The organism is Priestia sp. BR_2 (genome assembly GCF_041954005.1).
Lineage (GTDB): Bacteria > Bacillota > Bacilli > Paenibacillales > Paenibacillaceae > Paenibacillus_AQ > Paenibacillus_AQ lautus_A.
Genome location: NZ_JAVFHM010000229.1, coordinates 172,195 through 229,192, shown reverse-complemented (window position 1 = coordinate 229,192; position 56,998 = coordinate 172,195). Strand labels below are relative to the sequence as shown.

Genomic DNA, 56,998 nt, shown 5'->3' with positions numbered 1-56,998 from the left:
TTTATTAACTTGGGCTGGCGCGGGTGGGAAGGTGCTTTTCCGACCTCGATCATCACCGCCTGCTCTGCAAGTCCGGCTTTGAACGAGAAAACCATTGCTTATTACGAGGAAGCCGTAAGAACTTCCGTACGGCGTCTTCAGCCTTTGACAAGTTATTTTCATGAAGATTCCCGAACCGATAAGTTTGGAGCAACCGCACTTACAGGAGTACAGCCCTATATGGGATGTGAAATCCCCTCTCTATCAGGAAACGTTGTGTTTACCGATCTGGCTCGAGGGCCTGAATCTCAACTTCCCGTTAGAGGGGTCTTAGCTTACACCAAGGTAAGAACGGATGGTAAGCTAAATGATTTTCATGTTATTGAAACCGATGATCCGTTTGGGTCTCAATCCGCGTATTATGTTAGTCTGGGTACGAATCTGAATCAAACCAGACTCTATTTAGGGGTTTATGGCTCGGTGAAAGTGGCTGATGCTAACCAAGGTACCGTTTTTGAAATTATTCCATGATTCATAACGAACCAAATCCGGCCAGAATGATGGAAAACGTTATTTCGTTCAATAACGTATGGTTCCGGTACGATTCGCACCAGGATTGGACACTTCGGGAAATCAATCTAACCCTTGATGAAGGGGAATGGCTAACGATCGTGGGTGGTAACGGTTCCGGAAAATCAACGTTAGTAAGGGATTACTTGAATAAGACGGGGCAATCTGCCAATTCATAGCCCAACACATTGCAATGACGCCCCACTCGTTAGGATCGGTACGCTTGCGCAGCTTTGTATGGCCATTCCTCCTCGAAAACCCTCTGCCGGACCGAGGGCCGGATGGCCCCCAGCGTGAAAGAATTGCCTACACTCGATTTTTCTGTTTCCCAAAGTCTCTTCTTATCTCTGCAACCAGCTTCTTCTTCTCAACATCAGATATGGCATCAGCAGACAATTTCCGTGCTAAAATCGGTATTATCCAAGGCTCTACATCATAAGAAATCCCAGAGAGTCTATAGTATTCGTCCATAAATATGTCAATTAGATTCTCACGAATCGAATCAAACATATCTCTAGTTTCCTCGGGAAAGGAGGACGGCAATACGGCATATCGAATCATTACAATATACTCAGCAATATCTGCTTCAGGATTTCCTATGGTTGCATTCATCCAGTCCAACAAGATTGCTTCTCCGTCATCCTTGACGATTACGTTGCGTGGATTTGGATCACCATGACACAGGCATTGTTTCGTTTCTAGCGATTCTAATAAGGAAATTGCGCTCTCTTTTTCACTGGCACTCAGGTAATTAACACTCAAAATGTTTGATTTTATTATGCTTTTCTGGCAAGGCAATTCCTTACCTTCAGCTAATGCTTGGTGAACGCGAAATAGTAGTTGAGCTGTAAGCTGGACGTCCGCTTGTTTAACTTCGTTGTTATGGCTAACGATAACCTGATTAAAAAAACGCTCCATCATAGTTTTACCTGCAATATGTTCGAATACAATCCCCGGTCTTCCACTCATTTTCGTTAACTCAAAAGGCTGAGGAATAGGGAGTCCACATTCCCAAGCGATGCAATTATTCAAATACTCTCTTCTTAAAGCTTCGAAACTTGTATTCTCTTTGGCTAGTTTTATGATTCTATTATTCCCTACTTCGAAAACCTCAGAGCATCCACCTTCTCCGATTTTTTGTCCTAATGTATATAACATTAAAGGTAACTCCTGTCTTTTAGGTTTTTGTTATTTCGGCTAACGTTAATGTATTCACGACGTCCAACTATAGGTTGTATCCACCTTTTTTTCGAATATGCAGCTTATTTACTTAAGTCTATCTATAATTTCATTTATTTGATTAATATGCCTTTGTTCATGTAAGTACAGTGATTTAACCCATTCAATTAATAACATCTCATTAAAGACTGGGTGTATAAAATGTCTTCTACTCAGCACTGACTCGTCTTCTACTGTATTTAATAGCTCAAGTAACTTCTGTCTTGAATTGTTTAGTTTCTCAATGATCTCTTCATATTCTAAAAATTCATCCGTTGGTTTGGCAATGTCAGGAGCTTCTAGCTTTTGACTTCTATCAAGCAGAAATTCGACTGATTTATTTTCTATAAACGAATCTTCTTTGCTCTTTAACCCTTTCTTTATAGCTACGACATATAATTCCTCTGTTTTAAAAAGGTGTTGACAGACCTGACTAATACTCCAACTGTTTAAGTCTTTCTGTTGGTTTAATTGATCTCCGCTCAACCCAGTAAGAATTCCAAATAATTCGTCTCTGGTCTCTTTTAATTTTTGTTTGATTTCTTGAAGCTCCATAAAAAACTCCCTTTCTTTAATATTTTGCGGATATTTCCTATAACGTTCTTGTATTCACGAATCCTAACCCCTTAAAGGAGCAGAGCGACAGGTGGTGCAGGGTTGTCTGCCTGAAATGACTTCTTCCATGTCTCTGGCAGACCAAGGGGTGTAAGCCGCGTTTCGTGAATATGTTGTTATCAGATGTCAATATCTTCTTCGAGTAATTCTACAACGCACTTCATTAGTTCCTTCATTTCACTTCGCTCTTTACATTTCTTATGTATTAAATTTAAATAATATCCCCTTTTTCTTAGCTACGAAGTGCTTAGAAAAAGGGAATGTATTCTGCTTAAAAATGCTTATTATATACATTGATAAGTCGAATATATGTTATCGCTTATAGTCAGGCTGCTCCAGAGTAATAGGATTCGGATTGCTGAGAACCCAATGCACTGCCAGCTCGCACAGTCTCGCAGGTTCATCGCTGCCATTTCCGTTGTGCAGTTCATTCGCTAATATTCCTGCCTCCTGAAGTGAAGCGGGATTTAATGGTGTACCCAAGCTAAAGTAATGTATCAAACGATTGAGCATTTTACGATATTGATGATCCCAATTCATCCCGCCATTATCTATAATTTCGTATGACACTTTACCAGTAATCCGGATAACCTCACCCTGTACGGTTTTCGCATGTCCTTTTGAAGGAATGAGTAAATTCCAGAGTTCATGATGCTGTGCCTGCCATCCCTTTGTTGATACTGTAATCGAAGAGTCGCCGTCGTGCGTCTTTCGCTTTTCTACTGGAGGAACATCAAATAGCTCATATAGACGTAAAAGTGCCTCATCGGTTTGATTCAAATATTCTTTATTAAAACCTTCTCTGTGAAATTCAAAGTCGTTTCCGATTCGCTTAATAGAGTCTTGCATCTCCGGCGTTACAGTTGTTCCAGCGTTTAACAAAATATCGGCAACTTCCGCCATATTGACAATGTCCGCGTTCCTGCACATGGCCAAAGCTTTTTCTAATGGAGTCTGTCTAATTTTATTTATTGCGCTGATATTAGCGCCTTTAGCAACCAACGTGTGAACCGCTTTTGGTTTAAATGAACCTGCGGCGGCAAATAACGGTGTCTCGTTCTGATCATCAACGGCTTCCAGATCTGCACCCAAATCAAGCAGCAGCTCCGTATGACCACACCAACTCATGGCATGTTTGTGCAGAGGCGTTGCTCCGTAATTGTCTCTAGCATTGATATCAGCACCCTGTTCCACGAGCCAGCGAACCAATTCATTCGGTACTTGGTAAAAGCTCAAGGCTGTTGATTTACTGTAACCGCCACGGGCATCCAATTCGCATCGGGTAAATACCTCTTGTAATGCGGATAAATCGCCTGCTTCAATGAGTTCATCAAAATTTTTCGGTAAGGTTTTTTTCTTCTTGCCCATATGTGCTTTCTCTCCTGACGTCAGAATTTATATATCTTCTTCTTTTCCCATTTTTCACTCGGACCGAGAGGCGAATAGCCCAATGCGTCAATAATAAAGATTGTATCTACCCTGCTTGCAATTGGACTTTGCAATATTAATAACTTCCCATGAAAAACATAAATGATTTGTTGGTTTAATAAGTTGCACTAATTTCTGATAACGTTCCTTTATTTACGACGAGAGCCGGCCTTAGATAGCTCCTATCTTAGGTCGGCTCGATGTCATCCGAGTTATCTTCCATGATTATACATCGGACGATCGAGGGGTGTAAGCCCCCGCAACGCGAATATTATGTTATAGATGTATCTCCTGCCTTCTTGAACTGCTAACATGATGTTTATAAAGCGTCATAATAAATGTTTTTTATGTATTTTCGATCCCCATAACGGATTTCTTTTGGATAATCTTCGCTGCTGATCTCCAACTTCAGTAAATCATCATGACTCTCTTTTGTTTTACTTTTAATCTCTGCCCCAGAATGAATATTATATAGTATATTCCTTATCTGTTTATCATATTTAATTTCACAACGCACTCCTAATTTCACCATGTTATGCTGATCGGTAAAATCGTTAAACAAATCTATTAATATAAAACTATCCTTATCATCTTTCTTAAAAAAGACAAACATGTCTCCCTTTCCTGCCCTAAATGGTCCTTCACCATAAGATAAATACTGGTTATACAATTCCATCTTATTAAAACCAATATCTAGTTGTCTCATTATTTCTTCTAAATTGAATACCTCGTCCGTATCATCTATCAAATCAAAAAACGGTAGATAAAAAGAAAACTCAATATATCTCTTCATACTTAATTCCTTTCATTTCCCTCGGCGCTTTTTAAATAAATATAGAGAAGTATGCTTCCAAAGAATGATATTTCAACTGCCCCGGTAAGAATCCTCATCCATCGCGTTTCTTTAAAATCAAATAAGATATGTCCTATACAGTATACTGCCGATAGCATGATAACCCATTGAAGTAGTGACTTTTTCATTCGCCAGTCTCCCCCTCTTAGTGACTAAATAGTCTAATAACCCTTAATACTTGATTAAGGTAGCCTACACTGCAAAGTATGATTGTGGAATTTTGGAGTTTAAAATGAAACGGACTAGCGTGACTAGTCCGTTTCTGTTGTTCTCATATTAGGTCTATTGAACTTCTAGTGCTTTTTTAATTTTATCATTCAAATCTTTATCTCTCGATATAGTAATGTATTCGTCCGATTTATTAAAATAATTCTCTGAGCCTAGGATTAATAGTTGTTCTACACCATTCTCTGAAACGACATATTTATATTCCCCACTATCAGTTGCTTCCTCTACTACAATATCTATTTCCTTGCCGTTCTTATGTTCAAGATGTACAAGTTCGAATACTCCCATATCAGATTTAATGTACATCGAGTAATTAGGATTTGTATTGAAGAATGCAGTGTACTTAGAATTATGAATTTCTTGAATTTTGAGCCCCTCATTGTTTAAAAGATCAAGTATATCCTTAGCATGTTGATATTCGTTTGGTACAACTAATGGTTTTGATTCCTGTTGCGAACACCCGAGAGTCAGGGTGCTTAAAATGAACACGAAAATGATACAGATTTTTCTCAACAAAAAATCACCTCTTGATCATATACTATTAGTAATGTTAAACATTTACAAGTTCATAAGTTCACTAACGACCGGTTTTTTCCTGTTTCGATATCCAGCACTACGCTACAATACCCATCAGAGCGTTGGAATTGCCTCTCGTTTCATTGGAATGGTATCCGTTACAAATAAGGTTTTACACGAGTCTTTGCGGCTGTCTAAATACTGTTTCAACCATACTTAACACTACCAAGTAAATACAGCTGCCACTTGAAGCATGCCGGCTCCACGCAATTCGGCCGTATTAAACCAAAGACCACAAGATTCCTGATTAGGGAATCTTGTGGTCTTTTCGCTCTGCTTTTTTAGTTTCGGCGGTAACCTGAGAGCAAATGCTTCACTTAGAACGAATGGCTCCCTTTAACCGGGGCTAAATGTACTCCGCATTAACTTTTAAGTTCAGGTCAATCTTCGTACCAAGCGTCCGGGATCATCTCACGCTCCAGTACCAGCAGTTCTTTGATGATCTGGTCCGCGTCGCTGATGGAATTCACGAGCGGATCCGTCAGCATCGCTCTCCTCAGCTTCTCGTAGCTCTGTTCCACGACGGCCTCAGCCGTAAGCTCATGCGTATCCAGCACAAGCTCCTGCATGCCTCGGATTCCCCGCGGCATCTCGCCTACGTGGACCGGCTTCGCCCCATCCATGCTTACGTCGCACAGCAGCTCCAGGAACGAGTCGTCGCTCATGTTCGTTACCGCCCCGCGGTTGAGTGTATTGATGAAGAACCGCTTCCCCAGATTTCCCACCATATTCTCGATAATGTCCGTCGCATGATCCGGGCCGAAGGTGCTCATGTAATCGGCAATCGGAATGTTCCCCGAGAGGAAGTCGTCCACCTGGCGCCACATCTCGTCGTGTCGCTGATATCGGTCCTCCGTCTCCCAAATCGATAACGGCGGAATGGAATCCTGCGTCTTGCCGAGAGCTTGCCAGTACCGGACATACTCCTTTGTATGGGCCGTGCAGGTAGGAATGTACCCGAAAATATCGTACAGTTCATATGTGATGGCGTCGTTATGAAGCGCTTTTGCGCCCTGGTCTCCGCCGTTGTTCTCTTCGCCAGCCGCCTTGCGCATGGCCTCCGCAATCGCAGGCATGACATTCTTTCCTTCGAACTCCGCTTTCAGCAGCCAAGTGAAATGATTGACGCCGGCGACGCGGAAGTCGAACTTCCGGTCAATCTCCGCGGTGAACTCGCTTTGGTCCCCGATAATGCCGGCCCGCACGGCATAATGGGCCTTCTTATGCGGCATATGATGGCTGTCGCACAGCGCGAACGATTTTAGCTTCGGCGCATATCGGTGCAATGCGATACCATGGACGGTAGATGGGTTAATATAGTTGATCACCCAGGCGTCGGGGCACAACTCCTCGATGTCTTTGGCGCATTCCATGATGACCGGAAGCTCCCGCATCGCTCGGAATATGCCGCCCGGTCCGATCGTATCTCCGGAGCACATGCGGATGCCGTACTTCAAAGATACTTGGCAATCGATCCCCCGATATTTCACCGACTGTTCGGCAAAGCTGAGTACAACGAAGTCGGCCCCGGGAAGCACCTGTCTTCGGTCCGTCGAGCCCTCCACCTTCAAGGAGACGTTGTTCTCCCGGGCCACCATCTGGGCAAGTCGCACCATTTTCGACAGCCTCTCCTCATCCGTATCGACCAAAGCAAGCGTTCCCCGATTCAGGTAGGGGGAGTGGACCATCTGCCATATGGACTGACGACCGAAAAACAGGCTGCCTGCCCCGATGACGACCACCTTCGGCTGCTGCATGTTGGAACCATTCATGATTAACCCTCCTCATAGGATATAAGTCCATTATAGGAGAGTGGCCAAAAAGCGGAATGTACGATAGTTATCAAAACATGTCATATAGTATGATAATTCACACCTCATAAATTCTTTAGTATACTTGTTTAAAACCAATAATGTCATACGGTAGAGGAGACAGTGGAAATCCGATGTGCGCCAAGAAAATGAACATGAGTATAATCAACGAACTCTCGGAGTATATTAGCCTTCGGATGAGCTCTTATTCGGAACAAGCTCATGATCCGGGCTGGATCGAACACAAGTCGCATCCCGATTACGATCTCTGGTTCATTCAATCGGGCTCGGTGAAGATCACCATCGACGGGGTCGAACATACGGCTGTCCCGGGGGACGTGGTGTTTTTTTACCCCGATATGCCCTATATCGCCTCGACGACCGAGGATGTTTGCCGGTTCTTATACATACATTTCGATTTCGGCATCGGAGAACAACAGCGAATTTTGGGCGAGTTTCAACTCCCGGGTATTGTGGCAGGCGACCTGATCCGGGAAGAAGCAACGCTGTTCACCAAAGCCTATCATCGATTGAAGCAAAGCAGCGGGACGTCGGGAAACCAGCTCTACTTAAAGGCTTCTCTTCTCGTCGTAATGGCTAAAATTCTCGAGCTTCACGGGCATGGGGCCTACGCCGGCAAATTTCTGAATGGCAGGAAGCCGAGAAAAACAGAAGGAAGCCTGGATGTCCTGCAGGACGTATTCCAATACGTGGATGCGAACTTGCAGCGTTCCATTCGGATGAACGAGCTCGCGGCGATTGCCGGCGTCTCCGAGAAGTATTTTATCTCCTATTTCAAGAAAAGCGTGGGCATCACGCCGGGGCAATACATTTCCCAAATCAAAATGAACCGAGCAAGGGATTATCTCTATGAAAAAAAATATACGATCCAGCAGATCGCCGGCTTCCTCGGCTATCCGGATCCGTTCACATTTTCGAAAGCGTTCAAGAAATATTACAACGTGCCTCCTTCGAAATTCGAGTAGCCAGCACCCCCAGATTGTCATCGGATAAACCAAGATTTATTCCAATGCATTCTAAGAGGTGCACCTCAGCTACAACTAGCTCTGAAAAGAAGCCAAGGTAGCCGTGTTCGCAACTCCAATCATCGTGATGATCAAGGTATTCACCATTGCACCGAGCCAAATGTTTCCTGTCAATTTGTATAAGCTCCGACTAATCATGGCCGCTGCAAATAATAAGAAAATAAAGGGAAGCAAAACCATCGGATAAAGTCTCGTCTCCTGCCAGAATGAATTGCCCGTCGTAAATAAAACAGCATACTGGATTCCATTGATCAACAGTTCATCTAGGGGTTCAGACCGATGACGCAAATAAAAAAGGAGATCCCCGCCTTCGCGGAAATCTCCTGGTCCTTATTCTTTATCAAAATAAACGGTTGTTCCTGTTTCTGCGGATATATACACGGCCTCTAATATTTGTGAAACAATCATCGCTTCCCTCGGTTTAACCAAGGGTTCGGTATCGTTCACGATACTGTGAATCCATTGTTTGGCTTCATACTCGAAATCGGTCAACTCTTCTCCCCTGAATTGTTCTCGCGCATTCGGATTCACCTCGATTTTATTCAGGAACAAGCTTCCGTCCCGCTCGCCATTGATCCGCAGTTCATTTTTAGCAAAATCCGCTCCTCCCTTCGTTCCGCACAGCAGGTTGCCGCCACCTTCCGCAATGTTAAGGGCCCAGCTGGTTTCAATGATGACCGTCGCTCCGTTTTTAAATTTCACATACCCGAAGGCCGAATCCTCTACCTCGAATTCGTTTGGATCCCAGGCCCCCCATTCGTTCGCGGCATTTTCGGTATACTTCAGTTTATGGAAGACACTGCCGACGACGCTCTCCGGTTCATAGTTATCCATCAACCATAGGATCAGATCCAGGGAGTGGGTTCCAATATCGATCATGGGACCGCCACCCTGCTTCTCTTTATCCAGAAACACGCCCCATGTCGGAACGCCTCTTCTTCGGGTAGCGACCGCTTTTGCCAAATAGATATCTCCAAGTTCCCCATCGGCAATCATCTTTTTTAACAGCTGGCTTTTGGCGTTGGAACGATTCTGGTACCCGACGGTGAGCTTCTTGCCTGTTCGCAAGTGGGCTTCGTACATCGCCTTGGCCTCCGCACCTGTGACGGCCATTGGTTTTTCGCACATGACATGTTTGCCGCTTTCGAGCGCATCAATGGAAATCGTCGCGTGCGAGCTGTTCGGTGTTAGCACATGCACGACCTCAATCTCTTCAATGGCAAGCAGATCGTTGTAATTCGTAAACACCTTAGCGCCTTGCGTGCCGTATTTTTTCGCGGCTTCCTCGGCTCTTTCCGGCTTCAAGTCGCAAAAGGCCACCATCTGCACGTTGTCTAACTTGGATAAACACGGCATATGTTTCCCGTTCGCAATCATTCCGCAACCGATGATCCCTACTTTTACGGTTCTCATGGAATTCCCTCCCTCGCGTTATTTGAACTCTACCGTTCGGTTTTCCTTATGAGCGATGTATGCCGCTTCCAATAGCTCCGTCAATTTCGTTCCCTCTTCCAAACCGAAGGGCATCGGCTTGTCATGAATCAATGCATCCGCCCATTGGATGATCGGAAGCGGCTGCTCTTTAGGGAGTTGAGTGGGTGAGATCCATCCGGAAAAGGGGGAATCGAGCTTCTTCGAGATGACTCTAACGGTATCATCCGAGATCATCAAGGTGCCCTCCGTACCGTAAATCTCAAGTGCAGAAGGGGTTCTGTACGTCACAAGGCTTGTTTCGACCAGTGCGACCGCATTGTTGACGAACTCAATGGAGCACTGCGCATTATCTTCCACTGCACGATGGGTGAAATAATGAAACATGGAGGTGATTCGTTTGGGCTGACCCAACATCCAGCTGGCTAAGTACATCGGATGACATCCCAAATCCATCATCGCTCCGCCGCCGGTTTGCTTCTCGTCGTACCAGTATTCCGGGAGCCAATTGTTCAATGCGCCGTCGTGGCCGTTCCGAATGCGCAAAAGCGTCACGTCCCCCAATACATGGTCATCGATCAGCTGCTTCGCGAACAATTGGTGAGGCCTTGTGCGAGCCGGAAATGAAATGCAGAACTTGACGCCTGCTTTGCGTACCGCTGCAGAAATCCGATTACATTCTTCTACGGTAAGAGCCATGGCTTTCTCGGTAAAGATGTGTTTGCCGGCCTCAGCGGCAGCTACCATGACGTCAGCGTGCATGCTTGTAGGAGCATCCACCACGACCCCATCGATGTCTTCCCGCTCTAGCAGCGTATCCAAATCCGCTTCAAAATCCGTTCCCATTTGGGCAGCCCATTCGCTTCCCCGTTCAGGCTGTTCGTCCCAGACTGCCGTGAGCTTGACGTTACCGTGAGATAGCAACCTTCTTGCATAATCATCTGCATGCACATGCCACTTACTTAACATCGCAACGTTCAACATGCGTTTCCCCTCCGTCATCGTTTATATTTTTTACAAGATTTTAGTTTTCTTCAAAGGGAGGTGGCGTATAACTTGCTCCAAATGGCGCATCAGGCCTTGAAAAATCCCCCATTAAAGCTCTTCGCACAGGCGTAGTTCTTTGCATAAAGTTGACATCGTTATGAAAACGGTCCGAGGGCTTTACCCACGGAGGGCTATAGATGTAATGCATGGTATAGCGGTCGTAATCCCAATTATGTTCGTGCGCCCGATGCCATACGGCGTTGTGAAACACCAGGACTGATCCTGCAGATGCACATACCACATGGCTGATCGGCGTACCCGAATTTGCAGTCCGGATCGAATCCGGTAGTGGAACGAGACTGCGGTGGCTGCCTGGAATGAACTCCATATTCCCCATGCCGGGTTCTTCCTGATCGGTCAATAAAAATGAAGCACGGAGCTGAATAAGGGGGACTGGGTACCCCAGTTTCTTAAAATCGAAAGCGCTGGATCCGTCCTGATGCCAGCCTCCCATCCTCCCCCTTGCCGGCTGCATCGTATTCCACCCGGACTGCATAATGAATCGATCGCCAAGTAAACCCCTTATCTTCGGTAAAACCGATGGATGATCCATTAAGTTTTCAAGAGCGTGTTCAGACTCATATCCTCTGCCGACTTGACCCCAACCGACCGTACCTGCCGCTTCATGAATTCGAATGGATGCCTGCAGGCATTCTTTGACCTCTTCTTTCGACAGCACATTCGGAATGACAAAATAACCCCACGACTCGAACATAAACTTATCGAGTTCAGTGAATGCGCCTGCTGAAACGACCGGGTTTAACATGAGTTGTCCCCTCTCTTGCATATTTAAAAGAAGACTGACCTAGTATTCATGAAATATTCGGGATGGCAGTGACACCATCCCGCAAACCTCTTCACTAGAACCCGACATCATCACGTTCTGCAGCTTTTTGAGCCACGAACTCCGCCATTTCTTCCACGCCGGCCGCTCTGAATTTTTCTTGAACGCTATGAAGCATATTGAGAGCTTCTTCATCTGACCCTGCAAAAAACGCTTTCTTAAATTCCTCATCGAAATTCAAACTACTGGTTTTATCGATATATTCCTGATATTTAGGCCACTCTCTTGCAAGGTAGCTGGCGCTTACTTTGTCTATGATTTTGATAGGCATTTTTGCCGAGAAACTTTCCTCCAGCTTTTGCCACTCCGTTTTTTGATCTTCCGGCGTAGGCCAAGTGACTTCAGAGGAGAATGCTCCGATGAACCTTCCTGGAAGATAATTAAGCCCTGCGTCTCTTTTCAGATCCGGGTTTTCATCGAATTGTTTTTTCACATCAGAGATCCATTGGGGTACCCCGTTTTCCATCGTGTAGTGCGTTCCTTCGATTCCGAAATATGCAAGCAATCGGCCTTCTTCGCTGTTGACATAATCAATGTACCGCAATGCGGCATCGGGATCTTTGATGTTAGCGCTTAAGAAAAGGACAGGGAATCCGGAACGGCCGGGTTTTTCCACTTGCGTTCGAATCTCTCCGCTCTTATTCTTCATCGGCCCGAGTAGTTCATATTGCATTTCCGGATTCGTTTTATACAGCGTTTTTTGTAAATCAACTAACATAGGCTGGGCTCCGAATACGGCAAGCTTGCCCGTCGTCAGCTTTTCATTCGCTGTTGTACTCGTATTGTTGAAAGCTTCAAGATCAAACAAACCTTCCGTTAATAACTTTCTCATGTATAACAACCTAGCTTCATGGTCCTTGGACTGCGTCCAGTGAATCAGTTTTCCGTCCACTTCACGGTAGTCCGAAATCGTGTAATCCGTCCATCCGGCAAGGAATTGGCCGTAATCCCACCCGTTCCACATGGTTCCGGCAGGAATGACCGGCTTCCCGCCAATATCCTTGAAACCGCCGTCTCGGATCTTGATCAATAGATCCACTAGTTCTTCTTGCGTATCAATATCCTCCGCTTTTACATTTAAAGCTTTCAGGATATCTCCCCTGGCAAAAAGGCCGTAATTCCAATTATGAATGCTCTCAGGGGTACCGTCCGGGGTCTCAGTAGGAATGAGATACGTCTTGCCTTCGAATTCGGGACTATTGAGATCGAACTCGGCAAAATCCTTCGCGATCCCGGTAGTCACAAGTCTTTTAATATTCGGGTATTTATCGAGATAAGGGGTTAAATCCAGAAGCTGCCCTTCCATGGCCGCCTTCTTGATGACTTGTCCTTCTCCTCCTGTCGTAGACCAGAAAGGTGCGTTAACGATATCCGGAACCGTACCGGAAGCAAAAATGGTGTTTAGCTTTTCTACTTCGCTTGTCGTGATGGATTCCAGTTTCAACGTGACCCCGGTTTTTTCCCTGATCTGCCCGGCTACGGGATTATTCTCCTGGTCCTGCGGGAAACCGGCTCCGCCACCGTTCCAAGCACTGAGGAAAGACAAGGTCACCGGTTTTATTTCTTCAGTACCTTGCTCCTTCGGACCTGTGTCAACCGTACCTGCATCCTCCCCTCCGCCTTTTCCCGTACATGCCGTCATGGTTGCTAGAAGCAGTAAAGCGATTAGTGTCATGCCAAGAACACTCCTGCGCTTGTTCTTCCTCATCCTACAATCCCCTTCCATTGGAAGTTTTTTTATATAAAAGGCATAGCCTTCTATACCGACTACTCCTTAAGAGAACCTACCAGTACGCCTTTCACAAAATATTTCTGAAGAAACGGATACACACAGATGATCGGCGTCGTTATAATGATGACGAACGTCATCCGCAAGGCTTCCGGCGTAACGCCTCGCAGTTCCATCTGCGTCTCTGTCATGTTTTGTATGGCGGATCCGCTATTTCCCGACGACGAAGTCATCGACTGGAAAGACGCTTCGCTGATCATCTTGTTCAGGAACGTAGCGGCAGGCTGCAGCTTTTCATTCTGTATGAAAAACTGACCGGTAAACCAGTCATTCCACACGCCCACCCCGACAAACAAAGCAATGGTAGCAAGCACCGGCATCGATAGAGGCAGAATGATTCTGGCAAATACGGACAACTCGCTTGCGCCGTCGATTCGGGCGGATTCCGACAGACCTTCAGGGATCCCGTCGAAGAAGGTTTTCATGATAATCGCATTGAAAAAGTTATATAGGGACGGCAGCACCAGCACCCAAAACGTATCCAGGATGTGGATTTGCCGGAACAGGATGAACGTCGGAATCAGTCCGCCGCTGAACAACGTGGTAAAGAAAAAGAAGAATACGATGTATTTTCTTCCCGGCAAACCTTTCCGCGAAAGGGCGTAGGCTAATAAGGCCGTCAAAAATACGGAGGCAACCGTAACCACAAGGGTTCGGGTAATGGAAATATAGAAGGAATTTAGGATCAACGTGTTGCTAAAAGCTTTTGCATAGTTTTCTAATGTAAACACTCTGGGGAAAAAATAGATTCCCCCCTTCATCGCGTCGTAACCGTCATTGAAAGACAGGGCTAGAAAATAGATAAATGGATATAGCGCCGTAGCGCAGAATAAAAGCAGCACCGCATAGTTAAGCGTCATATACATTTTGTCTGCCGGCGACAGCCTACTTCCACCCATAACACACACCTCCTCATCTTCAGTACTAGCTGATCACCATAACGATACGTTACTCACGCGTCTGGATATATTATTGACAGCAACGATGAGCAGAAGCGAGATCGCAGATTTGAATAAACCGATGGCCGTGGAATATGCTAATTGCCCCTGTTGGAGGCCTGTTTTTAAGACATAAGTGTCCAAGATCTCCGAGACGCTTAAGGTTGCCGGGGACTGCATCAGCCAGATTTGGTCAAAACCCGCGTTCAGTATTCCGCTGAGTGAGAAAATAAGCAATATGGCGATCGTTGGCGTAAGACATGGAAGCGTGATCTTGAATAGTTTGCTCCACCTTCCAGCCCCGTCGATTTCCGCAGCTTCATACAAATGTGGATCGATATTCGTTAACGCGGCTAAATAAATGATCGAACCCCAGCCTACGCCTTTCCAGATGTCGGATATGAGGACCAATGGATAGAATAATTCCGGCTTTCCCATAAAAAAGATCGGATCCAAACCCATTTGGTACCGAATGTCATTGATAAGCCCTACGTTCGGAGACAGGATTTTTTGAAGCAAGGTAACGACAACGACCCACGAAACGAAGTGCGGCAGATAGGAAATCGTTTGAAACACTCTTTTGATTTTTTTGTGCATGACGGCATTGAGCATTAAGGCTAGGATCAAGGGAGCTGGAAATCCGAAAATAAGTTTAAGGGCACTAATGGATAACGTATTTCGGAGCACATCGTAAAAACTGGAATCGTTTAAAAACTGCTCGAAATATTTAAATCCTGCCCACGGACTCCCCAATATCCCCAAATTGAATTTGTAATCTTTGAATGCGATGATAATGCCGTACATCGGATAGTAAGCAAACACCAAGAACCAGATGATAGCAGGAAGCAAAAATAAGTATATGTGCCTGAAATACCATATTCTAGTTAGTTTCTTATTCTTTTTTAATTGCTCCAATCCAGGGATAAGAGCACCCTTTGGTACCATTCTCCGAACACCTCCTACATCTTCGTCGTACGGTATATAGCGACTGTCTCCCCCTCCTCCATTGCAAGCGGTTTCAATTTTATAGTTTAAATATATTCAATATGGTGTAGGAATCATTCCACAATTTCCTCATTTGGTTAAAAAGTAACCTTAAGTTATAGATAAACGGGGCAAAAGCCCCTATCCCCAACCTTTTTTCAGGTGTTTTTATTCCTTGTCAAGGATACATTATATTCAATATATCCTTATGAAATGGTCTGATAAAAAGTAATATTCTGAGATGTAGCGACCTGTGTAGGGTTTGATGAGCTTCTGCTGGATTTCTTTATCGATTTGATTTTGGGAAACTATTATGGGGGGGATTTCATGAGAGGAAGTTATGGCTGACCTAGTAAAAGAGTCCGCGCAGCCATCGCTTGCATTGTCAGGCTCGAATAGAAAGCGCATCGGACTCGTTATTAGGTTGCATATATAGGAAGAAGCGGGTGTTGGTATCAGAAAGTGGATGCAACGTTTTTTCCCGTCGTCTCGCCAATGACCAATTCCGGCTCCACTAGGGTTTTAAAGTATTTTCCGTCTTGCCCGTCATCACTGTTAATGACCTCTAGCAGCGTATAAGCCGCACGGTAGCCCATGTCTCGTTCAAATTGTTTAACATGCGTAAACGCGCCGTATCCTTCGATGATGGAAGTGGGATCGTCAAAACTGATGATGGATATGTCCTCAGGCACCTTCAATCCGGCTTGACGCGCAATCTGATAGATTTTTACCCCAAGAATTCCATTAAGCGTAATATAAGCCGTTGCCATCCGATTTTTGATATAGCGGTACAATGGATGGGTTTCAGCTTGCTCAAGGCTTCCGATTTCAAAACCGGTTACGATATGGGCAGGGTTAATGAGTGCCCCCTTTTCCTTGAAGGCATTCATATATCCATCGATCCGTTCTTGAACAGTTACGGTTTGTATGGGCGAATCGGAGCAGATGGCGATATCACGATGCCCCAGCTCCCACAGGTAATTGACCGCCATGTTAGCGCCAAGCCTGCCGTCCGATGCGATATAATGCGTTTCCACCCCGGGAAGGTAACGGTCGATGAGAACAAACGGAAACCCCGCAAATTTCATGCTTAATATTTCCTCGTTGAATAGTTCCTCGTCCACCGGGAAAATCAGCAATCCCTCTACTCCGATGTTACTGCATGTCTGGATCGCCTCTTTTTCCTTATCAATATCGCCCTCTGATAAATAGATAACGCAGCGGTAATCGTTCTCTTTCAGCGCTTGCTGAATACCTTGTATAAGTCGAATCGTAAAATAATCATAAATGCTGGGCATAATGAGCCCGATCAACCGCGTCCCCATTTCTCCGCTAGTCTTATGGACAGGTTTTACGGTACTTATAGAAGGAGTGGTCGGCATCTGAGATTCGGGCTCGCTTACAAAAGTCCCCTTTCCGGGCACCCTGGTTATGATTTTTTCGTTAACCAAGCCGGCCAAGGCATTAACGACCGTAATCTTGCTTACTCCAAAACGCTCCATGAGTTCCTTTTCCGTAGGTATACGGTCTCCAACCTTCAGTACCTGCGACGATATCAAGTCGCGTATATACTCTTGAACCCTCTGATACAAAGGCATTCTTTCCGTAGAGCTCAACCGAATCACCACATTTCATTCAATATGTTTAATATATACGTTACGAATGGCGTAAGCGTTTTATTCCATGCTCTAATCATGGAAACAGCGGCAGCCATGGACGAGAAAATCATGTCCTGACTGCCGCTGTTTATTTATTGATCTATCATATTCGTTAGCTTGCGCGGGAAAATCAAAATTTGGAGGGAGCTCTTCCCTACGACTTCCTTAAGAGCACTTACTATACCCGCAGTTCCCGCACGTCTTGCATCCCTCGATGTTAATCAAGGATGCCCCGCCGCAGGACGGGCACAGATCCAGCGACATGCTGCCGCCTGCGTGCGCGCCATGTCCGCCGTGGCCCGCAGCTGCCGTTGCCCCGCCTTCGCCTGCATCGGCAGGCGCCATCGTGGCTGCGACCGGTGCCGGATCATGGTCATGATCCGCCTCGGCGTTGTTGGCCACGTGCGTCTCGAGCGCCTTCGCCACGGCGTCGGCGATGGACTCGACGCGGTTCGCGCCGAAGCCGATCGCGCCGGTGCCGCCGATGCCCTTGAGGTGCTTGATCAGCAGCTCCACCTTGTTGCCGTGGTCTCCGTAACGGAGGAACAGGGAGCATACGCGGCCCAGGGCTTCCGCCATCGCGAACACATCCGATCCGGCTTTGCCGACGTTCAGGAAGATTTCGCTTGGAATGCCGTCCAGATCATTGATCGTGATGTACGCCATGCCGAACGGCGTGTTCATTTTATAGGTTGCGCCGCGCAGCACTTGCGGACGCTTCTTGTATTGTTTATCCAGTCCGCTCTTGCTCGGGGAGGCTGTCACGGCCACGCTTGCAGCAGCCGGCTCCACGCTCGCCGTTTCCTCAGCGGCTTGGCCTGCCGCGCTTTGCTCCAGCGCCGCTTCCGCGGTAGAAGCTGTTGTCGCTTCGGCGGCTTTGTCTTCTTTTTTCTCCGTCTGCAGGACCTGCACGTCGCGGCTGCCGTCGCGGTAGATCGTTACGCCTTTGCATCCCAGATCGAATGCCAGCTCATACAGGCGTTTCGTATCTTCAACCGTGAAGTCGGACGGACAGTTCGCCGTCTTCGAGATGGAGCTGTCCACCCAGCGCTGAATCGCCGCCTGCACGCGGATGTGATCCTCGGCGGAGAGACTCATCGCGGTGACGTAATAGTCCGGAAGCTCTTCGCCCGGATGGCTGTCCAGCCAATCCTGAGCAATCGGCACGAACTGCTCGTCGAAGCCGAGACGGCTTTGACGGAAGTATTTGAAGGCAAAGTACGGCTCGATGCCCGTCGAAGTTCCAACCATCGTACCCGTGCTTCCCGTCGGCGCTTGGGTAATGACGGTAACGTTGCGGGCGCCTTTTTTGCGGACCGCTTCGGCAACTTCCGGATACACCTCGGCCATATTTTTCATGAAGCCGCTTTGCAGATACAGTTCGGCATCGAATGCCTGGAACGAGCCCTTCTCCTCGGCAATATCCGCGGATGCAAGATACGCTTCGCGCGCGATGAAGCCATACAGCTTATCCAGGAACTCCAGCGATTCCGGGCTGCCGTAACGGATGTTCAGCTTGATCATCAGCTCGGCCAGACCCATTGTTCCGAGGCCTACGCGGCGCTCTTTTTTCTGGTTCAATTCGTTTTCTTCGAAATGGTAAGGCGTCCGGTCGATGACATTATCCAGGAAACGCACGGAGTAACGCGTCGTCGTAGCCAGCTCATCCCATGCAACGTCATGGTTCGCTTCATCGTAGAACTTCGACAGGTTCATCGCGGACAGGTTGCATACGCCCCAGCCCGGAAGTCCCTGCTCGCCGCAAGGGTTGGTACAGATGATCGGGTTGAAATACCAGCTGTTGGACATCTGGTTGTAGTATTCCATGAAGACCACGCCCGGCTCTGCCGATTTCCATGCGGATTCGATAATGGTGTGCCATACCTCGCGTGCTTTAACCGTTTTATATGGAATGATGCTGCGTCCGGCTTTCTTCCATTTATCCAAATCGCCGTCCCACAGCTCATCGTAATCGGGATCGGTGGTATCCGGGAACACGAGCTCCCAGTCCAGGTCTTCCTTCACGGCTTTCATGAAAGCGTTGCTGACGCATACCGACAGGTTCGCGTTCGTGACTTGTCCCATCGTCTGCTTCACCGTAATGAAATCCTCCACGTCCGGGTGCCAATCGTTCATCATCAACATGAGCGCGCCGCGGCGGCTTCCGCCCTGCTCGATCAGGCCTGTCGTATAACTGAACAATCCGCCCCACGATACCGCACCGCTGGAGGAGCCGTTCACGCCTCTAACGATCGCGCGCCGAGGACGAAGGGAAGACAAGTTGATGCCGACACCGCCGCCGCGCGCCATAATCTCGGTCATCTCGCTCAGGGTTTCCATGATGCCGCCCCGGCTGTCCTTCGGGGAAGGAATGACGTAACAGTTGAACAGCGTCAATTCATCGCTTGCACCCGCTCCGGCCGCAATCCGTCCGCCCGGCACCAGCTTCCAATCATCCAGAATCTCGCGGAATTTCCCGCGCCACTCTTCCTGCAGTTCCGGCGTTGCCTCAACCGATGACATGGCGGCCGCGAGTCGATCCCACATTTCTTCCGGCGTTTTCTCGATGGTTAACGTCAGCTTCTCTACATCCGACTCCACAAGCTCGCCCTTCCGTGTCTTCACGGTGACCTTGCGGCCTTCGCGTTTCACGATTTCGCCGACTTCCTTGGTCGGAAATTTAGGATCATCCTTCGTCAGCACGAGCACCACGTCGCCGACCTTGGCGTTGTTGGTGTCCGCATCCTTCCAGGCATACCGGTCCAAAAAGATCTTCTCGCTTAAACCTTCCAGCCGCTGATTCTGCATCGTACTCAAGTGCAACTACCTCCTATATAAGATATAAAATTTAAAAGATTCCCAAGTATGTGCTCACCAACAACATAACCTGTTATGTAGCCGGTCAAACATCCAAAACCACTATATACACCACATATAGTGCTATTTGTTCATTATACTACACTATATATAGGTTAACTATGCCGATAATGTGAAAATTAAGCCGACAGTTCCAAGCTCCCGCGCGCAAGCTTCCGCTTTCTTCCTCTCGCTCTCTTTTTCGCTGATCCCTATGAAAAAAAAGGATGAAAATATCCAATTCCAGCAGCCGTGCGCTCTATAGGGTATTCCGCGGCTCCCGAATCCGTGCAAGGTTATGAAGACTTCTTTTTTCGTCCATACTACATATACACCGTTGGCCCGGAATCTTTCATCACAGGAGGAGATCGACATGAACCAACAGCCATCTGCCGACTCAGGCATGATTTTCGACCCGCGCCTTCCCGTTCCATTGCAGATCGACCGTTCTTGGTTTGACGATCTCTCTGGCCGACTGGACAAAGGAGGCCCTTGGGGTGACTATCGTCTGGCCCAGCTTGCCGTTGAGGGCGAGAAATCGCGCCTTGTTACAAGCTTTGAAGAACTGCAGTGCCTCAAGCACCTTGGCGGTTTATCCCCGCTCCCCCATCAGACCGATACCGCAAGACGCGTTTTGTTCGAGATGTCGGGCAGAGCCATTTTGGCGGATGAGGTGGGACTTGGCAAGACGATTGAAGCCGGTCTCATTTTAAAAGAATACATCGTGCGCGGACTGGTATCCAAAGTGCTGATTCTCGTACCTGCTTCCCTGGTTCTGCAATGGGTCCGCGAGCTGAACTCCAAGTTCGGCATTCCCGCGGTCGCGCAGAAAAAAGCGTACTCCTGGGGCAATGACATCGTTGTCGCCTCCATGGATACGGCCAAGCGCGATCCGCATCAGGAGATTTTGCTGAACCAGGAATACGACATGCTCATCATCGATGAAGCCCACAAGCTCAAGAACAAGAAAACATCCAATTATCAATTCATCCAAAAGCTGCGCAAAAAATACTGTCTCCTGCTCACCGCCACGCCGGTGCAGAACGACCTCAGCGAGCTCTTCAATCTCATCACGCTGCTGAAACCGGGCCAGCTTGGCGGCCAGGGACAGTTTGCCGCAAATTTTGTCGTGGATAAACGAAGACCGAAGAACCAGGACCAGCTCAAGGATGAGCTGTCCAAGGTCATGATCCGCAACCGTCGGGGCGAAGGCGAAGTGAAGTTCACGAAGCGGTCCGTCCGCAACGTGGGACTCAGCCTTTCGCCTGAAGAACAGTCATTATACGACGGCGTTACGTCCTTCGTCAAAGATCAGTATCAGGCAGCTGGGGGAAATTTAAGCAGTATGCTGTCGCTCGTCACCCTGCAGCGGGAAGTATGCAGCAGCCGGGATGCCGTCTTCGTGACCCTTGTTAATCTGTCCAAGAAGCTGCCGGAGGACTCTCCGATGCGCGATAAAATTTGGGAGCTGGTCTATCTCATCAAGGCCATCAAAGCAAACACCAAGGCGGAAAAAGCCATCGAGCTCATTCAGCAAATGAACGAGAAGGTCATCGTGTTCACGGAATATCGGGCCACGCAGGAATACTTGCTCAATTATTTCCGCGATCACGGGCTGGTCTCCGTCCCGTACCGGGGCGGCATGAACCGCGGCAAGAAGGACTGGATGATGGACCTTTTCCGCGGCAAGGCGCAGGTCATGATCGCGACGGAAGCCGGCGGCGAAGGCATCAACCTGCAATTCTGCCACCATATGATCAATTTTGACCTGCCCTGGAATCCGATGCGGGTCGAGCAGCGGATCGGACGCGTGCACCGTCTAGGCCAGACCAATGACGTGAAGATCTACAACCTGTCGACTTCGGGAACCATCGAGGAGCATATCCTGAACCTGCTGCACGAGAAGATCAACATGTTCGAGATGGTCATCGGCGGGCTTGACGTTATCCTGGAGCGCTTCGAGAAGAAGGAATCGATCGAGAAAAGCCTGTACAAAATCATGCTGGAGTCCGGCAATGATGATGAAATCCGCCAGCGCATCAGCACATTGGGCGACTCGATTCACCATATCAAGCAGGACGTCGAGCTGGAAAGCACGGCCGAAGAAACTCTCAGAGAGGAAGAAGCCTAATATGACCATGACGCCGCAGGAGGTGCAGCAGCACTTCATGGCCTATTTGGAAGCCACCGAATGCACCGTCATCGAAAAATCGCCCGAGCATGTCACCGTGAAACTGTCGCCGCAGGCCGACAAAATGCTCACCAACCGCCCCTATTACTGGGGGTTCGTGGAACGGACCGGGGCTCCCGCCGAAACGCTGTCGTTCAACTTCGTGTTTGATCCGGAAAAATACGACGAACGGCTCGCCAAGGCCGAAGAAGCCAAAGCCAAAACCCAGCTCAACGCACCTGCGCAGGATCCGCTGCTGGCGCGCTATTACGGGAACGCCCCGGTGCTGCCGATCTTGGGGCCAGGCCGGATTCAGCGGGAGAATATCGGCTACGGCAGCAGCCGGCTCGCCCAGATTTGGAATGCCTCCCGCGAAGAGGGCAAATGCGTGTATCTGTTCCAGCAGCGGGATGCCGAACCGCGTCCCAGGGGCCGTTCCACGCCTTATGAACAGTGGCTGGGCGTCTGCTTCAAGGTGGAGTTCAGCTGCGATCTGAAGCGGGAGGAATTGTTTTTTCTCGGAATCTCGCTGTCCAGCCGCTCGATTACCGAAGACTTCCCCGCCATTCTGCATGGGCGCGAATTGACTCCACGCCTGCCCGAGAGCGTTCACGTCAGACCGGCGGCTCTCACCCTTGAGCAGGCCGTAGCTGCCCTGGAGAATCATCTGATCAACAAGCTGAGCAAGCTGGATTACGATTGGGCGGCGAAAGCTAAGGAACGCCTCGAAGACGAGCTGATGGTCATCGACGGCTACTACGAGGATTTGCTCAAAGAGCAGGACGAAGAGAAAAAGGCGCAAATCGAGGAGCAGTACAAGAACCGCCGGTCGGAAATGCAGTGGCAGTACGAGCCGAAAGTGAGCCTGTCCGCCATAACCTGCGGTCTGTTTCATCTGTGTTCGCCCGTGGGCGCGTCTTCATGACGCCTCTCTACAAAAGCAGGCAAAAAAAGAACCATTCTCCCTTCCCCTGCCGCGACAGCTTGCAACAGCCTTTGCAGAGCTTGTCCGATATGATGATTCCATCACATCCATGGCGCGTAAGGGCCAAGGAAAGGCGGTTAGCGATTTGAAGCTGTGGAACATGGAACCCCGTTACCAGGATGACAAGGACAACAAGCGCAAACCTAAATCAATCGACAACAAACGCTTTATCCAATATCGAAGGTGGTCTGCCTCCGTCATCGTAACGGCACTCCTGTGGTTCAGCACGACCCACCCGCAGGCAGGCATGGCTGCGGCTCGTGAAGCAGACACCCCCAATCCTGCGAGCGCCGTCAGTGCGGCTGACGCTCTGCTTGCAGTCCAGTCTGCATCGAGCCTAGCCTACAGCAGCGCCAGGGCTCAAGTACCGGAAAGTTTGGTAAACTTTGCAGAACAGACCGTGGATCAACTATCGGTGCATGCGCCATTTACTGCCTGGGACGGAGCAGAGCTGGATTTCACCCCACTTGGTCCGGGCACGCACGGCTGGCTGGTCACGATTTCCGATCAGGGACTGCCTCAGGGCTACATGATTATCAGCGCAGGAGAAGACGGTGGATATATCTTGAGCGAATACGGGATCGGCTCCACCCTTCCCTACAGTCAAGCACCGCTGAATGAACGGCTTGCGGCCGAGGGATTTCTGAAGGCCGGCGGATCTTTGCCGAAGGGAAGCAGCGTGCGCAAGCTGTATGACGTATCCCCTGTCTGGCAGGTTCAGCTTCCCGGCAAGAAGCCGGTTTATATCAGTGCACTGAATAGCGAAATCCTTCCGGAAGAACTCAAGCAGACAACGACGGCGGTCAAGCCGGCATCGGCTTCGATGCCGGCGGCAAGCAAGGGATTGGTAACTTCATCCGCTCGCTGGATTGCCGGAGCGCCAACCATTGCAGCCGGCGATTCCCGGGATCCTTACGATAATCTGCTGTGGCTGACCTCAAGCAATCTGACGGCCCGAAGCAGTGCCGATCTGCGTAAATTGCTGCAGGAGCACTCCAGCCTGATATTCAAGTCCAAAAATAGCAATGCTGCTTACGGAGCCCCTTTTACCTTAATCGGGTGGCACCGCTGGTCGACAGGGATTCAGAAGCATTCGGCAGCGCTCTATGTGTCGGTTCCATTGCGGAACACAGATACCTTCCGCTTCCTGCCGGCATCCCGCTTGATCGGACAAGGCCAGTTCTATGCTCAACCCAAATGACGCGAAAGTACAAGCAAGCGGGCTAACAAGTCCGTCATTCATGCGAACCAACCATAAGCCCTCATCCCTTCAGCATCCCAGACGGACAAAAGGACGCGGCCCTGATCAGGGCTCGCGTCCTTCATCGTTTCAAGTCTTTTTAACCATGGTCACTTCCGAGCGTCGCCCACCATTTTAAAACACCTAAACATGCCCCAAGTCTAGCATCTGGCTGTACAGGGTGCCGTGCGCACGCTGTACAATAGCTGACTTCGTTAAGGAACATACAGCAAATGAACAGCAGCAGCTTTACTTTTGCCTTTTTTTGCGCTTGGAGGATACGTCGTCTTTCCACAGCGACATGGAGAACGGAATCATGCCGAACCACCTTGTGGTCCAGGATTCCTTCACCTTCGCCCTGCGCCGAACTTCCTTAGGCGTATCTATATAGTTAACCACGCGTTCGGTAATATATTTGATCAATTCATCTCCGCTTGCCATACGAATCAACTCCTTATGGTTTATCCGCTTCCCAGTATCAGTGTGCTCCATTCCGATCGATTCTAGACTCCTGTTTAACGGCATGATTTTTCCGTCTAATGCGCATCCTAATAAAGCCGAAATTTTACGTGAAAGAAGGAATCCATCATGATTAAGGCAGCTGGAGTATGTTTTCTTCTCTTGACGCTGGCACTCCCCGGTTCTGTCACGGAAGCAAGCCCAGTAAAAAAGCAAGCCCTGAAGATTCCCGCACGAGCCGTTCATCAGCAAGTGATGCCGACAGCCAGGCTTATATCCGAAACACCGGAATCCACCCATTCCGCCGGACGGGAAATCGACCAATCCGAGCTAAGACACCTACACCCGTTTGTGCATGACGTCGTGCTGATCGATGTGGGTCATGGCGGAATCGACGGCGGAACGTCGTATGGAGACATTCTCGAAAAAGATATCAATCTGGCCATTTCACGCAGACTGTTCATGCTGCTACGCAAGGAAGGCTATCATGCCGTGCTGAACCGCGACGCCGATTACGCGCTAAGCGACGATAACCGCTGGCATCGAAGCTCCTCCCGGCATCGCCGCGATCTGTCGCAGCGCAAGCAGCTCAGCAGCGAAATCCCGACCAAGCTGGTGGTAAGCGTTCACGTGAATTGGGGAAAGAGCGCGTCCAAGCGCGGCGGCATCGTACTGCATCAATCCGAGGGCCGAAGCACCTTGCTCGCGGAAACCATTCAGGAACAGTTGAATCTGGTATATCGCAGCAACAATGGCATCATGGTAGGCAAGCCTTATTATCTGCTTAATCAAACCCAAGTACCTGCCGTCATCGTAGAAACCGGCTTCCTCAGCAATATGGAGGACCGGAAGTTATTGACCAGCCGGAACGGCCAAATGATGATAGCCGAAGCCATTGCTGACGGGATTATCAGTTATTTAACAGCTCTGTAGATAGAGCTGTTTTTTTGTTGAGTGTGTAGTCTGCAGAATCCAGCACCCAGGCCTTCGAACCCATATTTATGTCATAAAAACTAACATCAATATGAAAAAAGCATCATTTTTTTCGAAATTTTTTGTAGAATTTACCGGGAAATATGGTAGTATAACTAACATATACAAAGAACGATTAATCGAATGGGAATTGGGGGAGATCGCTATGTTTGACTGGCTTGGGTATCGCCAAGGACTTCCGCTTTGGATTTCATGGCGTCTGAATCGTAATTTGAAGGAAGACATCGAAGACATATTCGAAGGCATTGCCGAGACGCGCAAAGAGCTGCTCTTCTCCTGGAGCCATGAATATTGGGGACATCTGGACCGACTGAAGGAGCAGCTGGACAAGGACAAGCCCCATGGTTCAACAGTCGTCGGCGAGCATCCTTATCCCTTCTCTACAAGCGCCCCTTTGAACCAGGAGCAGCTCTTCTCCGCTTTGTACTCGCGCGCTGCCGATTTCACGGAATTGTTCCTGCTGAGTCCTTCGGGTGAGGTCACGTACTCTACATACGCTTCTCACATTGGAACCAGCTACAGCAATAGCAGCCCTTTGGGCGGGGCAATCACTCATCTCGCCGGCTCGGATACCGGCAAACTGCTCTTCGGGCCATATGCGGATCCCGTCACGTTAACCATCGGTCCCCGAACCTCTGCTTTTCACGACAAAATGACGCTGCTGTTCATGAATGCCGTTTACGTCGACGATACGTTCGCCGGCATCCTCTGCGGCCGGGTGCCAAACGACGTGATCGGGGATTTAATTCAGCGGGAATCCGGCCACGTCTATCCCGATTCCGGCGACAACTATATATTCATGGCCAAGCCCGAGATGAATCGCCATATTGCTCCGGGCACGGCCCTTTCCAGAAGCCGCTTTGAAGACCGGACCTTCACACACGGGGAGAACCTGAAGGACGGCGTAACGACCGACTGGGGGACCGTGTCGGTTCAGGAACATACGGAGCTGGAGCTGATGTTCACCGACCCGGCAACGGGTCAGCTTCATCCAGGCGTAGCCAACACCATCGCGAACGGAAGCAATCTGTTCGTGGACTTCCCCGGTTATTCCGATTACCGCCACATTCCGGTGATCGGAAAAGGTGTGACGTTCCGCCTGCCCCATTGTCCGGATGTTTGGGGGATGATGTGCGAAGGGGATCTCGAAGAGGTTTACCGTATTCGCGGCATTCGCTTCAGACATGCTAAGCTCCATGGCTTGTCTACCCTTATCTCGAGCCTCCTGACGGCTGTCATTGTTTTTATTACGGCTGTTTATTTATCTCCGGCATTCGCAGCCATGGCGGGAGGGTTAGCCTGCTTGGTCACCGGCCTTCTCACCTCTTCCCTGGTCGGCCATAAAGAAATTGGACGAATCGCGGATCGTCTACGCAGCCTCAACCGCTTCATCCGCTTGAATGCCGAGGGCAGCGGAGATCTGACGCAGCGGCTGGACCCCCGCCATTTCGATCAGGATGAAACGCGCGAATTAGCCAAATGGATCAACAATATGATCGATTCGCTGGAAAGCATCATGATGCAGGTGAAGTTGACGGCAGGCGATGTTTCCTCCAGCCAACAGGTAATGAACGACACCACCGCCGTCACCGTTACTTCCGCACGGCGTGTCAGCAGCAACATTAGCGAGATGATCCGCAGCATGCGCAGCCAACTGCAGGATATCGATGCCGTGAAGGACAGCGCGGAACGGATGCGGGAGACGCTCCGCCAGCTGGAACGGCAAGCAAATGAGCAGATTGATGTGGCCAAGAATGAAGTCGTCCGGATCGGAGACAAGATGTCTCATATTTCTGCGAAAGTCGAGGAAACCAATCAGACCATCCGCACGTTCATGGGAACCGTTCAGGAAGTTACAGGCGTACTGCACGCGATCGAACAAATATCCTCCCAAACTCATTTGCTGGCCCTGAATGCTTCCATTGAAGCGGCACGGGTCGGAGAACACGGACAAGGTTTTGCCGTCGTTGCAACCGAAATCCGCAAGCTGTCCGAGCTGACCAGACAGTCCACGGAAGAGGTCCACCGGATTATCGGCCATATCTATCAGGACGCTCAGCACGCCGTGCTCTCGATGAAGGAAGGGACCCGGGTCGTGGAAGAAGGAAACCTGCTGGTTTCCGCGGCTTCCGAGCTGCTTGCCGCCGCAGCCGAAGACGATCTGCGCAAGCACCAGGCCGTAGATGAAGTGGTTCAGCTGATGGAGAAAATCGCTTCGGTCAGCAAGGAGAACCGAAAGATTTCCAAGGATGTGGAGAGCAAAGTGCAGGAGCTGTCGCAGGAAATCGAAAGCGTAAGGTACACCTCAGGCAATGTCGAAGCCATAGCGAAATCGATGCAGCAGCTGGTAGGTCAATTCAAACTCACCGATGCCCGCATCCGATAAAATAGCGCAACATATAAACAGCCTTCCAAGCATGAAACTCGGAATCACCGGGACTCTTGCGCGGAAGGCCGTTCGTTTTATATTCATACCCGGTCTCGGCTGATATTAACGTTTGGACTTTCCATCGGTCTCGTCACTCGATTCCGGACCTGTTTCGGGGCTCAAGGAAGATCTAATACGAGCGCAGCGGATCAGGCCGCCAGCTTGAGTGCTCCCTGACGAGATCGCTGATCCCGACGAACTCCACCTTTTTTTGCAGTTCCGGGATCGTGCCTTTCAGCGCCTCTGCCGTCCGGATTCCATATACGCCAACATGGCCGATTGCAATGCAGGAAGTTCTCTCTTCCGCATGCTGCGCCGCGGTCTGCAGCTGCTTGCTCACATGCTGAACGGTATGAACGTCATCCAGGAAGATATCGTTGGCGATGGACGGCATTCCCTTTTTCGCTGCCAGTTTGCCGACTACGCTGTAGTAATTCGTTTTGCTGTCGATGAAAAACAGCCCTCTCTCCCTACAAACGTCGAGCACGATGGACATGACCCGTTCATCCCCGGTAACCTTGGAGCCCATGTGATTATTAATCCCAACGGCATAAGGAACCGAATCGATTGCCTCCTCCATGCGTTTACGAATTTCCTCATCGGTGAGCGAACTTAAGATAGCACCCGGTCCAAGCCAGGAAGACCGGCCCTGCTTAGGCTCCATGGGCATATGAATAATGACGTCATGCCCTTGCTGGTGCGCGGCCTCGGCATCTTTCTTGCTCGTCGGCAAAAACGGCATCACGGCCACCGTGATTTTGACAGGCAGATTGAGCATTTCCTCGGTCCCTTTCTGATCATTGCCAAAATCATCGATAATGACAGCCAGCTTATTCAGCTTCTTTTCCTGGCCGGATCTGCTGTGATCGGATTCTTCGTGCATTTTTCGAGTATCATGGTTGAACGAATCAGGAGCATTGACCACCCCCGCCCCGTACCCGATCTGTGCTCCGTTCGAGATCCCCCATACCAAACACAGCAAGATAATCGATTTTCTATATCTTTTCCGCATTGTTACGCCCCTTTCCACTCATCATCATGATAGCCTTACCTAACCGTATTGTTTGAGAAAAGCTATTCAAATATGTAATTACAGGCATAAATGTTAATCAGTAATCCTCCGCTTCCGCAATCACCTGCAGCGCATTTCCGACGGACTGCAGAAGATTGCCGGCCACCGTAAGATCGTTGGCTCTCCTATTCGTTTCGTGCCGCAGAGGTCAGCGGTAATTTCGGCCTCTGCCGCATTGGCTATCGATTGCATCGAACAGTCCCATAGAATTCCAAAGCAAAAAAGCTCGTAAACTGCAAGAACAGTTTACGAGCTTTCTCATTAGATGCGGTCGAGAGGACTCGAACCTCCACGGGGGTAAGCCCACACGGACCTGAACCGTGCGCGTCTGCCAATTCCGCCACGACCGCATGTATGTTGTCCACCTTCGAGCCAAGCTCTTATCAGCGGCGACAAGATATATAATATCACGCTAAATAAATCGAGTCAACACTTTTTTTGAACTTGATTAAAAACCTTGTTTTCGGTTAAAATAAGAACATAAGTTCTCATTCAATATCCATTTTCTATATAAAGGCGGTGATGTTGATGGCCATTCAGGCTGTTACAACGGAAGAACGGGCGTTGATCAAGAGTTACCTGCTGCTGATGTTCATTCATAAAGTGTTTGAACGGGATTGCCGGATCATTCAGGAGAGCGGGGTATTCAAAACCCCACAATTGTACGTAGAGGTTGTAGGAAACGGCGCCAAACGTGCTGCAGTGCTTCTTCGCGAGGTGAAGCAGGAATTCACCAAGCGGGCGATCAAGGTATATGACATCGGGCAAAGCAAGGACGGGATTCAGGCACGATATGCTTGCCGGGGGTACATTGGGTCGATGAACATTCTATGGCCATCCTTCCGTGAGGAGATGATGGATCGCATGCGAGCGTATCTCGGACTGGTTCCGCCTGAGAGCGATTCCTCCGACAAGCCCATCCTCCTGCCGCTGCTTTCGCGCGCTAACATCGCCGTTCCTTAAACGAAAGAATAACCGCCTCCCCGGCTGTACAAGCGTTGTGGGGGGCGGTTATTTTCTATCACAGATCAATGAAGGTTATGCTGCACGCGGGTCAGTCCCTGCGAGAGAGCATGTCCCGCGCTGGCGGCAGACGCCACGGCTACGGCCTCCATGATCTGAGCATCCGAGGCTCCCTTGGCACGGGCTTCCTCCATATGGTAGAAGGTACACAGCTCATTGTTGGCAAACAATCCGATCCCAAGCGCGATCAGCTGCTTCGTTCTCGCATCCAGTTCGCCATCCTGAAAGCAAACGCCGGTGAACTGATGATACGCTTCTGCCATGTCCGGCATGCTCTGCTTCAAATTCTGAATTTCATTCTTGTATGCCGAGACCTTGTCATTGGACATTTCCATAACCAAAAGCACCTCTTCCCGAAAAAATAGTTCCGAGGTTAAGTTGTCCGACGAATTCGAGATCTATGCTTATTCTTCGACCGGGCTGACTCTTGGCTCTTTTTTGAGCTGGTAGCTGTAGCGCCGATCCAGTTTAACGACCCGCCGGTTTCTGCGGCGGATGATAACCTGCTCCGGGTCCCAGGCTACGACGAACCCTATGATATCATTGGTCTCCAGCCCATCCCGCACAACCCGGACCAGTTCGCCGGAGATCCGCAGCTCATCGAGTCTTTCATCGCTGATCATCGCCATGCCTCCTTCATCACTTACTGTGCAAAAAAAGACCTAAATGAGATCATTTAGGTCTTTTGAATGCGTTGCGATATCGACAAACATCCCGATTAAGAGATGTTCTATATACCCATTAACGCTGAGCCGGCTCGATGCTGTCATTCTTCTCGTACCAATAATCCAGCACGGTGGAAGACATGACGCGCTTCTCGATATATTCGACCTGCTGAGGCGTAAACTGTTCCTTCCATTCGAAGGAAACCTCCTCGCACAATCCGGCAATCGTCAGCAGTTCTGACCAGGCAACATAGCGTTTGTACCAGAAGAACTGAGGATGTTCAATCATATAGGGATATAGATCATCAAACTCCGTATGTTTACAATCCAAAGCACGTTCAAAATGTACCTTCGCTTCATTCAGCTTCTCAATCAAAAACGGCTCGGTTACAGGTTGTTTCCCCATGTTGCTGCCTCCTCTCTCTTGCCTACCTCTTTATTATAAGCGAAAATCACGGAGGCGAAAAGATTTAGTTGAGATTTTAGGCGGAAATCCCATTATCATTCACTTCAAATTACCATTTTTTCTCTTCGTTTAGACTAGGGTACAACCGTTCATGACCTAAGACCCGGCCCGTGACAATCGGTCCAAGACAAGCCTAAGGAGACCTTAAGTTTTAGCTGAACGAAATCTTCCCACCCTCAAGCGACGATATGGTGACAAGCGATTCCACGTGAACATGCTGTTCGCGCAGCGTTCTCGCCCCGGCTTGGAAACTCTTTTCGATCACAACGCCAAGCCCGATTAATTCCGCCCCGGCCCGATCAATGATTTTGATCAGCCCTCTCGCGGCGTCTCCGTTTGCAATAATGTCATCGATGAAGAGCACTTTATCGCCCTCGCCGATAAACTGGCGCGACACCATGATATCCGTGACAATGCCTTTGGTGAAAGACGGCACCCGCTCGCATAAGGCGTCTGGATCGGCGAGCAGCGTTTTTTTGCGCCGGGCGAATACCATGGGGACTCCCAATTCAAGCGCTGCGGCAAAGGCAACCGATATGCCTGAGGATTCCAGCGTAACGACCTTGGTCACGCCGCTCTCTTTAAATCTCGCCGCAAATTCCCGGCCCATGTCCATAATCAATGCCGGATCAACCTGATGCGTCAGCAGGGCATCCAGCTTCAGCACCTGATCTGACAACACGACGCCTTCTTTAACAATCCGCTCCTTTAACCAATCCATCCCAAAGACCTCCCATGATTCCTTTGTCGTAAAAGTAACATATTCCTCCCTGTACGGCAAGTACAAACGGATGCTCCGTCATTTAACTTGCTAGTTCCCGTCACAATTCCTGACATAGCTTTCCGCTTGCTTGGCGCTATGCGTCCAATTCCCCTCCAGTCGAAGGCCTTGGACAGGTAGAAGTCATGTCCCGGCTCAGCCAAGCATACCTTGTACTATGCAGACGATTAACTTTCAAGGGGGACGCGAGGCTTGCGTAATTTTATACGTGTTTTACAGATCGCCTTTACATATATCGGAACCGTCGTTGGCGCTGGCTTTGCTACCGGCCGAGAAATCCTTCAATTCTTTACCCAGTACGGCCACTGGGCTACACTGACCATTGTGCTTACGACGGGATTATTCATCTGGCTCGGCACGAAAATCATGACGATATCGAGGCGGATCGGAGCCAAATCCTTTGAGGATTTGAACAAATTCCTGTTTGGCGAGAAAGCCGGCGTCTGGATCAGCCTCTTCATGTTTGTCATTCTGCTCGGGGTGAACAGCATCATGCTTGCCGGTGCCGGTTCCGTGTTTGTGGAGCATCTGAATTTGAGTTATCAAACCGGATTGTTTGTCACGATGATCGGGACTTATTTTATTCTCAGAAAAGGCATCCAGTCCATCATGACGATGAACAGTCTCGTCGTACCCATGATGCTGACCTTATCGGTGGCGGTGATCTCTCAAACGCTTCAGTCCCCGGGCGCTACCCGTTTTTTAACCTTGACCACCGACCACAGCCTGCCTTCGGTTTGGCTTGCGCCGCTGCTCTACACCGCCTTTAACCTGGTGATGGCGATGCCGGTGCTGGTCCCGCTCGGCAGCCAGACCGAAAGCGTGCGAACCGTAACCTGGGGAGGCATCATTGGAGGGACGGGCGTAGGGTTTATGCTGATGGCGGCGCATTTTGCGATGTCCGCCCATATGCCCGGCATTAGCCAATACGAGATTCCGATGGGCAGCATCGCCAACCAGCTGGGCTGGTTTGTACAGATCATCTATCTCATCCTCATCTTCCTAGAAATTTTCAGCACCTTCGTTGCCAATATTTACGGCATCACCCTGCAGGTTCAGCAGCGAACCTCGCTCTCCCCGAGAGTGATCACCCTTGGCATCATGGTGTTCTGTTATTTCTTCAGCCAGTTCGGCTTCAGCTCCCTGCTTTCTCTGCTCTATCCGATGTTCGGGGGATTGTGCCTGCTCTGGGTGCTCCGGCTGACTTTATTCGGAACACCTGAAATCAGGGGTAAATAAAAGGGCTCTCCCAAAGGTGCGTAACGCCTGCCTTTGGGGAGCCCAATCTTATGGCTGCATCGGGATGAGCCGTGCATCCGGCATGAGTTCCATCGTCTGCTCGGCGACATGTCGATGACACGTCATCATGACAACCTGCCGGTTACGGGACAGCTCCAGGATAGCCCCGAGCGCATGTCGCAGCCGATCACCGTCAAAATTAACGAACAGATCATCAAGCAGCAGCGGCAGGCCCGCCGCATGCGGCATCGATTGGATCAACCCGAGCCGCATGGCCAAATATAGCTGCTCCGCCGTTCCCCGGCTCAATCGGCTGCTCTCCACCAGCTCACCCGTCGGGCGCTCAGCCAGCAGGCTCTGGTCTCCCAAGCGCATCACAACCCTGCTATACGCACCGCCGGTCAGCATCGAGAAGAACCGGGAAGCCAGCTGCAGCACCTGCGGCTGCTTCTCTTCCTCGTACAAACGCCTCGTGCGTTTGATAAACTCGGAGGCCATCGAACGCACCGCATATTGGGACACGATTTCCCGCAGGGCGGATCGGTGCTCCTCCAGCTGCTGCAGGGCGGAATCCTGATTGCCCGCCGATTCCAGCGACTCCCTCTCCTGAAGCAGCCGCCCGCGCCGTTCCTGCAGCTCGTCCCTTAGGCTGTGCGCGGCCGATGCGGCCTCCTCCTTCTCGACGCACTGAGCTTCGAGCTCGGCAGCGTCGGTGAGCTCAAGCAGCTGCACCAGCCGCCTGCGGCCCGTTTCGTCCCATCCGCTGAACATGGTAATTTCATGATGGCGGATCGTGCGGACAAGCTCCTCCCTGCGCTTGGCGGCGGCTCCCATGCGAAGAAAGGTTTCCTCGTCCGCCGATCGGGAAGTGGCGAGTAATGCCGCTTTGCGCTGCTGCAGCCCTTCCCGCTCCTCTTCCATCGCAGCCGCCTCTTTGCGCAGCTCCTGGATGCGCTCGGATAGGACTTTACGCTGCCTTGAATCCTCTTGGTACGCCTTCCAACGGGAATGGATGCCGCTAAGCTCAGCAACGCCCGGATTTCGGTTGCCGTCAGGGTCGGCTTCGGGATCCGCCGCAATGATCTCATGGCATTGGACGATATAATCCTCGGCCCCTCTTAACAGGACATCCATCTTCAGACCAATCGATTTTTGCTGGCGGATCAGCTCCTGTCCCTGCTCAACCTTCACGAATACATCCAGCATCACGTCAGGCGACAGACTCTGCGGGAGTGACCGGGACATCAGCCAGGACTCCCACTGCCGTTCCAGCTCCAAATACCGCTTCTCTTCCTGCTTGATGGCGCTATGGATCGTTTTTAATTCAGCCGCCTGCAGGGCAGACTTCTCCTCAGCCGCCGCACAATCAGACGTCAATCGATCGAGCCGCTGCCGCCAGGCTTGCCAGCCCTCCATCACGGACCGAAGCTCGCGCATTCTCGCCTCCACCATGAGGGGGTCACGAGTCAAAACAGCGTTTCGATCCCTTCGGCTGCCCGGAATCGTGCTCCCTGTTGCCGCGGCATAGGGAGCTGAGACCAGACTGGAGTATAGATGGTCCACATGTTCCGTTCCCTGACCGTCCAGCATGGAAGTGCCTTCCGAAGCTTCTTCCTGAATCTCGCGCCCGCGTTGAGCGCTCCAGTATATATATCCCATACCAAGCAGCATCACGATGCCAGAGACCACGGCGGCTTCCGCGGCTCCCGTCCATAACAACACGGCTGCAAGCAGCAGCGTCATGACCGCCATGCCCGATAGCAGCCCCGCATACATCCGGGGGAGTCGTCCTCTCCCCGGCCGGCGTGTCGAAACAGGCACGGGCTCGGCACCGGACAGTCTGCGCTCGCGCCAACGCTCGATTTCCAGCTGCAGCTGATTCCACAGCGCAGCCGTCTCCTGCGGCGCAGCAGGCTTAATCATCGCAAAGGCCTCCTGGCCCCGCTCCGACTCCTCGCGCAGCTGGCGCCTTGCTTCCCGCAGCGTCGATTCGGCTGCAGCCGCCGAGCGCTGGGCCCCGCGCTGTTCAATGAACAGCGCCTCCATCCGGCGATCGTACCCGGCAAAGGCAGCACCGATCCGCCGTACCTCCTCGCGGTCTGAGGCGGACACCGGCAACGACAGCAGCTCTTGCCGGGTCCATGCCGGATCGATATCCCGGAGCAGCTGCTCCAGCCGGTTTTCCTGAGCTTTATATTCGGCCGTAAGCTCGGCAAGCTCGCGGTTCCCGGCTTCATGTAGACTTCGTTTTGCCCACAGCTCCTCAATCCGCTCGCCGTATTGTTCCAAGAAATCGTTCACGGGTAGAGCCCCCAGTTTATCCTCCGCATCCTCGATCGCCTGCTCTACGCGGATGGACTGGGCATGAAGGACCCGCTCTTCCTCCAGTATCTTCTCATAACGGGGCATTCCATCCGGGGGGAAATGGCTGCTGTCCATCAGATCCTTCAATTCAACCCCGGCCTCTTGCCATTCCAGCCAAGCCGGACGGATGTCCAGCGCTTTGCGAAGCAGCGATAAATCCTCGCCGGTCCTGGCACGTTCCTGCTCCAGCAAGTTTAAACGGCGCTCTATTTCCAGAATGGAGCTTACGACCTCGTTATAGCGGGATACGTAAGCCCGGCTGTCTGCAACCCGGGTTCTTAAATCCTCGATGGACTGCAGCAGCTTGGCTGTCTGCTGTACCTTCCCGCGAGGCTTATACAGCTTGTCCATTTCTTGGGACAGCTTGCGTTCGGCCTCCAGGATGTTGGCTCCGCCGCCGATCCCGGCATGGAACAGGTAGCCGCTCATCTCGGCGGAGTGCAGACCGCGGATTTCCTGCAGTTCGCTTAACGAGATGGCAAACAGCTGGCGAAACATGTCCCTGGACACGCCGCCCAAAGCGTATTGTTCCAGCTCCTGCTGCCCGAGCTCGATCACGACCCCATTATCCGCTTGTTTATGAATATGTACACGTTCGCCCTTGCCGGAGGCGGCATTCCCTTCCCTGGACCGGTTACAGCGCCGGACCACCCAAGGTATCCCCTCCTTATCAAGAAAACGCAGCTCGCCTCCGTGAACGCCTTCCCCGGAGGGCTCTCCGCGTTCCGCCGGCGAGCCCTTGCCCGGAAACCCGTAGAGCATGGCGCTGATAAAATGCAGGACCGTGCTCTTCCCCGCTTCATTCGGCCCATACAGCACGGTTACGGGGGCATCGATGGAAATGCTCATGTCCCGGACGGCTCCGAATCCTTGTATGTTCATCCGTTCCAGCCTCATCTTCCGGCACCTTCCTCCCGCGAACGGTCGCGCAGCAATAACCCTAAAGTCAGCTCCTCCGCCCTGCGAACCCAGTCCAGCATTTCCTCCGGGCTCGTCTCGTCAAGCAACGAGCGGATCTCCGCATGTTCCATAAGAGGCTCCAAACCCTTGGCAACAACCCCGTCCGGATCATGAATTCGTTCCTGCTCCTTCCGGACAAGGCGAAGCAAGTCCCCCGTGAAGCTGTCTTCCGCCAACAGCCTCTCCGTATCGATCGCATCCCCGGATTGAAGCGAGAAGCTCTCGATCCAGACGCAGCCCCGATAGCCGCATGTCTTGCCCTTTGCGGCCTCTCTTCTCCGCAGATCGGTCAGCAGCTCGTCCAGCACGTATCCGCCCTCTAGCTGACGGTGAACCGGACTTCGTCCCGTAACCCGAACGCGGATCATGCTTAGCCGATCCGCGTTGGCTCTGGCTGTATCGGTGAGGATGGACTCCAGGGAGCGTCGCCAGTCGTCGACGTCCCGGCAAGCATCGATAGGCGCTTCAACGACGTTCCATCGCATCGAATCGAGCTCATGGAAGCTGAGCTTCGTGTTAAAGCTGCCGTCCACATCGACGACGTAACAACCCTTCGGGCCCGTCTCCCGGACATGGCGTCCCTGGATATTGCCCGGGTACACGATATAAGGAGATTCCTGCAGGGTGCGGCGGGAGTGGATATGCCCGAGCGCCCAGTAGTGGAATCCGGCCTGAACCAGCTCCCTTTTCGTACAGGGAGCATAGGTTTCGTGCTGGGGATCTCCGTCCACGTTCGCATGGAGAAGCCCGATATGATAGAGCCCCGGTGATGGAGCGGGATAACGGATCGCAATATTATCCGTGACCTTCGATGTCGGATACGACATGCCGGCGATGACCGCCACTTCTTGTTGGTCCGAACGGCGAACAGCCGTTACGGCTGCAGGCTCCGCTCCAAACACACGGACATGGGAGGGAAGCGTCATGGACAGCTTCGTGCTATCGAGCGGATCATGATTGCCGTGGATCACATAAACCGCGATCCCTTCCCGCCCCAAGCGGTTGAGGGAATCCAGGAAGCGAAGCTGGGCCCGCAGCGAAATGTTGGAGCTGTCGTAGACGTCTCCGCTGATGACGATAAAATCAACCTGCTCCCCGATGGCGAGCTCCACAAGCCGCTCCAGCGCGCGGAAGGTCGATTCCTGAACGAAAGACCGCAGATCGTCATCGAGTCCGCTGATTCCGATAAACGGACTGTCCAGATGCAAATCCGCAGCGTGAATAAATCGAAAAGAAGCCATAACCGATCCCTAACTCTCTATCTGGGGTTGAAATTTCAAATACATTTTTTTCAGTTCGTTCACGGATCTGGACAAGGAGTATTGGTTCTTTGCCTTATCCGAAGCGGTCCGGGCCAGCTCGTAACGATAGAGCGGATCGCTGATGACCTTCTCGAGCGCCACGCTGAGCGCCATCGGATCTTCAGGCGGTACAAGCAAACCGTTGACCCCGTCCTCAATCTGCTCGGCGATGCCGCCGACGTCGGTCCCTACCAAGGCGAGACAGCTGAGCGCCGCTTCCGCGAACACCGATCCGAACGCCTCTGCTCTCGAAGGCAGGACAAAGATGTCAAAGAACGGCATGAACTCCTCCGGATGCAGCGTATAGCCGTAAAAAATCGTCTCCTGGTAGATGCCCAGCGTTTTGGCCATCTCCTCGAGCTCCTGGCGGGAAGGTCCGTCGCCGATAATATGAAGGACGTAATCATATCCCTTCCGTTTTAGTTCCGCGCAGGCCTGGAGCAGAATATCCAATCCTTTTGCAGGCACCAAACGGCATACCGTAATCAGCTGAGGCACCGCATTTTCATGGGGAACGGGCTTGAATCTCTTATCATCGAATCCGTTATGGATGACGCCGATCGATTCGGGCGTGTTCACGTAGGGAGACATATACGCCTTGAAGGAGTTCGACACGGTCAGCAGCCGGTCGCTGATATGCTCCAGCTCCTTGTACAAAGACACCAGGAACCGGTGTTCCAGCCCTCCCTCCTTGATTCTTCCGTTGAGGATCAGCTCGCGCTCGTAACTGGAGTGCACGGTTTGGATGAGCGGCACCTCGGGAAATACGGCTTTCATCGACATGCCTGCGATCGGATGATGACTATGGATAAGATCATAAGGCTTTTGAATGCGCAGACGGGTCCACCACAGATAATCCCGGTAGGTTTGAAGGTATTTGGCCACGATCGGGCTCCCTTCGAACTCTCTCCAATCAAACGTGTGGAATATCGGATCCTCCTGGCCTTTGTTGCGGATCCGCTTAGGCAGCCAGAACATTTCCATCTCCCAACGGGAGGAATGAAAGCGCTCCTGCAAATATGGAATCATGGACGAGACGCCGCCCGGCTGTTCAGGAGGGAAGAATAATGCCTGAAGAAGTTTCATGGGGATCCCCCTTTCTCTAAATCTCTTTTCAGATTCTTTTTCGATATGATATATTAGAACATATGTTTCATGCAAAGGAAACCTATCCCTATTCAGGAGTGAATCGATTTGTCCTATGAATTGAACTACTGGTCCACTTCTCCACTACCCACCATATTTGCCGTGTGCGGAGCTTATATCGCTCTCATGATGCTGATCATGTGTCTCTTTATGTACAGCAAGCAACGCAAGAATGCTTACATATATATGGCGGCAGCTTTCTTCTTCATTATGACATACGAGGGCCTGAACATCCATTCGGCTTGGACGGGAAAACCTGTTTTCTCACCGGAGTCGGACGTTCTGCGTTTCATCCAGCTTTTTTCGTTCGTTCTGCTGAACATCTCGGTTGTCATGCTGTACCGCAAAATCAAAACCATGCATTATTGGCTTCCCTTGTTGTCGGCCGCACTGCTTATGCTTCCATTCATGCTTCCCTTATTCCTTCCATACGCCCTTGACCCGATATGGCAAAGCATATATTTTGACGTGCTGCAGCTCGCTGCGCTCTACCTGGCCTACACGCAAGTAACCCCGCGGATCGGACAGCCGATCAAATACGCGCTCGGGCTTGCCGTTTACGTCATCTGGACGATTCTGCAAGCGGTACATGCCTATTCCGGCAGCCTGTCGCCTGCGCTTCAGGGACTGGCGCTCGCGCTGCCTGTGCTCTTTTACAGCATCGTGTTCTTCATTCTGTTCAGGCGCATCGTGGAGCTGATGCAGTCCATTTACCGGTCCGCCATTACGGACGGATTAACCGGGCTTTACAACCGCAGGCACTTTATGAAGCATTTGGACCATTACGCGGCGCAGGAGCTGAAGATATCCGCCATCTTCTGCGACATCGACAATTTCAAGAAGCTGAATGATACCCAGGGACACGCCAGAGCCGATGAAGTGCTGAAGCAGGTCGCCGCCATCATGGAGGAAGAGCTTGAAGGCATCGGGATTACGGGCCGGTATGGCGGCGAGGAATTGGTCGCCTTGGTCGTTGACCGCAAAGCCAAACCCGCGCAGGTCGCCGAGAAGATCCGAGCCCGAGTGGCGAGCGAGAGCATCGTAACCATCAGTATCGGATACAGCGTGCTGCGCAAAGGCGTTCGCGGCGATGAGCTGATGAAACAGGCGGACAAAGCCATGTATCATTCCAAGACGACCGGCAAAAACAAGGTGTCGGATTACCGGTCCCTCAAAACCGCATCCACCGAACCAACGGAATCCGCCGGATAACACTGGCGCAGACTGCCCACGATATGAAGGGGGCGGTCTTTTTTTGCTTGACATTTCTTTACTCCCCCTGCGGCAACGTGATAAACTAATGACCGATTCCTTAGAGACAAAAGAAGAAATGGGCTCTGAACAGGGATTAACTGCATTAACGCAGCAACATGAACCTTATTCTAAAGAAGGAGCTATTAACGAATGGGAAAGGAACTATTGCCTGTCGGTTTCGTCACCAGCATGAACGAAATCCTTGGGGATGCCTCATGTGACTTTTGGGACAGCTACGATGCGCCCCGCACCCATGGGCTGCGTCTTAACCGGCTGAAAGCGGTTCATGCCGCAGACAGCGTCAAGAAACTCATCCGGGACTTCCAACTGACGCCGGTGTCCTGGTGTGATACCGGATACTATTATGATGAAAGCGTTCGTCCAGGAAAGCACCCTTATCATGCCGCCGGACTATATTATATTCAGGAGCCCTCGGCAATGTCCGCGGTGGAACTGCTGAATCCTCAGCCCGGGGAGACCATCCTGGATCTTGCGGCCGCTCCCGGCGGCAAGACAAGCCATATCGCCTCGAAAATGATGGGCCGGGGACTGCTCGTCTCCAACGAGATCCACCCCGAACGGGCGCGCATTCTGGCCGAGAACGTGGAACGTATGGGAATAACGAATACCGTCGTTACGAGTGCGGCACCGGATCAGCTATCCCGCCGTTTCGTTGCCTGCTTTGACCGGATCATGCTAGATGCGCCATGCTCCGGTGAAGGCATGTTTCGAAAGGATGCCGCTGCAATTGCAGAATGGTCGCCTGAACACGTGGATCTGTGCGTTGCGCGGCAGTGGGACATTGTCCAGGAGGCTTACCGGATGCTCAAGCCAGGCGGAACGTTGGCGTATTCCACCTGTACGTTCAACACGGCGGAAAATGAGGAGATGATCGAGCGCATTCTCTCGCAGTATCCCGATTTGGAACTGCAGCAAATGAAGCGCTTATGGCCACATTTGGAGCGGGGCGAGGGGCATTTTGTTGCCATCTTGGTCAAAACGCCGGCTGCCGAGGCTTACAGCGACGATCAAGAGACCTTTACCAACAGCGGTAAGGCTCAGGCCAAATCAAACCGGGGCGGCAAACAGGCTCCTGCGCTTTCCGCCCTGGCCGACTTTCAAGACTGGGCGAAGCAGGACCTCCCCGGCTTTGAGCTTGGCGGCGGCACGCCGATATTGTTCGGCGAAGAATTATATTGGCTGCCGGTCAGCGAGAGCGTCCCTTGGCACGATAAGCAGCTGAAGGGGCTGAAGATGCCGCGCGCCGGCCTTCATCTGGCCCACCTGAAGAAGAATCGGATCGAGCCGGCTCACGCCCTCGCCATGTCCTTGAACTCAGGCCAAGCCGCCAGAAGCTGGGATCTGCCTTCAGATTCTGGCGAAACGGCTGCTTATTTGCGGGGAGAGGTGATCTCCATTCCTTCCGAATATCGGGGCTGGACTTTGGTGACTACGGACGGACTCCCCCTCGGCTGGGGCAAAGCCAGCGGCGGCCAGCTCAAGAATCACCTGCCCAAGGGCCTGCGCAATCCCAAGTAGCGCCCCTTTCTAATCCCCCAATAAGTGGCGAACAGAGAAAGACTGTCGTTACAGCGGATACGATTTTAAATAACATTCAGTTTTAAATAACATTCAGCATACGAAAAGGCCAATGGGATCAAATTAGCAGACGATTGCGTGCTTGCTGATTCATTTCGTAAAAAGGGACTGTACTCTTCTGCACCAGCATGCAGGAGTACAGCCCCTTTTTCACTTGAAATGCTTTTACGGCTATCCGGCCATCGCCGAAAACTAAGCGTATGTCCACTAAATCCAAGGGGATCTCGTCTATGGCATCCGGATGTTTAGCACGGTTATTTCTCGGCTGGAGTCGCCTGTTCCTTGGCCGGTATTGTAGCGGGTTTGCGAATCGTGGACGCCGCATCGGCATCCCGTATCCATAACGCCGCGCCTGCACCGATGAGCAGGAAGCCAGCGGCCCCAAGCAATGCTGCTCGATATGCCGTCAGATTCGGCCCCAACTCCCCCGCCGCGTTTACGGTCTCCGTTCCAACGGCAGCCAAGATGCCTGATAGAACAGCCAGCCCGATGGCGGGACCAAGCCTGTTCTGCACCGTGAACCAGGTGGAAGCGCGCCCCATCGAAGCAGGCGGGATGGTGGCGAAGGCAGCGATCTGAACGGATCCCACGGTTTGACCAAGGAAAATGCCGACGCCAAATAGCAGGGCCCGTATAAACCACGGATTCGTCCCGGCGTCCACCATGCTGAGCATAATAAAAATCAGCGCGGTAACCGCAAATCCCATGATGATCACTCGCCTAGGGCCCATCCTTGGATACGTCCAGGGTACGAGCTGCGAGGCAACCATCAGCCCGATGGCTTCGGGAAACGTCGTCAGCCCCGTATCCAAGGCGGAGACGTGCAGGGCGTTCTGATACATCAAGGGAAATACGTAGAGCATGCCCAGCAGACCTGCAGATGCACACATTGCGATGATACCTGACGTTCGGAACAAGCGATTGCCCAGCAGCCGCAAATCCAGCAGCGGTTTCGCAGCCCTTAGCTCCACCTTCACCAGAGCAGATAACAGCAGGATGCCAGCCAGGCCGGCGCCCCATACCCGCGGGGCGTCCCACCCGTGCAGCGGTCCCTGGCTCAAGGCGAACATCAGCAGGGCAAGCCCCGGCGCGGACAGCAGCAGGCCCGGCACGTCCAGCTTGCCGGCATCCGGCTCCCGATGCTCCTTCAGCCAGAATAAACCGAACACGAGAGCGGGAATGCCGATCGGCAAGCTCACGAAGAAGATCCACCGCCACGTCAAATATTCAAGAAGCAGCCCGCTCACAACCGGGCCGATTGCAGGCGCAATCGCGATAGGCAGGATGAGCGCCCGGGAGATTTTCGCGCGCTCCTGCGGCGGGAACATGCGGAACAGCATCGCCATGCCGACAGGGGTCAGCAAGCCGCCGCCGATGCCTTGGATCACGCGAAAAAGCGTCAACGCAGCCAAGCTGTCTGCAGAGCTGCACAATACGGATGCTCCGGTAAAAAGGCCCAGTGCCAGGAGAAACGTACGCTTCGTTCCCCATGTATCGCCAAGCCAGCCCGCCATCGGCAGAACGATGGCCAAGCTGACCAAATAACCGACATTCAGCACGCCTGAAGCCGCAGGGGGCACTTCAAGCTCCCTGCTGATCGTCTGAAGCGCCACGTTCAGCACGGTGGCGTCCATGGCAACCACAAACATCGCGGCCACATAGACGATGCATACTACTTTTTTTGGATTCAGCCCATGGCTCATGGTCCGGGTTCCGGAATTGCTCCCGCATCGGCATACAAGCTCCGCGGCCGTAAATCGACCCAGTTCTCGTTGATATAGGCGACGCATTCCTCCCGCGTGCTAAGTCCCAGAACCTGGTTCCAGCCGGCCGGAATAGCCGCGAACGCCGGCCAGAGCGAATATTGGCCCTCGTGGTTCATCAGTACAAGAAACTTGCCGCCGGCTTGCTCAAAAGGATTGGTCATAGATCAGTTCCCTCCTGTCCCTCGTTGTCTCTGTTTTAGATGCCATTTCTTCAAGCTTGTTTAGAATCGTCTTGCCGATCTCATCCAGAGGTCCCGGCTGGCATAAATCCTGATGACGGCATTCGATATCGTGCCGCTCGATTTTGCCGCCTACGTAAGGCTCCCACATCTCCGGGTCGATGGGGTCAAACCAATCCGGGATGATCGTGGAGTGAAAGAATAACATATCTCCCTCAAACCGCTTCGGAATGTAAGCTTTTAGCAGTTGAACCGAATTTTCATAGGTCGTCTTCAGATTCATGATCGTTTCTTCCTCAAGGGACGAGAGCGCGCTGCTCTCTTTTCGCAGCAGTTCAAGGGCAGCCGTTATGGTTAACGGCGCGTCTCCAAGCCCCGCTTCAATGCTCTCCCTGTCGAAGCCTCCAAGCGCCAGCAGCGCGGTCAAAGCCTCGTCTTCGTCGGGTTTTTCCTTGATCGGCAAATAATGGCTCGGATAAGCATCCAGTATGGCGAGCAATTCAATGTCTTCACCCGCTTCCTGCAGCTGTACCGCAATCGACTGAGCGACATTGCCGCCCAAAGACCAGCCGAGCAGCCGATATGGACCCGCTGGCTGCATGGAGCGGATATGGCCGATGTAGTCTGCCGTCATCTCTTCCAGCGATCCCGGCAGCTCCTCCGCTTGGGCAATGCCCCTTGCCTGCAAGCCGTAAATCGGATAATTCATGCCGAGATGCTTCATCAAACCGGCGTAGCACCAGCTTAATCCTCCTGCCGGATGCACGCAGAACAGCGGGGTTTGATCTCCATGCGACCGAAGCGGAAGCACGACCTGCAGCGCGCTGTTCCCGCCGCCCATCTCAAGCTTGTCGACTAGCCCCGCTACCGTCGGTGCTTCGAATAATGCTGCAATGCTCAATTCTTTGCCGAGCGCTTCGCGAACCCGGCTGATGAGCCGGACCGCCAATAAAGAGTGACCGCCGAGCTCGAAAAAGCTGTCATCGATGCCGACCCGCTTGGCGCCGAGGATTTCGGCAAACAGCTCGCATAACACTTCCTCCTGCGGAGTTCGCGGATTGCGCCCATCCGCATCCGGCGGCATCTCGGGGGCGGGCAGCGCTTTGCGATCCAGCTTTCCGTTAGGCGTAAGCGGCAGCTTGTCCATCATGACGAAGGCCCATGGAACCATATAATCAGGAAGCAGCGAAGCGGCATAGCGGCGCAGCTCCGTACCCGAAGGCGATTCACCTGTATTGCCGACGACATAAGCCGCAAGCCGCTGGTCACCGGGCTGATCCTCACGCACGATGACAGCCGCCTGCGAGAGTGCCTCATGACGCACGAGGACCGATTCGATTTCGCCAAGCTCGATCCGGAAGCCGCGTATTTTCACCTGATGGTCGGACCGTCCCAAATAATCCAGCGTGCCGTCGGCAAAACGTCTCGCCAAATCGCCGGTTCGGTACATTCTTGTCCCCGGCGGGCCGTATGGGTCCGCCACGAACCGGTCGGCGGTAAGGTCGGGACGTCCCCAGTACCCGCGCGCCAATCCTGCGCCGGCGACATACATTTCCCCGATGACGCCATACGGAACGGGCTGAAGCCTGTCATCGAGCACGTACACCCGCAGATCCGGGATCGCTTCGCCGATCAGGCTGCCGGCTCCCGGGAGCGCCAGGTTTCGGTTCAGCTCCATGTAGCTGACATGCACGGTTGTTTCCGTTATGCCGTACATGTTGATCAGACGCGGGGCATCGTCGGCATGGCGCCGATACCAATCCGTAAGCCGGCCAAGCTCCAAGGCTTCGCCTCCGAACACAACGTACCTTAGCGACAACTGCCGACCCGTCTCCGGCTGCTCCCGATCCGCCTGAATCAAAGGATAGAACGCCGACGGCGTCTGATTCAGCACGGTCACGCCTTCCCGGACCAGCAAGCCTATCATCTCTTCAGGCGAACGGCTGACCGTATGCGGAACCACGACCAGCCGGCCGCCGTACAAGAGCGGCCCCCATATTTCCCACACCGAGAAATCGAAGGCATACGAATGGAACAAGGTCCATACATCGGTTTCATTAAACTGGAACCAATGCCGGGTGGAATCGAATAGCCGGACGACATTCTGATGCGGCACCAGCACGCCCTTCGGTTTGCCTGTGGAACCGGAGGTATAAATGATATAAGCGGCATTCTGCGGCATAAGCCGTCCAAGACGCTCACGGTCGCTTGGATTCTCCTTGGAATAACCCTGCCATTGCATAGCCTCTTCAGGTCCATCGATGACAACGCGCAGCCATCGTCCGAAACTCGGCAGCTGATCCATCACGTGAACGCTCGTCATGATGCATACCGGACAAGCATTCTCCAACATGTAAGCCAATCGATACTCCGGATACTCCGGATCCAGAGGCAGGTAAGCGGCCCCCGCTTTAAGCACGGCCAGAATGCAGACGACCATATCCACCGAACGCGGCAGCGCGAGAGCTACGATCTGCTCCGTACCGACGCCGGAGGCAATCAAGAAATGGGCAAGCCGGTTGGCTCGCTCGTTCAGCTCCTCATAACTCATAGACTGGCCGTCATGGACAATCGCGACCGATTGAGGCGAGCGGCTGACCTGCGCTTCAAACCGCTCGGACAAAGTTGCCTGCTCGGTGACTGGCAGCGGCGCACTCCATTGTCGACGAATCTCCTCCTGTTCATCAACGGTTAGAATATCCAGTTTGCTGATGGTTTTACTTGGTTCAACGACAGCACTTTCCAATACGCGCACGTATCGTTCCGCCATCGCTTCCGCCGTCCCGCGCTCAAACAAATCCGAGCTGAATTCAATGAAGCCGTCCACTCCGTCCGGCTCGCCGGTTTGATCCCGCCGCTCGGTCAGTTCGAAGGTTAAGTCGAACTTCGAAGTGCCAACGTTTTGCAGCTGCAGCTTCGAGCTGATTCCCGGAAGCTCAAGCGAAGTTTCCGGCGTGTTCTGCAGCACCAGCATCACTTGGAAGAGTGGATGTCTCGCCCGGGAACGCGGAGGATTAAGCGTCTCGACAAGCCGCTCGAACGGCACGTCCTGATGCTCGAAGGCTGCCAAGCTCTTTTCCCGCACCCGTCGCAGCAGCTCATCGAACGTCGGGTCGTTCGACGTATCCACGCGAAACACAAGGGTATTGATGAAGAAACCGATTAAATGATCCAGATTGTCGTCATTCCGACCCGATACGGGGCTACCGATCGGAATGTCCGTACCTGCACCCAGCTTCGTAAACAGCGCAGCCATCGCGGACTGAAATACCATGAATAAAGTCGCCCTGTTGCTCTGCGCGAGCCCATTCAATTGCTGATGCAGCTCACGGGATATCGAAAACGGCACGCTGCCGCCCTGATAACTGGCCACGGCGGGCCGTGGAAAGTCGGTAGGCAGCTCCAATTGCTCCGGCAAGCCGGAAAGCGCTTCGGTCCAATATTCCAGCTGGCGGTCAATCAGGCTGTTCTCGTCGCCCGAGCGGCCAAACAGCTTCTGCTGCCACATGGCATAATCCGCATATTGTACCGGTAACGGAGTCCATGTCGGCTCGCTCCCCAGGCACCTTGCCGCGTAGGCATCCGCTAGATCCCGCGTCAACGGGGTAAGCGACCAGCCGTCTCCGGCGATATGATGCAGCAGCAACAGCAGGACAAACTCTCGATCGCCCAGCTTGAACAGCTCTGCCCGAAGGGAAGTTTCGGCTGCAAGCTCGAAACGGTACCTGACGGCATCGGCCAATCGATCCGCAAGCTCCGCTTCGCGGATCTCGGTTACCATTAGCTCCGGCCGGGCCCTCTCGGCATCCAAAATGCGCTGATACGAAGCCCCGTCGTGTTCAGGATACACCGTGCGCAGCGACTCATGCCGAGCCACTACATCCCTCAGTGCCATACGCAGCGATGCCAGATCGAGGTCACCCGACAAGCGGGCCACAAGAGGAATATTATAGGTTGGGCTCGGACCCTCCAACCGATATAAAAACCATAACCGCTGCTGCGCAAACGACAACGGCAAGCGCTCGCATCTTGCCGCGGGACGCACGGCCTGCCTGGCTGCTTGCGCATGATCGAGCCGCTTGACGAGACTCGCGGCCGTTGACGCTTCGAACAGGCTGCCAATGCTTAGCTCTGCGCCGAATGCTTCCCGGATACGCACCATGACCCGGCCGGCTAACAGGGAATGACCGCCAAGCTCGAAGAAATCATCGTCGATGGTAACCCTTGGCAAGCCCAGCACCTCGCCAAAAATCGTGCAAAGCATCTCCTCTTGCGGCGTTCGCGGCATACGCCCGGCCGCCAGCCGGACATCAGGCACGGGAAGCGCTTTGCGATCCACCTTCTTGTTCGGCGTGAGCGGCAGCGCTTCAATGGCTGCGATGACAGACGGCACCATATACTCCGCCAGTTTCTCTGCGGCATAACTCCGTAAATCTGCCGAATCGATGGGATGTGGCCAGTCTGACGACGGAACGATATAAGACACAAGCCGGCGATCTCCGACCCGATCCTCGCGAACCATGACAAAGGCCTGCTCCACTGCCGGATGAGCCGCAAGCACGGACTCGATCTCGCCGGTCTCGATCCGGAAGCCGCGCAGCTTGATCTGATGGTCGGCGCGTCCCAAATAATCGATCCAGCCGTTCTCCTGCCAGCGGGCAAGGTCGCCAGTTCGATACATCCGGGAGCCCGGGGGGCCGTAAGGATCCGCGACAAACCGATCCGCCGTCAAGTCGGGTCTTCCCAAGTACCCCCGGCCAAGCCCCAAGCCCGCAATGTACAGCTCGCCCGTTACGCCTGGCGGAACCGGTGAGAGCGAAGAATCGAGCACATACAGTCTCGTATTCCACAGCGGTCCTCCGATGGATGGCTTTTCTGGTGCTTGATCGAGTTTTGCCGCCGTCGAATAAATCGTTGTCTCCGTCGGACCATATTGATTGTTCACTTCGCAGTTCAGGTCCTGAAGCGCAAACTTAAGACCGACCGGCAGCGCCTCGCCCCCGGTAATGACTTTGAGCCGCTCAAATTTCCCTGGGCGGCAAGCGACAATCGACTGCCATAACGTCGGGGTCGCCTGCATGATGGTGGTTCTCGTCTCCCGAATTCGTCGTATGAGCGCCGCTGCGTCGAGAATGGTATCCCGCATCACGATGTCGAGCGTCGAACCGCATGCCAGGGGCAGCAGCATCTCCATGACCGAGATATCGAATGACATCGTGGTGACCGACAGCCAGCGGTCCCGCTCCCCGATGCCTAAACGCTCGCGCATATCCGACAGCAGATTGGCCAGGCCTTCGAACGTGAGCATGACCCCCTTGGGTCGGCCGGTTGATCCGGAAGTATAAATAACGTAGGACGGGTGAAGCGGCAGCAGCGGACGTACGCGATCAGCATCGACAGGATTATGAAAGGCCTGCTGCTCCAATCGCTGAAGGGTAGCCGCGGCATCCAACAAGATTACGTCCTTATCTTCCATGACAGCCGCGAAATGTTCAGACAGCTGCCGGGTCGTTATCAAGCATGCCGGGTTGGCATCGGCAAGCATATAAGCGATCCGATCATCCGGATAGTCCGGATCCAATGGCAAGTATGCCGCCCCGGCCTTATGAACGGCGAGGATGGCAACAAGCATATCCACCGACCGTGGCAGCGACAGGGCAACGATTCGCTCAGGCCCTATTTCCCGGGCAATCAGTAAGCGGGCCAGGCGATTCGCCTGTCTGTTCAGGTCCTCGTAACGAACGGATAGCCCTTCGCATATGACGGCTTCCGCCTGCGGCGTACGCGCAGCCTGCTCCTCGAATAATTGCGGCACGCTGATCTGCGGCAAGGCGCGGGTCGTATCGTTCCACTGAACGAGCACCTTCTCGCGTTCATCCGGCAAAATATAGTCCAAGCCCCCGACGGGATCATTCGGCTCCGCTTCGGCAAGGCTGTCCAGCAGATACAAATAGCGTTGTAAATGGGACTCTAACTCATCTGCGCCGTAAATCTGCGGATTGGCATCCATGTCGATTCTCAGCCCGTGCCCGCCCAATCCGCCGTACACGTTCATCGTCAAATCATCCACGGGACCGGACGCAAGATTGCGGACGCTGCCTCGGAAACCGCCAACGTTCAATTCTTCCGCAAAAGGCATCACATTCACGAGCGGTCCGAATAACCTGCGGTTGTCCGCAAGCAGCTTGAGATCACGCCGGATGTCTTGATGCCTGTAGCGCTGATGCCGCTTGATTTCGCGATTCTCCCGTGCGACCTGCCGCAGCAGATCGATCAGGGTCATATCGGGCCTGACGCGCACCCGGAGCGGGAGCAAATTCATGACCATGCCCGGAATGCGGATGGATGACGAGCCTAAGCGGCACATCACCGGCAATCCAAGCACAACCTCCTCGGCGCCTGTTATACGATGGACATATAGAGCCGCAGCAGCCGCAATCGCATCCGGCCAGCTTGTCCCTGCAGCTTGCGCTGCTGCCTGCAAACGTTGCATTGAAGAGGCCGGAAGCTGCGCCGAACGGCGCAGAAAGCTCCGCGCCGAACGCTGTGCCTGTCCCCCTAAGCTGACCGCCTCTGGCTCATCGGCAAAGCGCTGCAGCCAGAATTGGCGATCCGAGTCGAGCTGTTGCGACATGCGGTATGACGCATCTTCTTCCAGGATCGTCCGGAACCTGCCGAACGGGCCTATGCCGGATGTGTCCCCGCTCGTTAAGTCCGTGTAGACCTCGGAAACTTTTTGCAGCAGAAGCGATACGCCGAACCCGTCGATCGCGATATGATGGATGCGTTGGTACCAATAGTAGCGATCGGCGGCGAGCTTGAACAGCGCCTCCGTAAACAGCGGTCCTTGGCTTAGATCGATAGCTTGGGCAAGGTCATGCTCCATCCAGCTTTGGGCAGCAAGATGAGGATCCACCTTCCCGCTGACATCCATCACGTGCAGAGGCCAGTCAGGAGACGTATCGATCGACTGCCAAGGACCGTCCGCATCTTCGCTGAAGCGGGCAAACAGGGCATCGGCCTCCCCCACCACCTGACGCAAGGCCTTCTCGAAGAGAACCGGATCTACAGGTCCTCGAATCTCAATGCATTCCGCCGTGTTGAATATCGGATTGTCGGGGTCCAGCTGCTGGGCATACCATATCCCCAGCTGCGCACCGGACAGGGACCAGCGCTCCCTCTTTTGCTCAATCATATGAATTCCCTCCTTTTACACCGTATAGTAATCATAATTGGGCGGTGACACGCGCACGTTCTGCTTGTCCGACAGCAATCCCCACCAGCCCGCCAGTGTCGGTTGCTCGGCCAACTCCACAAAGCTGATATCCAAGCCCTCGCGCCGGAAGCGCTCGGCCAAACTCATGATGCGAATGGAATCCAGTCCCCAGTATTCAATCAAATGGTCATCCTCGCCGATGCTCGACGGCCGTTCCTGCAGCAATTCCGCTACGTTCTCTCGCAGCGTCTGCAGCGTGAGCGGCGATAGCTCCTCCACAGCATCTGCGGGTCTTCCCTCTCCGGTTCGAGCTTCGGAACGACCCGAGACGGGGTGACGCGCTGAAGTCAGCGAAGCGATCAGTCGTTCCGTGGTCAGCGTAACGGCGCAGCGTTCCGCTGCATAAACAAGTGCCAGACGGTGCTTCTCTAACGAGAAATCCGCAAGGGCATCCGCAATGAAGAACGGCTGTATGTCTTTCATGAAAGCTTCGCCGGCGGTCAACAGACAGCCGATGTGAGCATAGATCCCGCAGATCATCAGCTGGTCGCGGCCGAACCCGCGCATGATTTCATGCAGATCGGTCTTCTGGAAGGCGCTGTACCTCCATTTGGTCAACAGCATATCCCGTTCCGACGGCGCCACCGCATCCACGAACTTTTTCTGGTAGGGACCGTCGTTGATGCCGGATCCCCAGAAATCCTGCAGCAGGCCGCGCTGCTCCGGTGCCTGGCCCCCGGGCTGGGCCGAATAGATCACGGGAATGCCAAGCTCCGCGCAGCAGGAACGCAGCTTCTGAATATGGGCGATCAGTTCCACGACCGGCGATTGATCAGGCGTGAACGCGTCGATGAAATATTGCTGCATATCGTGGATGAGCAGCACGGCACGGTTCGAATCCGCCGTCCATGCTACCTTGTTCTTGGGCAGGTCGGTCTCCCCTGGCATGGGATAAGGTAAAATCTTAGGAAGTGCCATCCATATCTCCTCATTTCGATATTATTTGGAAAGTTTCAGCCGTGCGTCCTGATTCTGAGCCGCGAGCTCCCGCAGCTGCTTTTTGCTTACTTTGCCGACACCCGTGTGGGGGAAGGAATCCATAAATTCCACCCGATCCGGGATTTTGTACGCAGCGAGCCCTCTATTCCTGAGAAACGCCTTCAGCTCATTGCCGCTAACCGCGCCATGATGAACGATAACGAAGGCGCAGGTCCGCTCGCCCAGATACTCGTCCGGCATCGCGACCACGGCAGCATCGTGCACGCTGGGATGGGCAAGCAGATGGTTCTCCACCTCTTCGGCTGCAACCTTGTCCCCCCCTCGGTTAATTTGATCCTTGGAACGGCCTTGGATCACCAGGTAACCTGAAGGCGTCATGCTGGCAAGGTCACCCGTGCGATAGAAGCCGTCCGTGGTAAAAGCCTTTTCGTTATGCTTGTCCGCTTTATAGTAGCCGCGAATCGTATAAGGCCCCCGTGTCAGCAATTCCCCGACTTCGCCGGGGGCTACCTCGACATCATCCTCATCGACCAGCTTCACTTCATCGTAAGGGGACATGGGCCGCCCCTGCGTATGCACCGTTATGTCTTCGGGGTCATCCAGCCGGGTATAGTTCACCAAGCCTTCCGCCATCCCGTACACTTGCTGCAGCTTGCATCCCAGCACCGTTTGCACGCGTTTGGCCGCCTCCGCACTGAATTTGGCCCCGCCTACCTGCAGCACCTGCAGATTGGAGAGGTCTTCGGAACGGGATGGTGCCGCTTCAAGCCAAATCATGGCCAGGGGCGGAACGACCGCCGCTATCGTGACGCCCTCGGAAGCGATCAGCGGAAATGCCGCATCCGGACTCGCTGACCGGGCAAGAACAACCCTGCCTCCGGCATACAGCGTCCCCAGCACGCCCGGCGAGCTGAGCGGAAAATTATGCGCGACGGGAAGTACCGCCAAATAAACGCTATCCTTATCCAGCGAGCAGATTTCGGCGCTCATGCGCAAGCTGTAAATATAGTCGTCATGCGTTCGTGGTATGAGCTTCGGCAGTCCGGTCGTCCCGCCCGACAGCTGGAGAAACGCGATATCGCCGGGAACAGGGCCTTCCGCGTCTGATCCGTACAAAGAGCGCTCCGAATCATCGAGGTACAAATCGTCCAGGGATGCGAACGCCCCCGGACCCGGGTCGCCGGCTACGATGACATGGCGGAGGGAAGGGACCGATGCCTGAACCTGAGCCGCCAGGTCGCGATAATCGAAGCCCGTTTCCATATCGGGAACGATATACGCGGCGGCTTCGCTAAAGCCGCACAGATATACGATTTCGTTCCGGCGATGAACGGGCAGAGCGAAGACGGGAAGCGCTCCGATCCGGAACAGCGCGAATATCGTATCGAAAAATGAAGCGATATTCGGCAGTTGAACGATAACCCGCTCCTGTGCCTTAATGCCGAGCTTAAGAAATCCCGCGGCCAATCGATCCACCCGGTTGTCCAGCTCGGCGTAGCTTATGTGCCGGTCGCCGCACACGACCGCAACCCGTTCCCCATGCGCTGCAGCCCGTTTACGCAAGAGCTCTCCAAAGGTTTCGCCCTGCCAGCAGCCTGCCTCCCGGTAGCGGGCGGCAAATTCCTCCGGCCAAGCCTTACAACCTGCCAACATTCCTCATCCCTCCTCCAACATCGTTGTTTGTTGTTCATTCAAGCCCATCGCGGCCAGAATCGTGCGGAATTTGGCCGAAGTCTCGGCCAGCTCCGCCTCCGCTATGGAACCGGTCACGATTCCTGCGCCTGCGAACACCCGCAATAAGGTTCCTTCCGTTTCTGCGCAGCGAATCGTCACCGCCCACTCGCCATCCCCGTTGGCATCCGACCAACCGACGGCTCCCGAGTAGAAGCCGCGATCGAACGGCTCGATCTCTTGTATGGCATCCCGGGCCGCATCGGTCGGCGTACCGCAGATTGCCGGCGTCGGATGCATGGCCAGGGCAAGCTCCAATGACGTTACCGATTCATCCTTCATGACGCCATTGATTTCGGTGGATAGATGCCACATGGCTTGGGTCTGTACGAGCGCAGGTTCGGCGGGAACCTCCAGCTTGCTGCAATAAGGCTGCAAGGCCGATGCCACGGCATCGATTACGATGGCATGCTCATATCGGTCTTTGGCGGATGACAGCAGGGCTGCCGCCCGCCGCTGATCTTCAGCGGGATCGGCGCTTCGTGCCGCAGAGCCCGCCAATGGATTTCCTTTGATTCGCGAACCCTTCTTCGTAACTAAGAGCTCGGGGCTTGCGCCAAACAGCGTCCGGGTGGATGCAACGGCATACGGGCTTGAAGCGTGGGACAATTCGGGTGCCAACGGTACGGCAAACGTGTAGCCATGGGAGTGGTGATAAGCTAAATGAGTCAATATCTGTGGAATGGACAGGGCATGAGGAAGCGTGATATCCAGCGTTCGGGAAAGCACCGCTTTATGGAGTTTCTTTTGAGAAATGAGGTCCAGCAGCCGGTTCACGCCTTCCTTGAACGCCGTCGGCTCCGGAACGGAAAGCACCTTGTAACTGGAAATTCGGGGCATTTCCGGATCCCCGCCTTCAGAGAATAGAAGGGAATCGTGCCACTGGGCCGAAAGCGGAATAAACAGACTGGCCGGTTTTTGAATGTCAAAAGGTATGGCGCCAACAACAACGGCATCCGGCCGTCCCGCTTGCTTCGCGAATTCCAGCAATTCACGGACGCGTTCCGGCAGCGATCTGTGCCCGGTTCCCGCGGGAACCGGCAGTAGTCTTGAGTACTCTCCATGCGTTAACAGCGTCTTGCGAGGGGATGAGAAGAAGAAAGACGAACCGACCTGGTATTGTTCCATAAGTTGCGCAGCCTCCGCTGCGGTTGGAGCATCATAGCGTAACATTTCAGTCTCCTCTCTGCTTATGAGCCTACCTAGTATATTGAATTTAGAAAATCATCAAGCATGAAAACCCGTAAATGCTCAGCATCCCAACGTCGCGCCGCCATCCACGCATACGTCCTGCATCGTCATGTGCCCGGCCCGATCGGATACAAGGAAAACGACCGCATCCGCAATGTCCGAAGGGATTGCGATTTTGCCAAGCGGTATGCCGAGGCGGAAGGAGTCCGGCGCCCCCTCGATAATGGGCCTTGCACCATGTTCATCCTTCCATAACAAACGCTGCATTTCGGTATCCGTAGAGCCCGGGGAAACCACGTTACAGCGGATATGGTGGCGGGCATATTCGAGCCCCAGGCATTTCGTAAACATCGTGGACGCCGCCTTGGAGGCTGCGTAGGCCGACATCTGGGACCGCGGAACCTTGGACGCATTCGAGCCTACCGTCACGATAGCTCCGGAATGACGGCTCGCCATGCGTCGCACGACGGAGCGCGAGGTGTAGAATACGCCGTGGGTATTGACGTTGAAGTGGGCCTGCCAATCCTCGTCGGTAAGCGACTCGACCCCGCCGACCCGCAGCACTCCCGCAACGTTGACGAGAATCTCGATCGGTCCCAGCTCATCCTCAACCCGTTCGACCATCGCTTCAACCTCGGCACTGCGGCTCACATCCGTCTTGTAAGCCGCGGCATGAACGCCTGATCCGGATAGGTCGGCCGCAAGGCGGAGCAGCTCGGCCTCCTTTCGGTCGCAGGCCGCTACAACGGCTCCTTGCCGGGCAAGGGCCCGTGCCACCGCTTCGCCTATTCCTTGGGCGGCACCGGTCACGAGCGCTACTTTTCCTCTAATGCCTGTACTCTCCATGGTGATCATCTCCTTCGTGTTCAGGGTAAAGGGCAAACCGTAATGCTCTGCTGATGAGGACTGGCAGCACGGATAGATGCCCTTCCCCCTCAAACTCCTTGAATTCGGCATGCATGCCGTACTCGGACAGAACAGCCAGACGTTCGGCGAGCTCAGATGCGCGGATGCAATTGCCGGTGACGTGGGGCCTTTCGAGCTCTCCTGCGCCAAGCAGCAGCCGAACAGGATAAGGTTGTTCCTTGACCTGATCGGCATAGCGCTGCTCCAGCTCGCGTAGACACTCCGAATTCCAGTGAATAGAAGGGCTGCCGGCGATGTAACACGAGAACGCCTGCGGTTTGCTGAACATGGCATAGAGCGTGAACAGCCCGCCGAGGGAATGGCCGAATATCGTCTGGCGATGCCGGTCAATGTTGAACTCGCCCTCGATCTGCGGTTTCAGCTCCTCCTCGATGAATTGCAGAAACTCAGCAGCTCCCCCCTGCTCCGGCACGGAATCCCCGTCCAGCTTGTTCCTGAACTTCGTGTTTGGATAGGGCGTGTAATCATAGAACCGGTCCGAAGCATACTGCCCCTCCGTCTCGTAACCGATGCCTACAACGACAGCCGGCAATATCCCGGTTTTGTCCGGCCTGTGGCACTGCAGGCGCAGCGTCTCGACCATCGTGTGAAACACGCTGTTGCCGTCCAGTAAATAGATGACCGGATATCCGGACGGCGGGGCCGGTCCCGTCGGCTGTGCCGTTATGATTCGATAGCGGCGCCCGCCCCTCGAGCGCATCCCCCAATGCTCCGCACGGGCCAGCACCACGCTGCGCCTCATCATGTCTACGGAAGTCGTATGATGGCTCATATGTTCCTCCTATTGACCCGCAATGGAGCGAACGACGTCATCCACGATTTTCTCGTAAGCGATCAGGCCGCTTCCCAGCCAGTATTCGTTATCGGCTTCATAGACCTGACCGTTCTTGACCGCGGGCATGCCTTTCCAGATCGGGCTTTCCGTCATTTCCTTCATGCGTTCCGTTCCTTGATCATAGGCGTTGATGACGAA

43 protein-coding genes, 1 tRNA gene and 1 pseudogene (1 of these 45 cut by a window edge) are annotated in these 56,998 nt (G+C 52.7%); 12 read left to right on the top strand and 33 right to left on the bottom strand.

Translation table 11 applies throughout. The features are described 5' to 3' along the window. Together RB298_RS19070 and RB298_RS19065 are read left to right on the top strand one after the other, a co-directional pair. Nucleotides 1-510: pseudogene (locus RB298_RS19070) on the top strand (PQQ-dependent sugar dehydrogenase); the annotation flags it as partial. Then, a complete protein-coding gene (locus RB298_RS19065) occupies nucleotides 507-728 on the top strand; it encodes an ATP-binding cassette domain-containing protein (RefSeq protein ID WP_486048014.1) in 222 nt (73 codons plus the stop codon). The pseudogene RB298_RS19070 and the gene RB298_RS19065, both read left to right, overlap by 4 nt. 127 nt (nucleotides 729-855) lie before the next feature. Here the strand turns inward: RB298_RS19065 and RB298_RS19060 are convergent, their stop codons facing one another. From RB298_RS19060 to RB298_RS19035, 6 genes are all read right to left on the bottom strand, one after another. Next, nucleotides 856-1,707 carry a phosphotransferase gene (locus RB298_RS19060; RefSeq protein ID WP_486048012.1) on the bottom strand — a complete coding sequence of 284 codons (852 nt, stop codon included), beginning with the start codon at nucleotides 1,705-1,707 and terminating at the stop codon, nucleotides 856-858. Nucleotides 1,708-1,815: 108 nt separating this feature from the next. Beyond that, the gene (locus RB298_RS19055; RefSeq protein ID WP_375120454.1) at nucleotides 1,816-2,322 is read right to left on the bottom strand and encodes a DinB family protein; all 507 of its coding nucleotides are present in this window, start codon (nucleotides 2,320-2,322) and stop codon (nucleotides 1,816-1,818) included. 372 nt (nucleotides 2,323-2,694) lie between these two features. Next, nucleotides 2,695-3,750, bottom strand: a complete 1,056-nt coding sequence (locus RB298_RS19050) for an ankyrin repeat domain-containing protein (RefSeq protein ID WP_486048010.1) — start codon at nucleotides 3,748-3,750, stop codon at nucleotides 2,695-2,697. A gap of 379 nt (nucleotides 3,751-4,129) precedes the next feature. Beyond that, nucleotides 4,130-4,603, bottom strand: a complete 474-nt coding sequence (locus tag RB298_RS19045) for a hypothetical protein (protein ID WP_486048008.1) — start codon at nucleotides 4,601-4,603, stop codon at nucleotides 4,130-4,132. Nucleotides 4,604-4,945: 342 nt separating this feature from the next. Then, nucleotides 4,946-5,407, bottom strand: a complete 462-nt coding sequence (locus RB298_RS19040; RefSeq protein ID WP_096776009.1) for a hypothetical protein — start codon at nucleotides 5,405-5,407, stop codon at nucleotides 4,946-4,948. A 440-nt stretch (nucleotides 5,408-5,847) separates the two neighbouring features. Continuing rightward, entirely contained in the window at nucleotides 5,848-7,239 is a 1,392-nt protein-coding gene (locus RB298_RS19035; protein ID WP_486048007.1) for a family 4 glycosyl hydrolase, read from the bottom strand. Nucleotides 7,240-7,412: 173 nt separating this feature from the next. Between RB298_RS19035 and RB298_RS19030 the strand changes: the two genes are divergently transcribed. Further along, nucleotides 7,413-8,264 carry an AraC family transcriptional regulator gene (locus RB298_RS19030; RefSeq protein ID WP_486048005.1) on the top strand — a complete coding sequence of 284 codons (852 nt, stop codon included), beginning with the start codon at nucleotides 7,413-7,415 and terminating at the stop codon, nucleotides 8,262-8,264. A 390-nt stretch (nucleotides 8,265-8,654) separates the two neighbouring features. Here RB298_RS19030 and RB298_RS19025 read toward each other — a convergent pair whose 3' ends face one another. From RB298_RS19025 to RB298_RS18990, 8 genes are all read right to left on the bottom strand, one after another. Then, complete coding sequence (locus tag RB298_RS19025; RefSeq protein WP_486048003.1) at nucleotides 8,655-9,737, bottom strand: Gfo/Idh/MocA family protein; 1,083 nt, start codon at nucleotides 9,735-9,737, stop codon at nucleotides 8,655-8,657. An 18-nt stretch (nucleotides 9,738-9,755) separates the two neighbouring features. Then, a complete protein-coding gene (locus RB298_RS19020) occupies nucleotides 9,756-10,739 on the bottom strand; it encodes a Gfo/Idh/MocA family protein (RefSeq protein ID WP_096776013.1) in 984 nt (327 codons plus the stop codon). Between the two features lie 40 nt (nucleotides 10,740-10,779). Continuing rightward, nucleotides 10,780-11,568, bottom strand: a complete 789-nt coding sequence (locus RB298_RS19015; RefSeq protein ID WP_096776014.1) for a phytanoyl-CoA dioxygenase family protein — start codon at nucleotides 11,566-11,568, stop codon at nucleotides 10,780-10,782. Between the two features lie 94 nt (nucleotides 11,569-11,662). Further along, nucleotides 11,663-13,354, bottom strand: coding sequence for an extracellular solute-binding protein (locus RB298_RS19010; protein WP_332295283.1), 1,692 nt, complete (start codon nucleotides 13,352-13,354; stop codon nucleotides 11,663-11,665). 59 nt (nucleotides 13,355-13,413) lie between these two features. After that, a complete protein-coding gene (locus tag RB298_RS19005; RefSeq protein ID WP_096776016.1) occupies nucleotides 13,414-14,334 on the bottom strand; it encodes a carbohydrate ABC transporter permease in 921 nt (306 codons plus the stop codon). A gap of 33 nt (nucleotides 14,335-14,367) precedes the next feature. Continuing rightward, nucleotides 14,368-15,318: an ABC transporter permease gene (locus RB298_RS19000; RefSeq protein ID WP_096776017.1), complete on the bottom strand. Its 951-nt coding sequence runs from the start codon at nucleotides 15,316-15,318 to the stop codon at nucleotides 14,368-14,370. Nucleotides 15,319-15,812: 494 nt separating this feature from the next. After that, nucleotides 15,813-16,955, bottom strand: a complete 1,143-nt coding sequence (locus tag RB298_RS18995) for a GntR family transcriptional regulator (RefSeq protein WP_176502533.1) — start codon at nucleotides 16,953-16,955, stop codon at nucleotides 15,813-15,815. Nucleotides 16,956-17,180: 225 nt separating this feature from the next. Next, nucleotides 17,181-19,823 carry an adenosylcobalamin-dependent ribonucleoside-diphosphate reductase gene (locus RB298_RS18990; protein ID WP_441007215.1) on the bottom strand — a complete coding sequence of 881 codons (2,643 nt, stop codon included), beginning with the start codon at nucleotides 19,821-19,823 and terminating at the stop codon, nucleotides 17,181-17,183. A 421-nt stretch (nucleotides 19,824-20,244) separates the two neighbouring features. Between RB298_RS18990 and RB298_RS18985 the strand changes: the two genes are divergently transcribed. From RB298_RS18985 to RB298_RS18975, 3 genes are all read left to right on the top strand, one after another. Further along, on the top strand, nucleotides 20,245-22,002 hold the full coding sequence (locus RB298_RS18985; protein WP_096776020.1) for a DEAD/DEAH box helicase: 1,758 nt from the start codon (nucleotides 20,245-20,247) through the stop codon (nucleotides 22,000-22,002). Between the two features lies 1 nt (nucleotide 22,003). After that, nucleotides 22,004-22,966, top strand: coding sequence for a YqhG family protein (locus RB298_RS18980; protein ID WP_096776021.1), 963 nt, complete (start codon nucleotides 22,004-22,006; stop codon nucleotides 22,964-22,966). Nucleotides 22,967-23,111: 145 nt separating this feature from the next. Further along, nucleotides 23,112-24,227 (top strand): hypothetical protein, encoded by a 1,116-nt coding sequence (locus RB298_RS18975; protein ID WP_486047999.1) that lies wholly within the window; start codon nucleotides 23,112-23,114, stop codon nucleotides 24,225-24,227. Between the two features lie 288 nt (nucleotides 24,228-24,515). Here RB298_RS18975 and RB298_RS18970 read toward each other — a convergent pair whose 3' ends face one another. Beyond that, the gene (locus RB298_RS18970) at nucleotides 24,516-24,707 is read right to left on the bottom strand and encodes a YqzE family protein (protein ID WP_036660256.1); all 192 of its coding nucleotides are present in this window, start codon (nucleotides 24,705-24,707) and stop codon (nucleotides 24,516-24,518) included. 147 nt (nucleotides 24,708-24,854) lie between these two features. On the opposite strand from RB298_RS18970, the gene RB298_RS18965 reads away from it, so the two are divergent. Then, nucleotides 24,855-25,658 (top strand): N-acetylmuramoyl-L-alanine amidase, encoded by an 804-nt coding sequence (locus tag RB298_RS18965; protein WP_486047996.1) that lies wholly within the window; start codon nucleotides 24,855-24,857, stop codon nucleotides 25,656-25,658. A gap of 205 nt (nucleotides 25,659-25,863) precedes the next feature. Further along, nucleotides 25,864-28,104 carry a methyl-accepting chemotaxis protein gene (locus RB298_RS18960; protein ID WP_486047994.1) on the top strand — a complete coding sequence of 747 codons (2,241 nt, stop codon included), beginning with the start codon at nucleotides 25,864-25,866 and terminating at the stop codon, nucleotides 28,102-28,104. A gap of 172 nt (nucleotides 28,105-28,276) precedes the next feature. Here the strand turns inward: RB298_RS18960 and RB298_RS18955 are convergent, their stop codons facing one another. Together RB298_RS18955 and RB298_RS18950 are read right to left on the bottom strand one after the other, a co-directional pair. Further along, nucleotides 28,277-29,158, bottom strand: coding sequence for a divergent polysaccharide deacetylase family protein (locus tag RB298_RS18955; RefSeq protein WP_486047992.1), 882 nt, complete (start codon nucleotides 29,156-29,158; stop codon nucleotides 28,277-28,279). Nucleotides 29,159-29,484: 326 nt separating this feature from the next. Continuing rightward, a tRNA-Leu gene (locus tag RB298_RS18950) sits at nucleotides 29,485-29,568 on the bottom strand. A 178-nt stretch (nucleotides 29,569-29,746) separates the two neighbouring features. Between RB298_RS18950 and RB298_RS18945 the strand changes: the two genes are divergently transcribed. Beyond that, entirely contained in the window at nucleotides 29,747-30,181 is a 435-nt protein-coding gene (locus tag RB298_RS18945) for a YhjD family protein (protein ID WP_486047990.1), read from the top strand. 65 nt (nucleotides 30,182-30,246) lie between these two features. Here the strand turns inward: RB298_RS18945 and RB298_RS18940 are convergent, their stop codons facing one another. The 4 genes from RB298_RS18940 to RB298_RS18925 all read right to left on the bottom strand — a co-directional run bounded on the left by RB298_RS18940 (nucleotide 30,247) and on the right by RB298_RS18925 (nucleotide 32,093). Then, on the bottom strand, nucleotides 30,247-30,576 hold the full coding sequence (locus RB298_RS18940; RefSeq protein WP_009594838.1) for a carboxymuconolactone decarboxylase family protein: 330 nt from the start codon (nucleotides 30,574-30,576) through the stop codon (nucleotides 30,247-30,249). A gap of 69 nt (nucleotides 30,577-30,645) precedes the next feature. Then, on the bottom strand, nucleotides 30,646-30,864 hold the full coding sequence (locus RB298_RS18935) for a hypothetical protein (protein WP_015736661.1): 219 nt from the start codon (nucleotides 30,862-30,864) through the stop codon (nucleotides 30,646-30,648). Nucleotides 30,865-30,982: 118 nt separating this feature from the next. Then, nucleotides 30,983-31,312, bottom strand: a complete 330-nt coding sequence (locus tag RB298_RS18930) for a hypothetical protein (RefSeq protein WP_009594840.1) — start codon at nucleotides 31,310-31,312, stop codon at nucleotides 30,983-30,985. 211 nt (nucleotides 31,313-31,523) lie between these two features. Continuing rightward, entirely contained in the window at nucleotides 31,524-32,093 is a 570-nt protein-coding gene (locus RB298_RS18925) for a xanthine phosphoribosyltransferase (protein WP_119851127.1), read from the bottom strand. A gap of 252 nt (nucleotides 32,094-32,345) precedes the next feature. Here RB298_RS18925 and RB298_RS18920 point away from each other — a divergent pair, with 252 nt between their 5' ends. After that, nucleotides 32,346-33,392 carry a YkvI family membrane protein gene (locus RB298_RS18920; RefSeq protein ID WP_096776028.1) on the top strand — a complete coding sequence of 349 codons (1,047 nt, stop codon included), beginning with the start codon at nucleotides 32,346-32,348 and terminating at the stop codon, nucleotides 33,390-33,392. Nucleotides 33,393-33,440: 48 nt separating this feature from the next. Here RB298_RS18920 and RB298_RS18915 read toward each other — a convergent pair whose 3' ends face one another. From RB298_RS18915 to RB298_RS18905, 3 genes are read right to left on the bottom strand one after another with little or no spacing between them, the layout of a single operon-like run. Continuing rightward, nucleotides 33,441-36,638 (bottom strand): AAA family ATPase, encoded by a 3,198-nt coding sequence (locus RB298_RS18915; protein WP_486047986.1) that lies wholly within the window; start codon nucleotides 36,636-36,638, stop codon nucleotides 33,441-33,443. Between the two features lie 11 nt (nucleotides 36,639-36,649). Further along, nucleotides 36,650-37,957 carry a metallophosphoesterase family protein gene (locus RB298_RS18910; RefSeq protein WP_096776030.1) on the bottom strand — a complete coding sequence of 436 codons (1,308 nt, stop codon included), beginning with the start codon at nucleotides 37,955-37,957 and terminating at the stop codon, nucleotides 36,650-36,652. A gap of 9 nt (nucleotides 37,958-37,966) precedes the next feature. Further along, nucleotides 37,967-39,103, bottom strand: a complete 1,137-nt coding sequence (locus RB298_RS18905) for a glycosyltransferase family 4 protein (protein WP_015736665.1) — start codon at nucleotides 39,101-39,103, stop codon at nucleotides 37,967-37,969. A gap of 108 nt (nucleotides 39,104-39,211) precedes the next feature. Between RB298_RS18905 and RB298_RS18900 the strand changes: the two genes are divergently transcribed. Beyond that, nucleotides 39,212-40,375, top strand: a complete 1,164-nt coding sequence (locus tag RB298_RS18900; RefSeq protein ID WP_375120466.1) for a GGDEF domain-containing protein — start codon at nucleotides 39,212-39,214, stop codon at nucleotides 40,373-40,375. Nucleotides 40,376-40,567: 192 nt separating this feature from the next. Beyond that, entirely contained in the window at nucleotides 40,568-41,956 is a 1,389-nt protein-coding gene (locus RB298_RS18895; protein ID WP_375120467.1) for an RsmF rRNA methyltransferase first C-terminal domain-containing protein, read from the top strand. A gap of 314 nt (nucleotides 41,957-42,270) precedes the next feature. Here RB298_RS18895 and RB298_RS18890 read toward each other — a convergent pair whose 3' ends face one another. The 9 genes from RB298_RS18890 to RB298_RS18850 form a co-directional block, all read right to left on the bottom strand. Beyond that, complete coding sequence (locus tag RB298_RS18890) at nucleotides 42,271-43,719, bottom strand: MDR family MFS transporter (RefSeq protein ID WP_277746600.1); 1,449 nt, start codon at nucleotides 43,717-43,719, stop codon at nucleotides 42,271-42,273. Then, entirely contained in the window at nucleotides 43,716-43,943 is a 228-nt protein-coding gene (locus RB298_RS18885) for an MbtH family protein (protein ID WP_096776034.1), read from the bottom strand. The genes RB298_RS18890 and RB298_RS18885 overlap by 4 nt, the downstream gene beginning before the upstream one ends. Beyond that, nucleotides 43,927-51,156, bottom strand: a complete 7,230-nt coding sequence (locus RB298_RS18880) for an amino acid adenylation domain-containing protein (RefSeq protein WP_486047982.1) — start codon at nucleotides 51,154-51,156, stop codon at nucleotides 43,927-43,929. The genes RB298_RS18885 and RB298_RS18880 overlap by 17 nt, the downstream gene beginning before the upstream one ends. A 15-nt stretch (nucleotides 51,157-51,171) precedes the next feature. Then, nucleotides 51,172-52,155, bottom strand: a complete 984-nt coding sequence (locus tag RB298_RS18875; protein WP_486047980.1) for an isochorismatase family protein — start codon at nucleotides 52,153-52,155, stop codon at nucleotides 51,172-51,174. A 21-nt stretch (nucleotides 52,156-52,176) separates the two neighbouring features. Then, on the bottom strand, nucleotides 52,177-53,829 hold the full coding sequence (locus RB298_RS18870; protein WP_096776037.1) for a (2,3-dihydroxybenzoyl)adenylate synthase: 1,653 nt from the start codon (nucleotides 53,827-53,829) through the stop codon (nucleotides 52,177-52,179). 3 nt (nucleotides 53,830-53,832) lie between these two features. After that, nucleotides 53,833-55,080, bottom strand: coding sequence for an isochorismate synthase DhbC (dhbC, locus tag RB298_RS18865; RefSeq protein ID WP_486047978.1), 1,248 nt, complete (start codon nucleotides 55,078-55,080; stop codon nucleotides 53,833-53,835). Between the two features lie 78 nt (nucleotides 55,081-55,158). After that, nucleotides 55,159-55,944 carry a 2,3-dihydro-2,3-dihydroxybenzoate dehydrogenase gene (locus tag RB298_RS18860; protein ID WP_096776039.1) on the bottom strand — a complete coding sequence of 262 codons (786 nt, stop codon included), beginning with the start codon at nucleotides 55,942-55,944 and terminating at the stop codon, nucleotides 55,159-55,161. Further along, nucleotides 55,925-56,797 (bottom strand): alpha/beta hydrolase, encoded by an 873-nt coding sequence (locus tag RB298_RS18855; RefSeq protein ID WP_096776040.1) that lies wholly within the window; start codon nucleotides 56,795-56,797, stop codon nucleotides 55,925-55,927. The genes RB298_RS18860 and RB298_RS18855 overlap by 20 nt, the downstream gene beginning before the upstream one ends. Before the next feature lie 9 nt (nucleotides 56,798-56,806). Then, nucleotides 56,807-56,998, bottom strand: the 3' portion of a protein-coding gene (locus RB298_RS18850) for an ABC transporter substrate-binding protein (protein WP_486047975.1). The gene runs 879 nt beyond the window's last position; the window shows 192 of its 1,071 coding nt (coding positions 880-1,071); its start codon lies off the right edge, out of view — the gene reads right to left on this strand; its stop codon occupies nucleotides 56,807-56,809.

Bases quoted from the DNA above. Each gene is read 5' to 3' on its own strand.
- RB298_RS19065 (WP_486048014.1), top strand. From the start codon at position 507: ATGATTCATAACGAACCAAATCCGGCCAGAATGATGGAAAACGTTATT.
- RB298_RS19060 (WP_486048012.1), bottom strand. From the start codon at position 1,707: ATGTTATATACATTAGGACAAAAAATCGGAGAAGGTGGATGCTCTGAG.
- RB298_RS19055 (WP_375120454.1), bottom strand. From the start codon at position 2,322: ATGGAGCTTCAAGAAATCAAACAAAAATTAAAAGAGACCAGAGACGAA.
- RB298_RS19050 (WP_486048010.1), bottom strand. From the start codon at position 3,750: ATGGGCAAGAAGAAAAAAACCTTACCGAAAAATTTTGATGAACTCATT.
- RB298_RS19045 (WP_486048008.1), bottom strand. From the start codon at position 4,603: ATGAAGAGATATATTGAGTTTTCTTTTTATCTACCGTTTTTTGATTTG.
- RB298_RS19035 (WP_486048007.1), bottom strand. From the start codon at position 7,239: ATGAATGGTTCCAACATGCAGCAGCCGAAGGTGGTCGTCATCGGGGCA.
- RB298_RS19030 (WP_486048005.1), top strand. From the start codon at position 7,413: ATGTGCGCCAAGAAAATGAACATGAGTATAATCAACGAACTCTCGGAG.
- RB298_RS19025 (WP_486048003.1), bottom strand. From the start codon at position 9,737: ATGAGAACCGTAAAAGTAGGGATCATCGGTTGCGGAATGATTGCGAAC.
- RB298_RS19020 (WP_096776013.1), bottom strand. From the start codon at position 10,739: ATGTTGAACGTTGCGATGTTAAGTAAGTGGCATGTGCATGCAGATGAT.
- RB298_RS19015 (WP_096776014.1), bottom strand. From the start codon at position 11,568: ATGTTAAACCCGGTCGTTTCAGCAGGCGCATTCACTGAACTCGATAAG.
- RB298_RS19010 (WP_332295283.1), bottom strand. From the start codon at position 13,354: ATGAGGAAGAACAAGCGCAGGAGTGTTCTTGGCATGACACTAATCGCT.
- RB298_RS19005 (WP_096776016.1), bottom strand. From the start codon at position 14,334: ATGGGTGGAAGTAGGCTGTCGCCGGCAGACAAAATGTATATGACGCTT.
- RB298_RS19000 (WP_096776017.1), bottom strand. From the start codon at position 15,318: ATGGTACCAAAGGGTGCTCTTATCCCTGGATTGGAGCAATTAAAAAAG.
- RB298_RS18995 (WP_176502533.1), bottom strand. From the start codon at position 16,955: ATGCCTTTGTATCAGAGGGTTCAAGAGTATATACGCGACTTGATATCG.
- RB298_RS18990 (WP_441007215.1), bottom strand. From the start codon at position 19,823: ATGCAGAATCAGCGGCTGGAAGGTTTAAGCGAGAAGATCTTTTTGGAC.
- RB298_RS18985 (WP_096776020.1), top strand. From the start codon at position 20,245: ATGAACCAACAGCCATCTGCCGACTCAGGCATGATTTTCGACCCGCGC.
- RB298_RS18980 (WP_096776021.1), top strand. From the start codon at position 22,004: ATGACCATGACGCCGCAGGAGGTGCAGCAGCACTTCATGGCCTATTTG.
- RB298_RS18970 (WP_036660256.1), bottom strand. From the start codon at position 24,707: ATGGCAAGCGGAGATGAATTGATCAAATATATTACCGAACGCGTGGTT.
- RB298_RS18965 (WP_486047996.1), top strand. From the start codon at position 24,855: ATGATTAAGGCAGCTGGAGTATGTTTTCTTCTCTTGACGCTGGCACTC.
- RB298_RS18960 (WP_486047994.1), top strand. From the start codon at position 25,864: ATGTTTGACTGGCTTGGGTATCGCCAAGGACTTCCGCTTTGGATTTCA.
- RB298_RS18955 (WP_486047992.1), bottom strand. From the start codon at position 29,158: ATGCGGAAAAGATATAGAAAATCGATTATCTTGCTGTGTTTGGTATGG.
- RB298_RS18945 (WP_486047990.1), top strand. From the start codon at position 29,747: ATGGCCATTCAGGCTGTTACAACGGAAGAACGGGCGTTGATCAAGAGT.
- RB298_RS18940 (WP_009594838.1), bottom strand. From the start codon at position 30,576: ATGGAAATGTCCAATGACAAGGTCTCGGCATACAAGAATGAAATTCAG.
- RB298_RS18935 (WP_015736661.1), bottom strand. From the start codon at position 30,864: ATGATCAGCGATGAAAGACTCGATGAGCTGCGGATCTCCGGCGAACTG.
- RB298_RS18930 (WP_009594840.1), bottom strand. From the start codon at position 31,312: ATGGGGAAACAACCTGTAACCGAGCCGTTTTTGATTGAGAAGCTGAAT.
- RB298_RS18925 (WP_119851127.1), bottom strand. From the start codon at position 32,093: ATGGATTGGTTAAAGGAGCGGATTGTTAAAGAAGGCGTCGTGTTGTCA.
- RB298_RS18915 (WP_486047986.1), bottom strand. From the start codon at position 36,638: ATGAACATACAAGGATTCGGAGCCGTCCGGGACATGAGCATTTCCATC.
- RB298_RS18910 (WP_096776030.1), bottom strand. From the start codon at position 37,957: ATGGCTTCTTTTCGATTTATTCACGCTGCGGATTTGCATCTGGACAGT.
- RB298_RS18905 (WP_015736665.1), bottom strand. From the start codon at position 39,103: ATGAAACTTCTTCAGGCATTATTCTTCCCTCCTGAACAGCCGGGCGGC.
- RB298_RS18895 (WP_375120467.1), top strand. From the start codon at position 40,568: ATGGGAAAGGAACTATTGCCTGTCGGTTTCGTCACCAGCATGAACGAA.
- RB298_RS18890 (WP_277746600.1), bottom strand. From the start codon at position 43,719: ATGAGCCATGGGCTGAATCCAAAAAAAGTAGTATGCATCGTCTATGTG.
- RB298_RS18885 (WP_096776034.1), bottom strand. From the start codon at position 43,943: ATGACCAATCCTTTTGAGCAAGCCGGCGGCAAGTTTCTTGTACTGATG.
- RB298_RS18880 (WP_486047982.1), bottom strand. From the start codon at position 51,156: ATGATTGAGCAAAAGAGGGAGCGCTGGTCCCTGTCCGGTGCGCAGCTG.
- RB298_RS18875 (WP_486047980.1), bottom strand. From the start codon at position 52,155: ATGGCACTTCCTAAGATTTTACCTTATCCCATGCCAGGGGAGACCGAC.
- RB298_RS18870 (WP_096776037.1), bottom strand. From the start codon at position 53,829: ATGTTGGCAGGTTGTAAGGCTTGGCCGGAGGAATTTGCCGCCCGCTAC.
- dhbC (WP_486047978.1), bottom strand. From the start codon at position 55,080: ATGTTACGCTATGATGCTCCAACCGCAGCGGAGGCTGCGCAACTTATG.
- RB298_RS18860 (WP_096776039.1), bottom strand. From the start codon at position 55,944: ATGGAGAGTACAGGCATTAGAGGAAAAGTAGCGCTCGTGACCGGTGCC.
- RB298_RS18855 (WP_096776040.1), bottom strand. From the start codon at position 56,797: ATGAGCCATCATACGACTTCCGTAGACATGATGAGGCGCAGCGTGGTG.